The sequence below is a fragment of the Endobacterium cereale genome, from assembly GCF_009617585.1.
Taxonomy (GTDB): domain Bacteria; phylum Pseudomonadota; class Alphaproteobacteria; order Rhizobiales; family Rhizobiaceae; genus Neorhizobium; species Neorhizobium cereale.
On the sequence record NZ_WIXI01000047.1, the window covers coordinates 169172 to 223530 of the forward strand.

At 59.4% G+C, this 54359-nt stretch carries 62 protein-coding genes and 3 tRNA genes (2 of these 65 running past the window's edge); 42 read left to right on the forward strand and 23 right to left on the reverse strand.

The genetic code is table 11. From position 1 onward, the window contains the following. Positions 1–141, reverse strand: the 5' portion of a protein-coding gene (locus GAO09_RS19520; RefSeq protein ID WP_153356227.1) for a hypothetical protein. Its footprint begins 282 nt before the window's first position; the window shows 141 of its 423 coding nt (coding positions 1–141); it begins with the start codon at positions 139–141; its stop codon lies off the left edge, out of view. 196 nt (positions 142–337) lie between these two features. On the opposite strand from GAO09_RS19520, the gene GAO09_RS19525 reads away from it, so the two are divergent. The 19 genes from GAO09_RS19525 to GAO09_RS19615 all read left to right on the forward strand — a co-directional run bounded on the left by GAO09_RS19525 (position 338) and on the right by GAO09_RS19615 (position 9426). Continuing rightward, a complete protein-coding gene (locus GAO09_RS19525) occupies positions 338–655 on the forward strand; it encodes a hypothetical protein (RefSeq protein WP_153356230.1) in 318 nt (105 codons plus the stop codon). Positions 656–757: 102 nt separating this feature from the next. After that, positions 758–1102, forward strand: a complete 345-nt coding sequence (locus GAO09_RS19530) for a hypothetical protein (protein ID WP_153356233.1) — start codon at positions 758–760, stop codon at positions 1100–1102. Further along, on the forward strand, positions 1099–1524 hold the full coding sequence (locus GAO09_RS19535) for a hypothetical protein (RefSeq protein WP_153356236.1): 426 nt from the start codon (positions 1099–1101) through the stop codon (positions 1522–1524). The genes GAO09_RS19530 and GAO09_RS19535 overlap by 4 nt, the downstream gene beginning before the upstream one ends. Then, positions 1521–1787: a hypothetical protein gene (locus GAO09_RS19540; protein WP_153356240.1), complete on the forward strand. Its 267-nt coding sequence runs from the start codon at positions 1521–1523 to the stop codon at positions 1785–1787. Before GAO09_RS19535 ends, GAO09_RS19540 begins: the two co-directional genes overlap by 4 nt. After that, the gene (locus tag GAO09_RS19545) at positions 1784–2410 is read left to right on the forward strand and encodes a hypothetical protein (protein WP_153356243.1); all 627 of its coding nucleotides are present in this window, start codon (positions 1784–1786) and stop codon (positions 2408–2410) included. The genes GAO09_RS19540 and GAO09_RS19545 overlap by 4 nt, the downstream gene beginning before the upstream one ends. Further along, on the forward strand, positions 2407–2745 hold the full coding sequence (locus GAO09_RS19550; RefSeq protein WP_153356246.1) for a hypothetical protein: 339 nt from the start codon (positions 2407–2409) through the stop codon (positions 2743–2745). Before GAO09_RS19545 ends, GAO09_RS19550 begins: the two co-directional genes overlap by 4 nt. Continuing rightward, positions 2738–3028 carry a phosphoheptose isomerase family protein gene (locus GAO09_RS19555; protein ID WP_153356249.1) on the forward strand — a complete coding sequence of 97 codons (291 nt, stop codon included), beginning with the start codon at positions 2738–2740 and terminating at the stop codon, positions 3026–3028. The genes GAO09_RS19550 and GAO09_RS19555 overlap by 8 nt, the downstream gene beginning before the upstream one ends. Then, entirely contained in the window at positions 3016–3621 is a 606-nt protein-coding gene (locus GAO09_RS19560) for an HNH endonuclease (RefSeq protein ID WP_153356252.1), read from the forward strand. The genes GAO09_RS19555 and GAO09_RS19560 overlap by 13 nt, the downstream gene beginning before the upstream one ends. Further along, positions 3618–4364 carry an ERF family protein gene (locus tag GAO09_RS19565; protein ID WP_153356255.1) on the forward strand — a complete coding sequence of 249 codons (747 nt, stop codon included), beginning with the start codon at positions 3618–3620 and terminating at the stop codon, positions 4362–4364. The genes GAO09_RS19560 and GAO09_RS19565 overlap by 4 nt, the downstream gene beginning before the upstream one ends. Further along, positions 4361–4972: a lambda exonuclease family protein gene (locus GAO09_RS19570; RefSeq protein WP_153356258.1), complete on the forward strand. Its 612-nt coding sequence runs from the start codon at positions 4361–4363 to the stop codon at positions 4970–4972. Before GAO09_RS19565 ends, GAO09_RS19570 begins: the two co-directional genes overlap by 4 nt. After that, complete coding sequence (locus tag GAO09_RS19575; RefSeq protein ID WP_235938320.1) at positions 4969–5748, forward strand: recombination protein NinB; 780 nt, start codon at positions 4969–4971, stop codon at positions 5746–5748. The genes GAO09_RS19570 and GAO09_RS19575 overlap by 4 nt, the downstream gene beginning before the upstream one ends. Then, positions 5745–6329, forward strand: coding sequence for a J domain-containing protein (locus GAO09_RS19580; RefSeq protein ID WP_153356261.1), 585 nt, complete (start codon positions 5745–5747; stop codon positions 6327–6329). Before GAO09_RS19575 ends, GAO09_RS19580 begins: the two co-directional genes overlap by 4 nt. Continuing rightward, positions 6326–6709 carry an HNH endonuclease gene (locus tag GAO09_RS19585; protein WP_153356264.1) on the forward strand — a complete coding sequence of 128 codons (384 nt, stop codon included), beginning with the start codon at positions 6326–6328 and terminating at the stop codon, positions 6707–6709. Before GAO09_RS19580 ends, GAO09_RS19585 begins: the two co-directional genes overlap by 4 nt. Further along, positions 6706–7110 (forward strand): hypothetical protein, encoded by a 405-nt coding sequence (locus GAO09_RS19590; RefSeq protein ID WP_153356267.1) that lies wholly within the window; start codon positions 6706–6708, stop codon positions 7108–7110. Before GAO09_RS19585 ends, GAO09_RS19590 begins: the two co-directional genes overlap by 4 nt. Continuing rightward, positions 7107–7532 carry a hypothetical protein gene (locus GAO09_RS19595; protein ID WP_153356270.1) on the forward strand — a complete coding sequence of 142 codons (426 nt, stop codon included), beginning with the start codon at positions 7107–7109 and terminating at the stop codon, positions 7530–7532. Before GAO09_RS19590 ends, GAO09_RS19595 begins: the two co-directional genes overlap by 4 nt. Further along, positions 7529–7918 carry a hypothetical protein gene (locus GAO09_RS19600; RefSeq protein ID WP_153356273.1) on the forward strand — a complete coding sequence of 130 codons (390 nt, stop codon included), beginning with the start codon at positions 7529–7531 and terminating at the stop codon, positions 7916–7918. Before GAO09_RS19595 ends, GAO09_RS19600 begins: the two co-directional genes overlap by 4 nt. Next, complete coding sequence (locus GAO09_RS19605; protein ID WP_153356276.1) at positions 7915–8082, forward strand: hypothetical protein; 168 nt, start codon at positions 7915–7917, stop codon at positions 8080–8082. Before GAO09_RS19600 ends, GAO09_RS19605 begins: the two co-directional genes overlap by 4 nt. Then, a complete protein-coding gene (locus tag GAO09_RS19610) occupies positions 8079–8294 on the forward strand; it encodes a hypothetical protein (RefSeq protein ID WP_153356279.1) in 216 nt (71 codons plus the stop codon). Before GAO09_RS19605 ends, GAO09_RS19610 begins: the two co-directional genes overlap by 4 nt. Continuing rightward, a complete protein-coding gene (locus tag GAO09_RS19615) occupies positions 8269–9426 on the forward strand; it encodes a hypothetical protein (RefSeq protein WP_153356282.1) in 1158 nt (385 codons plus the stop codon). Before GAO09_RS19610 ends, GAO09_RS19615 begins: the two co-directional genes overlap by 26 nt. Positions 9427–9475: 49 nt before the next feature. Here GAO09_RS19615 and GAO09_RS19620 read toward each other — a convergent pair. Continuing rightward, positions 9476–9549: transfer RNA gene (locus tag GAO09_RS19620), tRNA-Gly, on the reverse strand. A gap of 28 nt (positions 9550–9577) precedes the next feature. After that, a tRNA-Tyr gene (locus tag GAO09_RS19625) sits at positions 9578–9662 on the reverse strand. 257 nt (positions 9663–9919) lie between these two features. Between GAO09_RS19625 and GAO09_RS19630 the strand changes: the two genes are divergently transcribed. Further along, complete coding sequence (locus GAO09_RS19630; protein WP_153356285.1) at positions 9920–10801, forward strand: TrmH family RNA methyltransferase; 882 nt, start codon at positions 9920–9922, stop codon at positions 10799–10801. A 7-nt stretch (positions 10802–10808) separates the two neighbouring features. Here the strand turns inward: GAO09_RS19630 and GAO09_RS19635 are convergent, their stop codons facing one another. After that, the gene (locus GAO09_RS19635) at positions 10809–11225 is read right to left on the reverse strand and encodes a response regulator (protein WP_153356288.1); all 417 of its coding nucleotides are present in this window, start codon (positions 11223–11225) and stop codon (positions 10809–10811) included. Positions 11226–11392: 167 nt separating this feature from the next. On the opposite strand from GAO09_RS19635, the gene GAO09_RS19640 reads away from it, so the two are divergent. Further along, positions 11393–13462, forward strand: coding sequence for an ATP-dependent helicase (locus GAO09_RS19640; protein ID WP_153356293.1), 2070 nt, complete (start codon positions 11393–11395; stop codon positions 13460–13462). A 23-nt stretch (positions 13463–13485) separates the two neighbouring features. On the opposite strand, the gene GAO09_RS19645 is transcribed toward GAO09_RS19640, so the two are convergent. Beyond that, on the reverse strand, positions 13486–13935 hold the full coding sequence (locus tag GAO09_RS19645; RefSeq protein ID WP_153356296.1) for a hypothetical protein: 450 nt from the start codon (positions 13933–13935) through the stop codon (positions 13486–13488). A 7-nt stretch (positions 13936–13942) separates the two neighbouring features. Beyond that, entirely contained in the window at positions 13943–15988 is a 2046-nt protein-coding gene (locus GAO09_RS19650) for an NAD(+) synthase (protein WP_153356298.1), read from the reverse strand. 250 nt (positions 15989–16238) lie between these two features. Here GAO09_RS19650 and GAO09_RS19655 point away from each other — a divergent pair. After that, a tRNA-Thr gene (locus GAO09_RS19655) sits at positions 16239–16314 on the forward strand. Positions 16315–16572: 258 nt separating this feature from the next. Further along, positions 16573–17343, forward strand: coding sequence for an NAD kinase (locus tag GAO09_RS19660; RefSeq protein WP_153356301.1), 771 nt, complete (start codon positions 16573–16575; stop codon positions 17341–17343). Positions 17344–17407: 64 nt separating this feature from the next. Here GAO09_RS19660 and prfB read toward each other — a convergent pair. The 3 genes from prfB to GAO09_RS19675 all read right to left on the reverse strand — a co-directional run bounded on the left by prfB (position 17408) and on the right by GAO09_RS19675 (position 22564). After that, positions 17408–18539, reverse strand: a protein-coding gene (gene prfB / locus GAO09_RS19665; protein WP_153356304.1) for a peptide chain release factor 2 whose coding sequence is annotated in 2 segments (ribosomal slippage) — positions 17408–18469 and positions 18471–18539 — 1131 coding nt in all. Because the reading frame shifts where the segments join, the coding sequence is not laid out codon by codon here. 104 nt (positions 18540–18643) lie between these two features. After that, positions 18644–21103: a penicillin-binding protein 1A gene (locus GAO09_RS19670; protein WP_153356307.1), complete on the reverse strand. Its 2460-nt coding sequence runs from the start codon at positions 21101–21103 to the stop codon at positions 18644–18646. Positions 21104–21403: 300 nt separating this feature from the next. Next, positions 21404–22564, reverse strand: a complete 1161-nt coding sequence (locus tag GAO09_RS19675) for an N-acetylmuramoyl-L-alanine amidase (protein ID WP_235938329.1) — start codon at positions 22562–22564, stop codon at positions 21404–21406. An 899-nt stretch (positions 22565–23463) separates the two neighbouring features. On the opposite strand from GAO09_RS19675, the gene GAO09_RS19680 reads away from it, so the two are divergent. The 6 genes from GAO09_RS19680 (at position 23464) to aat (ending at position 30452) form a co-directional block, all read left to right on the forward strand. Then, positions 23464–26436: an Rne/Rng family ribonuclease gene (locus GAO09_RS19680; protein ID WP_153356310.1), complete on the forward strand. Its 2973-nt coding sequence runs from the start codon at positions 23464–23466 to the stop codon at positions 26434–26436. 177 nt (positions 26437–26613) lie between these two features. Then, positions 26614–27393 (forward strand): DsbA family protein, encoded by a 780-nt coding sequence (locus tag GAO09_RS19685; protein WP_153356313.1) that lies wholly within the window; start codon positions 26614–26616, stop codon positions 27391–27393. A gap of 134 nt (positions 27394–27527) precedes the next feature. Next, positions 27528–27965 (forward strand): type II 3-dehydroquinate dehydratase, encoded by a 438-nt coding sequence (aroQ, locus tag GAO09_RS19690; RefSeq protein WP_153356316.1) that lies wholly within the window; start codon positions 27528–27530, stop codon positions 27963–27965. A gap of 29 nt (positions 27966–27994) precedes the next feature. Then, the gene (gene accB, locus GAO09_RS19695; protein WP_153356319.1) at positions 27995–28465 is read left to right on the forward strand and encodes an acetyl-CoA carboxylase biotin carboxyl carrier protein; all 471 of its coding nucleotides are present in this window, start codon (positions 27995–27997) and stop codon (positions 28463–28465) included. Positions 28466–28481: 16 nt separating this feature from the next. Continuing rightward, positions 28482–29825 carry an acetyl-CoA carboxylase biotin carboxylase subunit gene (accC, locus tag GAO09_RS19700; RefSeq protein ID WP_153356322.1) on the forward strand — a complete coding sequence of 448 codons (1344 nt, stop codon included), beginning with the start codon at positions 28482–28484 and terminating at the stop codon, positions 29823–29825. A 9-nt stretch (positions 29826–29834) separates the two neighbouring features. After that, positions 29835–30452, forward strand: coding sequence for a leucyl/phenylalanyl-tRNA--protein transferase (gene aat, locus GAO09_RS19705; RefSeq protein ID WP_153356325.1), 618 nt, complete (start codon positions 29835–29837; stop codon positions 30450–30452). Between the two features lie 541 nt (positions 30453–30993). On the opposite strand, the gene GAO09_RS19710 is transcribed toward aat, so the two are convergent. The 5 genes from GAO09_RS19710 to gatB form a co-directional block, all read right to left on the reverse strand. Beyond that, the gene (locus GAO09_RS19710) at positions 30994–31362 is read right to left on the reverse strand and encodes a DUF2155 domain-containing protein (RefSeq protein ID WP_235938331.1); all 369 of its coding nucleotides are present in this window, start codon (positions 31360–31362) and stop codon (positions 30994–30996) included. 198 nt (positions 31363–31560) lie between these two features. Next, the gene (locus GAO09_RS19715) at positions 31561–31959 is read right to left on the reverse strand and encodes an NADH:ubiquinone oxidoreductase subunit NDUFA12 (protein WP_153356330.1); all 399 of its coding nucleotides are present in this window, start codon (positions 31957–31959) and stop codon (positions 31561–31563) included. Positions 31960–32055: 96 nt separating this feature from the next. After that, on the reverse strand, positions 32056–32523 hold the full coding sequence (locus GAO09_RS19720) for a GNAT family N-acetyltransferase (RefSeq protein WP_153356333.1): 468 nt from the start codon (positions 32521–32523) through the stop codon (positions 32056–32058). A gap of 36 nt (positions 32524–32559) precedes the next feature. Then, on the reverse strand, positions 32560–33063 hold the full coding sequence (locus tag GAO09_RS19725; RefSeq protein ID WP_153356335.1) for a GNAT family N-acetyltransferase: 504 nt from the start codon (positions 33061–33063) through the stop codon (positions 32560–32562). A 5-nt stretch (positions 33064–33068) separates the two neighbouring features. Continuing rightward, a complete protein-coding gene (gatB, locus tag GAO09_RS19730; RefSeq protein WP_153356337.1) occupies positions 33069–34574 on the reverse strand; it encodes an Asp-tRNA(Asn)/Glu-tRNA(Gln) amidotransferase subunit GatB in 1506 nt (501 codons plus the stop codon). A 143-nt stretch (positions 34575–34717) separates the two neighbouring features. Here gatB and GAO09_RS19735 point away from each other — a divergent pair, with 143 nt between their 5' ends. Next, positions 34718–35041 (forward strand): DUF1294 domain-containing protein, encoded by a 324-nt coding sequence (locus tag GAO09_RS19735; protein WP_153356340.1) that lies wholly within the window; start codon positions 34718–34720, stop codon positions 35039–35041. Here GAO09_RS19735 and GAO09_RS19740 read toward each other — a convergent pair. Beyond that, complete coding sequence (locus tag GAO09_RS19740; protein ID WP_153356342.1) at positions 35038–35547, reverse strand: GNAT family N-acetyltransferase; 510 nt, start codon at positions 35545–35547, stop codon at positions 35038–35040. The two genes, GAO09_RS19735 and GAO09_RS19740, sit on opposite strands and share 4 nt — an antisense overlap. Positions 35548–35821: 274 nt before the next feature. On the opposite strand from GAO09_RS19740, the gene GAO09_RS19745 reads away from it, so the two are divergent. Beyond that, positions 35822–36079 (forward strand): YjhX family toxin, encoded by a 258-nt coding sequence (locus GAO09_RS19745; protein WP_153356345.1) that lies wholly within the window; start codon positions 35822–35824, stop codon positions 36077–36079. A gap of 31 nt (positions 36080–36110) precedes the next feature. On the opposite strand, the gene GAO09_RS19750 is transcribed toward GAO09_RS19745, so the two are convergent. The 4 genes from GAO09_RS19750 to gatC all read right to left on the reverse strand — a co-directional run bounded on the left by GAO09_RS19750 (position 36111) and on the right by gatC (position 38719). Next, positions 36111–36377: a hypothetical protein gene (locus GAO09_RS19750; RefSeq protein ID WP_153356347.1), complete on the reverse strand. Its 267-nt coding sequence runs from the start codon at positions 36375–36377 to the stop codon at positions 36111–36113. Positions 36378–36401: 24 nt separating this feature from the next. Further along, positions 36402–36866: a GNAT family N-acetyltransferase gene (locus tag GAO09_RS19755; protein WP_153356350.1), complete on the reverse strand. Its 465-nt coding sequence runs from the start codon at positions 36864–36866 to the stop codon at positions 36402–36404. Positions 36867–36886: 20 nt separating this feature from the next. Further along, positions 36887–38368: an Asp-tRNA(Asn)/Glu-tRNA(Gln) amidotransferase subunit GatA gene (gatA, locus tag GAO09_RS19760; protein WP_153356353.1), complete on the reverse strand. Its 1482-nt coding sequence runs from the start codon at positions 38366–38368 to the stop codon at positions 36887–36889. A 63-nt stretch (positions 38369–38431) separates the two neighbouring features. Beyond that, positions 38432–38719, reverse strand: a complete 288-nt coding sequence (gene gatC / locus GAO09_RS19765) for an Asp-tRNA(Asn)/Glu-tRNA(Gln) amidotransferase subunit GatC (RefSeq protein ID WP_153356356.1) — start codon at positions 38717–38719, stop codon at positions 38432–38434. A 244-nt stretch (positions 38720–38963) separates the two neighbouring features. On the opposite strand from gatC, the gene GAO09_RS19770 reads away from it, so the two are divergent. Next, positions 38964–39821 carry a M48 family metallopeptidase gene (locus tag GAO09_RS19770; protein ID WP_153356359.1) on the forward strand — a complete coding sequence of 286 codons (858 nt, stop codon included), beginning with the start codon at positions 38964–38966 and terminating at the stop codon, positions 39819–39821. A 63-nt stretch (positions 39822–39884) separates the two neighbouring features. On the opposite strand, the gene GAO09_RS19775 is transcribed toward GAO09_RS19770, so the two are convergent. Next, complete coding sequence (locus GAO09_RS19775; protein WP_153356362.1) at positions 39885–40592, reverse strand: metal-dependent hydrolase; 708 nt, start codon at positions 40590–40592, stop codon at positions 39885–39887. 227 nt (positions 40593–40819) lie between these two features. Between GAO09_RS19775 and GAO09_RS19780 the strand changes: the two genes are divergently transcribed. Together GAO09_RS19780 and ruvX are read left to right on the forward strand one after the other, a co-directional pair. Continuing rightward, a complete protein-coding gene (locus GAO09_RS19780; protein WP_153356367.1) occupies positions 40820–41125 on the forward strand; it encodes an alkylphosphonate utilization protein in 306 nt (101 codons plus the stop codon). Between the two features lie 28 nt (positions 41126–41153). Continuing rightward, positions 41154–41639 (forward strand): Holliday junction resolvase RuvX, encoded by a 486-nt coding sequence (gene ruvX, locus GAO09_RS19785; protein ID WP_153356370.1) that lies wholly within the window; start codon positions 41154–41156, stop codon positions 41637–41639. Here ruvX and GAO09_RS19790 read toward each other — a convergent pair. Together GAO09_RS19790 and GAO09_RS19795 are read right to left on the reverse strand one after the other, a co-directional pair. After that, complete coding sequence (locus tag GAO09_RS19790) at positions 41585–41908, reverse strand: DUF6105 family protein (RefSeq protein ID WP_153356372.1); 324 nt, start codon at positions 41906–41908, stop codon at positions 41585–41587. The two genes, ruvX and GAO09_RS19790, sit on opposite strands and share 55 nt — an antisense overlap. A gap of 303 nt (positions 41909–42211) precedes the next feature. Further along, positions 42212–43864: an acyl-CoA dehydrogenase family protein gene (locus GAO09_RS19795; protein WP_153356375.1), complete on the reverse strand. Its 1653-nt coding sequence runs from the start codon at positions 43862–43864 to the stop codon at positions 42212–42214. A 157-nt stretch (positions 43865–44021) separates the two neighbouring features. Between GAO09_RS19795 and GAO09_RS19800 the strand changes: the two genes are divergently transcribed. The 5 genes from GAO09_RS19800 (at position 44022) to dprA (ending at position 48703) form a co-directional block, all read left to right on the forward strand. Next, on the forward strand, positions 44022–44225 hold the full coding sequence (locus GAO09_RS19800) for a hypothetical protein (RefSeq protein WP_153356378.1): 204 nt from the start codon (positions 44022–44024) through the stop codon (positions 44223–44225). A gap of 451 nt (positions 44226–44676) precedes the next feature. Continuing rightward, positions 44677–45618, forward strand: coding sequence for an aspartate carbamoyltransferase catalytic subunit (locus GAO09_RS19805; RefSeq protein WP_324185214.1), 942 nt, complete (start codon positions 44677–44679; stop codon positions 45616–45618). After that, entirely contained in the window at positions 45615–46919 is a 1305-nt protein-coding gene (locus GAO09_RS19810) for a dihydroorotase (RefSeq protein WP_153356383.1), read from the forward strand. The genes GAO09_RS19805 and GAO09_RS19810 overlap by 4 nt, the downstream gene beginning before the upstream one ends. 12 nt (positions 46920–46931) lie before the next feature. Next, a complete protein-coding gene (plsY, locus tag GAO09_RS19815; protein WP_324185215.1) occupies positions 46932–47549 on the forward strand; it encodes a glycerol-3-phosphate 1-O-acyltransferase PlsY in 618 nt (205 codons plus the stop codon). A 17-nt stretch (positions 47550–47566) separates the two neighbouring features. Then, a complete protein-coding gene (gene dprA / locus GAO09_RS19820) occupies positions 47567–48703 on the forward strand; it encodes a DNA-processing protein DprA (RefSeq protein WP_153356386.1) in 1137 nt (378 codons plus the stop codon). Positions 48704–48761: 58 nt separating this feature from the next. Here the strand turns inward: dprA and GAO09_RS19825 are convergent, their stop codons facing one another. Then, positions 48762–48971, reverse strand: a complete 210-nt coding sequence (locus GAO09_RS19825; RefSeq protein ID WP_153356731.1) for a hypothetical protein — start codon at positions 48969–48971, stop codon at positions 48762–48764. Positions 48972–49228: 257 nt separating this feature from the next. Between GAO09_RS19825 and topA the strand changes: the two genes are divergently transcribed. The 3 genes in view from topA to GAO09_RS19840 are tightly spaced (at most 9 nt apart) and all read left to right on the forward strand, a layout consistent with a single transcriptional unit that may run on beyond the window. Beyond that, on the forward strand, positions 49229–51919 hold the full coding sequence (topA, locus tag GAO09_RS19830; RefSeq protein ID WP_153356388.1) for a type I DNA topoisomerase: 2691 nt from the start codon (positions 49229–49231) through the stop codon (positions 51917–51919). Next, complete coding sequence (gene rnr, locus GAO09_RS19835) at positions 51916–54285, forward strand: ribonuclease R (RefSeq protein ID WP_410768498.1); 2370 nt, start codon at positions 51916–51918, stop codon at positions 54283–54285. Before topA ends, rnr begins: the two co-directional genes overlap by 4 nt. 9 nt (positions 54286–54294) lie before the next feature. Next, positions 54295–54359, forward strand: partial view of a DUF983 domain-containing protein gene (locus tag GAO09_RS19840; protein WP_153356391.1) — the start only. The gene runs 409 nt beyond the window's last position; 65 of the gene's 474 nt are visible here — the first part of the coding sequence; the start codon lies at positions 54295–54297; the stop codon falls past the right edge of the window.

Here is a 54359-nt window from a genome sequence, read left to right on the forward strand (position 1 = left end):
GGCGACGTAGCGCCAATCCTTGAATTGCTGGTGCCGCTCTGATGCCGATGGCGCCCATCGGTTCGGGTATCGAATCGCCCGCGTCTCCACGGCCTTACGATGCTTTCCCGTCAATGCTGGCTGAAAATTTTCCGGCTTCATTTCCAATGCTATACGGGACATTTCCCGACTAGGCAATAATTATTCGGGATTATTCCCTTGCATTCGGGATTTGTCCCGAGTATAAAAGGATCAGACAGCGAGACGAAGAAGAGCATCTTGGCTCCGATCTCTTGCTCACACCAGCAGCGAACTAACGGCTCACCTGAGCTTCGCTGAGAGAGAGGATGGGATCAGTATGGCAAAGATTGAAGTCAGGCATTTGGATCTCGAGAAGGCAGCTTGCCGGAAGGCAATACAGCTACTCGACGCAAAGAAAATAGACACTGCTTGGGGCGCAAACGGTCTTGTCGGCGAAACGGCGATCCAGCTCCTGAAAACAGAAGAATTTCTGATCCCACGCGACATCATGGGTCTGCAGAAAACGCCAGCCACCCGTGAAGAAGCAGATCTCACGGCCCGCCTGATCATGGCCGGCATGTGCGGCGATTGGCCTGAAAAGTACGGCTATTACCCCGACGATCCGCGCGCCAAAGCAATCCTCCGCGCCGCCTGACCGCCTTCGGCATCGCCTCCCCGTCGAGGCGATATCGAAAGCTATCCGTCGCAAGGCCCGACGCCAAAGGCCCACCCAATTCGACCTCATGGAGGCATGACAATGACAGACACAGTGAAGCATACGCCGGGGCCTTGGAAGGTATTCAATAGCACGGATGTTTTCCCAGACGACAATGACCGCGAAGGCGAGCGTCAGATCGCAGACTGCGCGATGTCACACGCTATGCCGTTTAGTGAAGAGCAAGCCAACGCTCTCCTTATCGCCGCCGCCCCTGAGTTCCTGCTTGCCGCAAAAAAGCTAATTGGTGCTTTTGACGATCTGAAGTCCAAGACGACTTTGGAGAGGATTGTCACAGGACGTTCGGACGCCGAGTTGCGGAAGGCTAGCGACGAAGCAATCTCTGAACTGCGCGCCGCCATCGCGAAAGCGGAGGGCCGGTCATGACCCGCACCCACACCATTCAGGCGGACGAGACCCTTATTGCCGTCGTCTGCAGCCAGACCATCAAGCGCAGCTACGTCCGCGAAAGCTCGTTCTTCGGCAAGTCGATGACGCCGGCAGAAATTCTGGACGAACTGGCGGATGACGAGATTGTCGCCGTTCGCCGCCTGAATGTCGAGACATGGGTTTCCGAGGACATCACCGAGGAATGCGCCCGCCTTTGGCTTTATGCCCGCGAAGAAAAGATGGGCGTCGAGCTGAATGATGCACCCGATTTCCCGGCCTTCGTCACCGGCAGCCGCGCATGGAAGCTCTGGAAGGACGATCTGGAAGCAGAAGCCCGCCAGCCGGTCACCCGTCCCTATTCCACCCTTAACAACCGCACGCAAGGCACTGGCCGAGCTTATGGGGAGGCAGTTCGATGAACACGATCGAGATTTACCGGGCCGCAGCGGCTGCCCGCGCCATGAGCAAGGAATTGGATGTAGCTCTGGCTTTTGCAGATGCCGGTATGACCAAGCATGCAGAGACACGAGTTTGCATGGCATTGGCCGCGCTTCCGATGCTTGCTCACGAGATCGGCTACCGCGTCGAGAAAGTCTCGCCAGACACGGCATCTTCTCCCCGCACCGACGTTCCCATGTTCAAGCCCTGCGCTGGCCTCTCCGATGCAGGAGTGCCGGTATGAGCGAGATCGAAAAACTCACCGCAGAGCGGAATCTGTTTAAGGGCAAATATCGCTCGATCATCACTCTTCTCGATGAAGCCCGCGTGGCCATTCAGGAAGTCGTTGATCACGTAGCAGACGAAGGCGACCGCCGTTACTTCGGCAGCACGAACCACGCCGACCGACTGCATGACCTCGTCAACGACATGGATGGGTGGTCCTTCGATGCCATGTTGCCCAAGGGCGACATCAACAAGATGGAGCGCGATCCATACGAGGTATGTCGTGATCTGCGCGCCGCACTTGCCGCCAAGGATGCCGAGATCGAGGCAGCGAACGCCGAACTGGCTCGCCTTCGTCGCGAGTGCAGCGATGGTCTAGATGCCCTGTCGGATATCGATGACTTCTGGGAAGCGTGCCCGTACCCGGAAAACCGGAAGCACCTTTCGCCGGCAGAGCAGATTTCCAGCCTCGACAACGAACTGAACGCCGCCCGAGACGAGATCGAGAAGCTGAAGGCGGCGCTGAAACATATCGCAGGTGAAAGCGGCCAGTTCGGCTTTCCATGGCCTGAAACTCACGTCGATTATCCGGCCTTCGCGCTTCTCACCGCCCGCGCAGCTCTCAAGGGAGACGCGGCATGAGCAAGAAGTATCGCGCCGAACAGACCGTAGCCATCAGTGGATGGGAATGCGGCACCGAGATAGAAATCAACATGGTGATCACCTTCACGGTCCATCCGGGCAGCAAGGCCACCGAGATCGATCCGGCAGAAGAACCCGCCGTCGAGGTCGATAAGGTCCGCTTCTTCGACGGCACCGACGAGATCCAGCTTCCTTGGTCTATCGAGGACCGCATGACCAGCCGTTCCGAGTTCAAGAACTGGCTCATGGGTGAAGCTGCCGATCAGCACGAAATGGCCTTCGCCGACGCCGCTGACCACAAGCGCGAGATGATGCGGGAGGCTTACGATGGCTGAAGACCACCCCTGCATGATCCGCGAGTTCGACGGCTGCCTCTGCCAGTCTGCCGCTGATTGCCAGAGCTTCGCCGCTGAACAGAAGCGCAAAGGCCGCGACCTCGGAACTTTCAAGAAGGAACGGCCGGCTCCAGTCGTAGGGCCGACAGCGCGAGACACCATCGTCGTCGCCATCGCGATCTGCGGCGTTGTCGGATCGGCTTGGGGAGCCATTCATCTCGACCGGCACTACAAGGCCGATGATCTCCGCACGCAAGAAAGCCGGGTGACATGGCTGAGATAATTGACCCACTCGGCAATGAAAGATCAATCGGCGGCTTGGCGCTCGGCGTCGTCGCTCAGGCAAGACAGAAAATGGAGGCACGACAGGCATTCATATTTCGTGTCGCAAACTATTGGTTCGAATATGAGCCTGAGACTGGCCTGGTTAGGTGGAAGAGAAAGCCAAGTGGTATTGTTCGTGTAGGTCAGATCGCAGGCCGTAAAAGTAAAAATGGCAAAAATACCTACATCCGCATCAAGGTGGAGGGGAAGGACGTCCTTGCCCACCAGATAGCCTACGTCATCCATACCGGGACTCTGCCAAATGGTCCAATAGATCATGAGAATGGTGACGGTACCGACAATAGGTTCGTCAATATTCGCGTCACTTCTTTCGAAGGCAACGCCAAGAACAAGCGCTTAGACCAACGAAATGCTTCTGGCGTCATGGGCGTCTCTTTCCTACCCCGCATAGGTAAATGGCGGGCTCGGATAGGTTCCAAGAAAAAGCTTCATCACATCGGAAACTTCGACACTCGAGAGCAGGCTATCGCCGCTCGACTTGCCGCAGAACGTGATCACGGATTCCATTCAGGACATGGGAGAAAAAAATGACCACCGCAATCGATATCCAGCGCACAGAGAACATGCCTGCACAGGCAGCCGCACCGATGACACCCATGGAGATGGTGGGCCGCGCTCTGGAGATGGGCGTGTCAGCCGACATCCTCAAGCAGATGATGGACCTTCGCGACCGGGAAGATGCCAAGCAGGCCCGCAAGGCATTCGATGCTGCCATTTCCAAGGCCAAGTCCCGCATGTCGCCTGTGGTCAAGAATGCGACCGGCCACAACAGCAAGCGCTATGCTGACTTCTCCGCAATCGCCCGCATGGTCGATCCGATCCTTTCGGAATACGGCCTGTCCTATCGCTTCAAGACCACTCAGATCGATAAGATCACCGTGACCTGCGTTCTATCCCACGAGGATGGCCACTCAGAGGAAACGACGCTTTCGGCACCCTCGGACACCACCGGCAATAAGAACGCTATCCAGGCCATCGGCAGCACGATCACGTATCTGTCGCGCTATTCACTTATGGCTTCGCTCGGTCTTTCCGCATCGGAAGACGATGACGGCCGCGCTGCCGGCCGGTCGGACGACCAGAACCGCACGATCACGCCCGAACAGGTAAAGACGGTCCTGCAGCTCATCGAAGAGACTGAATCGGACATCGCTCAGTTCTGCCAAATGGGCAAGATCGACTCCGTTGCCGACATGCTGGCCAGCCAGTTCGATAGCGCCGTGCGCCTGCTCAATCAGAAGAAAGCAAAGCTGGGTCAGAGGGTCGCGTCATGATGCAGGTCTTTGATTTCGAGCAGGGAGAGGGAGAATGGTTCCGTGCCCGCATGGGCATCCCCACAGCAAGCAAGTTTGCCACGGTGATGGCCAAGGGCGAGGGAAAGACCCGCAGCGAGTACATGCGCAAGCTGGCCGGGGAAATCCTCACTGGTGAACCGCAGGAGAGCTTTTCCAACGGCCACACCGAACGTGGCAACCAGATGGAAGATGAAGCCCGTCAGACGTATGCGTTCGTGGAGAGCGCTGAAATACGGCGGGTCGGATTCATCCGCAATGGCGACAAGGGAGCAAGCCCTGATAGTCTGGTGGGGAACAACGGAGGCTTAGAGATCAAGACCGCTCTGCCTCATATCCAGATCGATCGCCTTGAGCGCGACCGCCTGCCGCCAGAGCATAAGGCTCAGGTTCATGGCAACATATGGCTGTCCGAGCGGGATTGGTGGGACTTCGTTTCCTACTGGCCAAAGCTGCCGATACTGACCGTCCGCGTGTACCGTGACGAGGATTACATCAAGACCATGGCTGACGAGATCGACCGGTTCAACGACGAACTGGCTGCGCTTGTCGAGCGGATCCAGCGCTATGGCGTGAAGGAGGCGGCATGATGAACCGCCAGACAGTCACCATCAACGGGCCGGAAGATCGCCAACGGATCGCTACATGGGCGCGAAACGTCGATGAAGGCACGATTGTCGAGTTCCGCAAGAAGACCCGCAGCCACGAACAGAGCGCCAAGATGCACGCCATGCTTGGCGAGGTGGCAAACCAAGTCGTCTGGTACGGCACAAAGCTGAAGGTCGAAGACTGGAAGAACATGTTCACCGCCTCGCTCCGCAAGGCTCAGGTGGTTCCAGGCATCGACCCCGGCACCGTTGTCCCGCTCGGCATCCACACATCGACCATGACCGTGGACGAGATGAGCAACATGATCGAGGCCATCTATGCCTTCGGCGCCGATCCAGAGCACCCGGTCACATTCAAGGAACCGCAGCCAGACACCAATTCCGGCAGCCCCTCGCCGGAAGCTGATGACGCCCCCATCACGTCGTCAGCAAAGCCGGAGGTTTCCCCCGCCTCCGGCTCACCCATATCTCCGCTGAATAAGGCGGAGCTGATCGAGTGCTGCCGCAAGCTCATGGAAATACCAGCTATCAAAGAACTTGAGCCCCAGGCCAAGAGATCTGTGCTGGAAGCGGCGAAGGACGGTTGGAAGGAAACACTACACCCCGACCTTCACGACCACCTGAAATCGTTCTTCGTGTCTGCTGACGCTCAGATCAAGGCGGACCCGAAGGTTTACCCATCATTGCGAGCCAGCGCGTTCCAGCACTTCGCTGAGGTGCTCGACTGCAAGGCCGCTGATATCGGAGGCGAGGCATGATTGAGGCGTTCCCACTTTCATGGCCGCACGGATGGCCGCGCACCAAGCAGCCGACGCGTTCTCGCTTCGATGTACCATTCACCTCGGCACGCGACGGGCTCATGGAGCAAATCCGTTTGCTTGGTGGCCGGCTGCCAATCCTCTCTAGCGATCTTGAGCTTCGCCGTGATGGCCTGCCCTACGCCAATCAACGCGAACCGGCAGACAAAGGCGTTGCCGTCTACTTCGAATGGAAGGGCCAGCAGCGGGTGTTCGCCTGTGACCGGTGGGACCGGATCAAGGACAATATTCGGGCGCTGGAGAAGACCATCGAGGCCATTCGCGGCATTGAGCGATGGGGCGCTTCCGACATGCTGGAGCGTGCCTTTACCGGATTCACGGCTTTGCCCTCTCCTGGCGCCAAGAAAACATGGCGCGAAGTGCTTGGCTTCCCGGCCGGTGCCAACCCTGACCGAGAAGGCATTGATATCGAGTTTCGCCGAAAGGCCAAGGCTGCTCACCCAGACGCCGGCGGCAGCACGGAAGCAATGGCCGAACTGAATGCCGCTCGCGCAGAAGCCCTTAAGGAGATCAAGGCATGACAGACGTTGGCACCACAAAGCGCCGATCAATGTCTCCGACCCGTCGCCTTCGCATATGGGAGGCTCATGGCGGCGTTTGTTGCCTCTGCCAGACCAAGATCGACGGTGTGCGCGAGGCGTGGACCGTTGAGCATCTGAGGGCCTTGGGGCTGGGCGGTGAAGACGAGGACGCGAACTGCGCACCGGCCCACGAAACCTGCCGCCGCAAGAAGGACAAGGTGGACGTTTCCGCCATCGCGAAGGCGAAGCGGGTCAAGGCCAAGCACATCGGCGTGGCAAAGGCCAAGTCATCACTCTCCCATCCACAATTCAAGCGCCTGATGGACGGCACCGTAGTGCGCCGGGACACAGGAGAAATCGTCGGAGGGAACCGGACATGACCACCGAAGCACTCACCGCAATCGACGTTGACGCACTTGCTCAAGAAATCCGTCGCGTGGACGGCAATCATTCTCTTGGGGCCGGCGCACTTGCTGAGGCACTGCTGCCGTTCCTCTCCCAATCTCAGACGGTAGGTACACCATCGCCCCAGGATCATTTGCGGGTGAAGCCGCTCGAATGGAGAGCGTTGGCTGTCACGGATCGCGAAGCCGCCGTAGCCGATAGCATCCTTGGTAAGTGGGAAGTCTGGCATTTCCCAGGTGGTGGAACCTACATCATGAAGCCCGGCGAGCATCAGGGCACGATCTACGAAGACAGCTATGACGAGGCGAAAGCCTATTTGGAGCGTGTCTATCAGCGCCGGATTGCTCCAGCACTCACCACGGAGGGCCAGCCATGAGCAAGCAGGTCAACCGTTCCCTCAAAGACAAGGCGATGGATCACATCGATCACGCCCTTGGCCGTCCGGTAGATCCCACCGGTGAGACATATCGCAACCACTTCGCAACGGATGCCGATAGCAAAGAAGGAAAAGCCTTCGACGCATCGCCCTATTGGGACAGGCATCCCAGCGCAGATCCGGGACGGCTGACATTCTTCTTTGTCAACCAGGCCGGTCGTGAAGCGCTCAAGCGCCACTTGATAGAGATTGGCGACAAGCATCGTATTTTCGACGTCTCATTCAATGGATTCACCCAGCCCGTCGTCGCTGAGAGCGCGTCGAAAGCTCGATACAGCCTTTGGCTCGATATCTCGGATTGCTTCGCCGACCTCAGCTTCAAAAAGTTCTGCCAATCCGCAACTGTGAGGGTCGCAGCGTGACAAATCCTGACATCCACAACTGCCCGATCTGCGCCGAGCCGTTCAAGCCGGACGATATCTGTGCCAGCGACATCACCGAAGGCACCTGCCACGCGGCATGCCTGGAAGGCTCGCCCGTCGTCGACCTCGAAACCGGCGAAGAGACCGGCGGCACGGTCGATACCTACCCTTACAGCGACGTCATGGAACCGCCGCCGCCCGAAACGAATACAACGGGCTGGGAAGACGAGTTCAACGCGCTGTCACCCGAAGAGCAAGGCAAGATCAGGCACTGTGCTGATACGTTCGGCGTTCCATTGATCGCCGCATACCACCGGGCGAAGGATTTGGATGTCATCGAAGCCTCGCCATCCCCGCAAACGAGGACGCTTGGGGGTGGCGAATGAGACCAGAAGCATTGATGAAGATGGGTGCTGCGACGGCGCTGGTTGGATTTGTCGGCGTCCTGTTCCCGCCCGAGGGGACGGGCGTAATGGCGGCAATACTCATGGCCATGGGCGCATGCCTGTTCGGCAAGGGCTATGGAGTGTGGGAGGAGAGGAACAGATGACCCGAGCCGCATTCCGGCAAGCTGACATGGAGCGCATATTCCGGGCAGCCAAAAGCCAGGGTATGGCGGTAACGATTGATATCAGATCACTGGTTGTTACCGCTATTCCAGATATCCACAGGCCAGAGGCGGTTGACGTCGACCATGGCCGGCCCCGCATTCTCCCGCTGGGCAATCTCGCCCCAGATGGAGAAGAGAACTTTGAGGACTGATAGGCCCGGATACCAGTACCGGGCGAACAAGGACGGCACGATCGTCCACTACTGGAACCCGCGCAGAGCGGTTAAGGGCTGCTCACCCAGCCTTTCCACGATAAGACTGCCCGACGACAGCACCGACGAGCAGATCGCAGCAGAGTGCCAGCGTCTCACGAATCAGTTGCGTGAGGAATTCCGCCTACTGGACGCACCTGTCGAGTTCGACGGAACAATCTCGTCTCTGATCAAGTGCTACCGCTACGACAAGACGAGCTCGCTGCACAGCGTCAAGCACTCCACCAAGATCCGTGACTACGAGCCGAGCCTGCGCGTTCTCGACAAGAGCGTTGGGAAAAGGCGTATCGACCGTTTGGTCGCATCTGACTTCAAGCGGTGGTACGCGGACTGGCGCAGGAAAGGCCACAGACGAGCGTCAGGCGCAATTAAGCTTCTGCGGGTGATAATCTCCTACGGAGCAGGAGAACGCCTCCACGGATGCGCTCAGGCCAGAATGATCCTATCCGACATGCGCTTTGAACAGCCCGCTCCTCGTACGGTCGCAATGACCTACGAGCAATGCCAGGCGATCGTGAGGCAAAGCATTGAGATGGGCTGCCCCTCGATAGGATTTGTCGAAGCTCTGAAGTTCGAGACAGCTTTGCGCCGTATCGACGTAATCGGGGAATGGGCACCTACGCCTGAAGGTGGGGAGTTCCGCTGGTCAGGCCTAATGGCCAAGGACATTTCAAAAGAAATGATCCTGACACTCAAGACGAGCAAGACAGGTGCCGCGGTAGCGAGAGATTTGAAAAGCTATGCCCTAGTCGGGGAAGCCATGGCGGCTTATCGTATACCGGACATTGGTCCGGTGGTGATCGATGAGGATCACGGAAAGCCGTACTGGGAGAATCGTTACACCGAGAAATTCAAGAAGGTGCGCGATGCGGCCGGCGTTCCATCGGACGTGTGGTCTATGGACTCTCGGGCTGGTGCCGTTTCGGAGACGGTCGAAGCGACAGGGTCTCTTGAGGCAGCCAGGGAATTAGCAACCCACACCACGACAAAGACCACCCGACGCTACAGCAGAGGCGACGGATTGGAGGCGAGCCGCAAGGTGGCCGAAGCACGTGCTGAAAAGCGCAAGTGACATGATCTGACACGAGTGACACGCGGTATAGCTAAGTGGTTGAGTTTACTGGAGCGGGTAGCGGGAATCGAACCCGCGTATTCAGCTTGGAAGGCTGCTGCTCTACCATTGAGCTATACCCGCGGGGTCTGGTTCGATCCATGCAACGAAATGGTGGAGGGAGTTGGATTTGAACCAACGTAGGCGTAGCCAACGGATTTACAGTCCGTCCCCTTTAACCACTCGGGCATCCCTCCAGTATTTCGTCTGGATCGAGAACCAAGCTCTTCAGAACGTTGGGCGAAACCGCCGTCTCGTTCTGTGCGGCGTATATGACGGCCACTTTCGCTGCTGTCAACACGGGGAGAAACGAAAAGTTCGGAAAAAACACAGATTGATGTGTCAGGCTGATGAATGCCCCCTAACCCTGTGGATAGCGCCGGCTACTGCCAAACCGGGTGAAACCCGTGCATGTGGGGCTTTGCCGGACCATCGGCTGGCGCTATAAGGCGTCATGACAAAAAACGATCCAAACGACAAAGCCGGCCGCGACAGCCATTACGCCACCCTGCGCCGCAATGTGCGCGATGCCAAGCGCGAGCGTGGCGAGATCCCGACACCGGATCCGCGCAAGCGCCCGAAACCCGCGCATGAGAACTGGAAGGCGCCGCAACTGCAGCCCGACCAGGTCTTTCTCTATGGCCTGCACACCGTGCGCGCCGTCATCGACAACCCCGAGCGCCAAATCGTCAAACTGACGGTCACGCAGAACGCCTTCGTGCGCCTCGACATCGGTGAGTCCCACGCACTGCCCTTCCCGGTCGAGTTCGTGTCGCCGCAGGATATCGACAAACATCTCGGCCCCGACGCCATCCACCAGGGCGCGATGATCGAAACGAAGCCGCTGCCGGTGCGTCGCCTGGAAGCCTTGAAGGAAAGCAATCTCATTCTCGTGCTCGATCAGGTCACCGATCCGCACAATGTCGGCGCCGTCATGCGTTCGGCGGTTGCCTTCGAGGCCGGCGCCCTGATCACCACGCAGCGACACAGCCCGACCGAGTCCGGCGTGATGGCGAAGTCTGCCTCCGGCGCGCTTGAAATGATCCCATACATCCAGATCGGCAATCTGGCCGATGCGCTGGGCGAACTGCGGAAGCTCGGCTTCCAGACAATCGGGCTTGATTCGGAAGGGCCGGCTCCGCTCGAAGGCACATTTGCCGGGGCTAAGGTTGCGCTGGTGCTCGGTTCAGAGGGTAAGGGCCTGCGCCAGAAGACGCGCGAAACCGTCGACGCGCTGGCACGTCTCGACATGCCAGGCGCCATCAAGTCGCTGAACGTTTCGAATGCGGCGGCTATCGCGCTTTATGCGGCGCGTCAGCATCTCGCCAAGGCTTGATCCGGCCTTAGTGCAAAGCCGTCGCCCGTCTGTCGAAACAGCGCATGCGCTCGGGCGGCGTCGCATTGCCGCCATCGCGCACGTCAGCGGCAAACTGGATCGAGCCGATCAGTTCGAGATCGAATAGCGGCTTGGAAATAACGCCAAGGGTGCCGGGAATACCGCTAGCGATCGCTTCCGGATTGGCGGTCATGAAAATGACCGTCAGCCCGCGCGCCGCCAGTTCCCGGCCGATATCCGGCCCGGTCGCTCCATCCTGAAGATGAACATCGACAAGTATGATGTCGGCGTCATCGCCGGCATCGAGTGCATCGGCCTGATTGGCCGCTATGCCTGCCACTTCATGACCAAGGGCCAGCACGGCGTCCTCGATATGTAGCGCGATCAACAGCTGGTCTTCTACGACGAGAATCCGATGCGGCATGTGCCCCTCTTCGTTTTATGACTAGGTACAATGACGCGCACGCGGTTTTGTTCCACAACCTCTAATAATTGATGCGCGCGTGAGTGGAGGTCACCAAGGCCTTTCTCAAAAGGCTGCGCGTCATAAAGCGAATCGGATAGACAGGATCGCATGATTCGGAACCGCCCATGAGCCTCGCCTATCTCGATAAACTCAACGATGCCCAGCGCCGCGCCGTCGAGCATGGCGCGGCCGATGCAAAAACCGGCGACAGCGGCCCGCTTCTGGTGATTGCCGGCGCTGGCTCTGGCAAGACCAACACACTGGCGCACCGCGTCGCTCACCTGATCGTCAACGGCGCCGATCCGCGCCGTATCCTGCTGATGACCTTTTCCCGCCGCGCCGCCTCCGAAATGGGCAAACGCGTCGAGCGCATCTGCGGACAGGTGCTCGGCGCCAATGCCGGCGTGATGACCGATGCACTGGCATGGGCCGGCACGTTCCACGGTATCGGCGCGCGACTGATGCGCATCTATGCGGAACAGATCGGCCTCGATCCGGATTTCACCATCCACGACCGCGAAGACAGTGCCGACCTGATGAACCTCATCCGGCATGAGCTCGGTTTTTCCAAGACCGAAAGCCGGTTTCCCACCAAGGGCACCTGCCTCGCCATCTATTCACGCGTGGTGAATTCGGAAGCCGCGCTCGGTGAAGTGCTGAAGACGTATTTTCCATGGTGCGCCGCATGGGAAGCGCAGCTGCGCGAACTGTTTGGCTGTTATGTCGAAGCCAAGCAGACCCAGAACGTCCTCGATTACGACGATCTTCTGCTCTATTGGGCGCAGACCATGTCGGAACCGCTGCTGGCTGCCGATATCGGTGCGCGCTTCGATCACGTTCTCGTCGACGAATATCAGGACACCAACCGTCTGCAATCGAGCATCCTGATGGGCTTAAAACCCGGTGGCCGCGGCCTGACCGTCGTCGGCGACGATGCGCAGTCGATCTATTCGTTTCGCGCCGCCACCATCCGCAACATTCTGGATTTTCCAAAATCCTTCGAGCCGCCCGCCGATATCATCACACTCGACCGCAATTACCGCTCCACCACGACGATCCTTGCCGCCGCCAATGGCGTCATCGATCTCGCCCGCGAGCGGTTCACCAAGAACCTGTGGACCGAACGGCAATCGGCCGAGCGCCCTCGCCTCGTTTCCGTGCGCGATGAAACCGAGCAGGCCAACTACGTCTGCGAAACGATTCTCGAAAACCGCGAAACTGGCATGACCTTGAAAAATCAGGCCGTGCTGTTCCGCTCCTCCAACCATTCCGGCCCGCTGGAAGTGGAGCTTACCCGCCGCAACATTCCTTTCGTGAAATTCGGCGGCCTGAAATTTTTGGACAGCGCCCACGTGAAGGATCTGCTGGCAGCATTGCGTTTTGCCCAGAACCCGCGCGACCGCGTCGCCGGTTTCCGGCTGATGCAGTTGATCCCCGGCGTCGGCCCACAAACCGCTGGAAAAATCCTCGACGCCATCGCGACCGATCCCGAACCGCTGGCGGCATTACAGGAAATCCCTGCCCCGCCCCGCAGCGGCGAGGACTGGACGACATTTGTCGCGATGCTGGCCTCGGTACGTCGCGGCGAAGGCTGGCCATCGGAAATCGGCACGGCGCGCAACTGGTACGAACCGCACCTGGAGCGCATCCACGAGGATGCCGACACCCGCAAGGCCGACCTGCTGCAACTGGAACAGATCGCCTCCGGTTATGCATCCCGCGAGCGGTTCCTCACCGAACTGACGCTCGATCCGCCCAGCGCCACCAGCGATCAGGCCGGCGTACCGCTGCTCGACGACGATTACCTGATCCTCTCGACCATCCATTCGGCCAAGGGGCAGGAATGGCGCTCGGTCTTCGTGCTGAACTGCGTCGACGGCTGCATTCCCTCCGATCTCGGTGTCGGCACCAGCGCCGAAATCGAGGAGGAACGCCGTCTGCTCTATGTGGCTATGACGCGGGCCAAGGACAGCCTGCATTTGGTGACGCCGCAGCGCTTCTTCACCCACGGCCAGCATTCACAGGGCGACCGGCATGTCTACGCCGCCCGCACCCGCTTCATCCCGGCAACGCTTCTGCAGTTTTTCGAAACCACCGCTTGGCCGGTGGTGGAGCCGATGTCGGAAGCGGAAAAGGCGGCGCGCAAACAGGTGCGCATAGATGTGACGGCGCGGATGCGCGGCATGTGGCGGTGATTTGAGCCTGGACTAAAGGCTTTTCATTCACGGCAACGCCATGACCACCATTGAGGATGGCCATTTTGTGTAATTACCCAAGTTAGGATGCCTTTGTGAGAAAGCGCAAAGGAATGTGCGACGTCACCAATGACACCACCCCCAACAATCCCGGCTGACGTATTTTTGACGGAAAACGTATCGGTCCCAAGCGCACTTTTCCGACTTGTGAAAATCCAATTTACCGGCTCGGTCGTTCCTATTGTACGAGCAACTCGAAGCTCTACCAGACTCCCCACCACATCAACTTTTACTTGATCTACCTCCTCAAAGCGGTTGAGCTGGCTAGAGCTTTCTTGAAAATGGCAAGCCAGCATCTGTCCGTCTGCCGCTTCTGCCGTTCCAGCTGCGATAAAGAGCAACGCGATCATCGATAAGATTGTGAAGCGCATATTGGGTCCCACATCAAAAGTTGGGCTGACAGTCGCTTTCATTAGGCATTTACGCGTCCGGCACATTTTCCTCCAGCTCCTTCAGCCAAACCCGCGCATTGCCATCGGACGGCGCGCGCCAGTCGCCACGCGGCGACAACGAGCCCCCGGATGTGACTTTGGGCCCATTCGGCGAGGCCGAGCGCTTGAACTGGCTGATGGTGAAGAATCGAAACAAAAACGTCTGCAGCCATTTGCGGATGGTCGCCAAATCGTATGCGCGGCGTTTTTCATCCGGGAAATGGGACGGCCATGCGCCGGCCGCCACGTCGCTCCAGGCGTGATGGGCCAGATAGGCGATCTTCGATGGTTTCAAACCATAGCGCGTCAGATAATAGAGCGTGAAATCGTGCAGGTCATAAGGGCCGATCTTGTCCTCGGTGCTCTGGATCACGCCGTCTTCACCGGCCGGCACAAGTTCCGGCGAGATAATCGTGGCGAGCACGCGCTCCAGCGTCGCATTCGCCTCGGCATCGAAACTGCCGCTGTTGATCACCCAGCGGATCAGATGCTGGATCAGCGTCTTGGAGACCGAACCGTTGACATTGTAATGGCTCATCTGGTCGCCGACGCCATAGGTGCACCAGCCCAGCCCGATTTCCGAAAGATCACCGGTACCGAGCACGATGCCGTTGCGCTGGTTGGCGGCGCGGAACAGAAAGTCGGTGCGCAGGCCCGCCTGCACGTTTTCAAACGTCACGTCATAGACCGGCTCGCCACCGGAAAACGGATGGCCGAGATCCTTCAGCAGTTGCAACGCCAGCGGCTTGATATCCACCTCTTCCGCCGTGATGCCAATGCTGCGCATCAGCGACCATGCATTGCCGAGCGTTTCGTCACCGGTGGCAAAACCCGGCATGGTGAAGCCCAGAATATCAGTGCGCGGCCAGCCGAGACGGTCAAACGCCCGCGCCGCCACCAACAAGGCATGGGTGCTGTCGAGACCACCGGAAATGCCGATGCACAGTCGTTTGATGCCGGTGGCCTTCAGGCGCTTCATCAGCCCCTGAACCTGAATGTTGAATGTCTCGTAGCAATCCTGATCGAGACGGGCCGGATCGGAGGGCACGAAGGGATAACGCGCCACAGACCGCTTCAGGCCGATATCACCCTGCGGAGCATCGAACTCGAAGCTGACACGACGGAACGGCTGATCTGTGCGCAGAACACGCTCCGCCGCATCCTCGAATGTCACGGTCCGCAGACGCTCCAGCGCCAGCCGCTCGACATCGATATCGGCCACGCACATCTGCGAGCCTTCCGGGAAACGTTCTGTTTCCGCCAGCAGATCGCCAAGCTCATAGATACAGGCCTGACCGTCCCAGGCGAGATCGGTGGTCGATTCGCCCGGTCCTGCCGCGGAATAGAGATAGGCGGCGATATTGCGCGACGACTGGTTGGCGCAAAGCTGCTTTCTGACATCCGCCTTGCCGACGGTGACATTGCTGGCCGACAGGTTGGTGAGAATGGTTGCACCCGCCAAAGCGCCAAAATCGCTCGGCGGTGCCGGCACCCAGACGTCCTCACAGACTTCCACATGGAAAACGAAATCGGCAATGCGGCTGTCGGCAAACAGAAGATCGATGCCGAAAGGCACGATCTGTCCCGCAACCGAAATTTCCTGCCCGCGAACAGTGCGACCCGAGGCGAACCAGCGCTTTTCATAGAACTCGCGATAATTCGGCAGATGCGCCTTCGGCACCACTCCGAGGATCTTTCCCGTATGGATGACAATGGCGCAGTTATAAAGCCGGCCGCAATGACGCAGAGGCGCGCCGACCAGCAGAACGGGGACAAGGTCGCGGCTCGCCTCGACCAATGTCTTCAGCGCTGTCTCAACGGATTCAAGCAGCGCCGCCTGCCCGAGAAGGTCATCGATCGAGTAACCGGAGATACCGAGTTCCGGGAACACCATCAGCGCCACGCCCTGATCATGGCCCTCACGCGCCAGTTCCAGCACCGCCTTTGCATTAAAGACCGGGTCACCGATCTCGCAGGCCGGCGTGGCCGTGGCGACGCGGACAAAACCGTGGGCATAGGCAGAATGAAAATTCATCAGGCACTCCGTCTTCTCAAGCTGCGCCATAAGTAATTGGCTAGCGCGGCGTGGTCGAGAGCGTTTTGCCGATTCTTGGTTCGGGAAAGGTTTCAGAGCCGAAAGCCCATACTGCGGATCGCGTCAACGCGTGCCGGCCGCCGATATCCACACCGATAACCCGAATTATCAACCGTCAAATCCTCTTCTTCCCCATTCGCGACAATTTCCTCTTTACAGACAATGAGAATATGGTACTTCGCACCACATTGCCCTTGTAGCTCAGTTGGTAGAGCACCTGATTTGTAATCAGGGGGTCACGAGTTCGAACCTTGTCGGGGGCACCACTTTTCGATTTTCCGACTTTCGGCATAAACATGTCGTCAGTCGGAAATTTCGCAAAGCATCGAACGACCATCCCGACATCGCAGTCGATACCAGGCGTTCACCTACCCTAGGGCGCAACCATTCTTTTCCACAGTCTTTGACATTTCTGCGTAAGCCGCACCGCCATCGGTGTTTGGCTTCTCTCAAGCCGCCTTGCGGCCTTGTCGCCCTCCTCGCTTTTCATGTACCAAGGACGGCCATTAAAGAAGGTGCCGTTGATGTCGCAGAAGAAAAGCCTCGCATTCCTGGCGTCCATTGCGCCCGAAGCGCAGGCCGCCCTTGAAGAACTTACCCGCATGTACGGCCAGACGCCGGTGGATGAGGCTGATGTGATCGTGGCGCTCGGCGGCGACGGTTTTATGCTGCAGACGCTGCATGACAGCATAAATTCGGGAAAACGCGTTTACGGCATGAATTGCGGTTCCGTCGGCTTTCTGATGAACGACTATCACGCAGACAACCTGAATCAGCGTGTGTCGGCCTCCGTCGAAAACGCCATCCATCCGTTGCGGATGACGACGACGAATACCGACGGTACGACATCGGTGGCGCTTGCCATCAACGAGGTCTATCTCTTCCGCCAGAGCTATCAGGCCGCAAAACTGCGCGTCGAGATCGACGGCAAGGTTCGCCTGGAAGAACTGATCTGCGACGGTCTGATGGTGGCGACGCCGGCGGGCTCCACCGCCTACAATCTTTCCGCCCACGGCCCGATCCTGCCGCTGGAAGCACCGCTTCTCGCCATGACGCCTGTCAGCGCCTTTCGCCCACGTCGCTGGCGTGGTGCGCTGCTGCCGAACCGGGTCTGTGTCGATATCCATATCCTCGAGCCGGAAAAACGCCCGGTCAACGCGGTGGCCGATAATACCGAGGTCAAGACGGTGCTGCATATCCGCGTCGCGCAGTCGCAGGACATGAAGGCGCGCATCCTGTCCGATCCCGATCATTCCTGGTCCGACCGCATTCTCGCCGAGCAGTTTTCGGACTGATCCCCAACCAAAAAAGGCGGCCTCCGAAGAACCCGCCTTTTGTCTTTTCAGCACATCCGCCCGATCAGTCGAGGTCGGCGCCGGCGACATCCGCCTTGCCGCTGATGCGGTGGGCGAGTGCGGCTTCCATGAACGCGTTGAGATCACCGTCAAGCACATCGCCCGGCGCCGTGCTTTCGACGCCGGTGCGCGTATCCTTGACCAGCTGATACGGCTGCAGCACGTAGGAGCGAATCTGGTGACCCCAGCCGATGTCGCTCTTGGAGGCGGCTTCCGCGTTGGCGGCCGCTTCGCGCTTCATCAGTTCCGCTTCGTACATACGGGCGCGCAGCATGTCCCACGCCTTGGCGCGGTTCTTATGCTGCGAACGTTCCTGCTGGCAGGACACCACGATGCCGGTCGGGATATGCGTGATACGCACGGCCGAGTCGGTCGTATTGACGTGCTGACCACCGGCGCCCGAGGCGCGGTACGTATCGATACGGCAATCGCTTTCGTTCACCTCGATGTTGATCGAGTCGTCGACGACCGGGTAAACCCAGATCGACGAGAACGACGTGTGGCGACGCGCGTTCGAATCGTAAGGCGAAATGCGCACGAGACGATGCACACCCGATTCGGTCTTCAACCAGCCAAAGGCATTGTGGCCCTTGACCAGAATGGTCGCCGATTTGATGCCGGCTTCTTCGCCGTCATGCATTTCGAGGATTTCGACCTTGAAACCCTGGCGTTCGGCCCAGCGGGTATACATACGCAACAGAATGTTGGCCCAGTCCTGGCTTTCCGTGCCGCCGGCGCCGGAATGCACTTCGACATAGGTGTCGTTGCTATCGGCTTCACCGGACAGCATGGCTTCGACCTGACGACGGTTGGCTTCGGCGCGCAGTGCCCGCAGCGCATCCTCGGCGTCCTTGATGATCGCCTCGTCGCCCTCGTCCTCACCCATTTCGATGAGTTCGATATTGTCGTTGAGCTGCTGCTCCAGCGCTTTCACGCCGTTGATGCTGTCATCCAGCTGCTGGCGCTCGCGCATCAGCTTCTGGGCTTCGGTGGCATCGTTCCAGAGGTTCGGATCCTCTGCCTTGTTGTTCAACCAGTCCAGTCGTCTTACCGCCTGATCCCAGTCAAAGATGCCTCCTCAGCAGGCTTATGGCCTGCTTGATTTCGTCGGTGACGTTGAGCATTTCGTTGCGCATATGCGTAGCTGCTTCCCGTATTCTACTTGGAAATAAGGCCTGACATAGTGGCGGCGGGCAAGGATGTAAACCCGCCCGCCGCGTGAGAACCCGTCAGGATTGGATCAGAACAGACCGCCGGCACCGGAGGTCACAGCCTGCTGCGCCTGCGGCGAGGTGCGCAGGATTTCCTCGGCCGGCATCGTGTCGTCCATGCCGATCACGCTGAATGTGTCGGAGGGGCCGGTGCCGGGTTTGAAGGCTTCCACGATCGTATCCGGCTCGCCTTCATTGGCGAACATGCCGGTCTTGCGGTTGACGGCGATGAACTGCATGCCCTGCGGAATCTGGAACTTGCCGGCTTCACGGGTCTTTTCGGCAGATTCCATGAAGCTGGCGAAGATCGGCGCGGCAAGGCTGCCGCCGGTCGCACCACGGCCAAGCGTCGCCGGATTGTCGAAGCCGATATAAAGCCCGGCCACCAGATCCGGTGAGAAGCCGACGAACCAAGTGTCCTTTGAATCGTTGGTGGTGCCCGTTTTGCCGGCAACCGGACGATCGGTGATGTGGATCTTGCCGGCAGCGGAGCCGCGCTTCACCACGCCCTCGAGCATGGACGTCACCTGATAGGCCGTCATCGGGTCGAGAACCTGCTCGCGGTTATCGGCCAGAACCGGCTCTTCCTGGTTTGCCCAGCTGTTGGCGTTGCAGCCCTCGCAGGTGCGCTCCTCATGGCGGAAGATCGTCTTGCCGTAACGGTCCTGAATACGGTCGACCAGGGTCGGCTTGATCTGCTTGCCGCCATTGGCGATGACCGAATAGGCCGAAACCATGCGCAGAACCGTGGTTTCACCGGAACCGAGCGCCATCGGCAGGTAAGGCGCCATCTTGTCGTAGATGCCGAAACGCTCGGCATATTCGGCCACGAGGTCCATGCCCATGTCCTGCGCCAGACGAACGGTCATCTGGTTGCGCGACTTTTCGATACCGGTGCGCAGGGTGGACGGACCACCGCCATCCTCACCGCCATAGTTGGTCGGCCGCCAGACTTCATTGCCCGACACGACCTCGATCGGGGCGTCCATGATGACGGATGCCGGCGTATAGCCATTGTCCATGGCAGCCGCGTAAACGAACGGCTTGAAGGACGAACCCGGCTGGCGCATGGCCTGCGTGGCGCGGTTGAATTCCGACTGCGCGTAGGAGAAGCCGCCGACCATAGCGAGAACTCGGCCGGTATGCGGGTCCATAGCCACAAGCGCGCCCTGTACCTTCGGCGGCTGGCGCAGGCGATAGGCGCCCTGCTTGCCGGAAAGCGGCTCGACATACACGACGTCGCCCGCCTTCAGAACACCTTCGGGAGAGCGCGCGGTCTTGCGTTCGCCGGCGGCGTCGCGATAGGCCCATTTCATGTTTTCAGCGTCGATGTGGCCGCGCTCGCGTTCATCGACCACCTTGCCGCCGGCTGCCGTTTCCGGCTGCAGGCCGATATCGACACCGGTGGCCGAAACGGCGGTCACGACTGCGAGCTTCCACTCCGGCACGTCACGCAGCGAAGGGATCTTTGCAAGTTCCGGACCCCAGTCGCCACTGGCGGCAATTTCCTTGACAGGACCGTGGAAACCACGACGCTCGTCATAATCAACCAGACCGCGCTGCAACGCGGCACGTGCCTGCAGCTGCATGTCCGGATCGATCGAGGTGCGCACCGACAGGCCGCTTTCGTAAAGCGCCTTGTCGCCATACTTGCCAATGATCTGGCGGCGAACTTCTTCGGCAAAGAAATCGGTACCGAGCAGCGAAGGACCACTCCGGCGCAGGGTCACACCCAGCGGATGTGTCTTTGCTTCCGTGGCATCCTCGACATTGATGTAGCCGTTTTCGGCCATCCGATCGATCACCCAGTTGCGGCGCTCAACCGCTGCCTTCTCATGGCGGAACGGGTGATAGTTGGCCGGACCTTTCGGCAGCGACGCGAGATAGGCCGATTCGGCGATCGTCAGTTCGGTCACCGACTTGTCGAAATAGGTGAGCGCGGCACCGGCAATGCCGTAGGAATTCATGCCGAAGAAGATCTCGTTCAGGTAAAGTTCGAGAATCTTGTCCTTGGAATAGGTCTGCTCGATACGGAAGGACAGAATCGCTTCCTTGACCTTGCGGTCCATCGTCTGGTCAGCCGAGAGCAGGAAGTTTTTCGCCACCTGCTGGGTGATGGTCGACGCGCCTTCAGGGCGGCGACCCGAACCGATGTTCTGGATATTGTTGACGATGGCGCGGCCGAGACCGGTGATATCGACGCCTGGGTGATTGTAGAAATTCTTGTCTTCCGCCGACAGGAAAGCCGCCTTGACGCGGTCCGGCACCGCCTGGATCGGCAGGAACAGGCGACGCTCGCGGGCATATTCCGCCATCAGCGCGCCGTTGCCGGCATGAACGCGGGTCGCGACCGGCGGCTCGTAGGAATTGAGGACTTCATAGTCCGGCAGATCGCGGGTCACGCCGACCAGATAAACGGCCGCTGCCCCCGCCACTACGAGAAAGAGCACGCAGCCCAGTCCGAACATGTATCCAATCAATCTGATCATCAGGCGCTACCGTCTATCGTCGTAGGGTGCAAAAAAGCACAATCGCATATTTTCAGGCGTTTTGCACGGCGAGGCCGAGAGTACAAGCCTTTGGGCGCATTCGCGACATCTGCGCCCACAGCACGCGCCGCAGGCACCATTCAAAATCGGCACTCACCGTACGGGGCCGAATAACCGTCCGAATGTGAGTAAAATAGGGCTTGGCGACGTTATTCCCAAGGCATGTCAGCCAGATAATCCGCGTGGTGTGGTAGATACGGTACTCCCATCACGATCGCGGCACCGTGTATCCTTCGGCTTTCAGCCGCCATCGGCCATCGCACGCCCGCGATATTGCAAAACGGCGTCGGCAATCAGGCCCGTTACCTTTTCCCGCCACTTTTCATCCAGCAGCAGCTTTTCATCCTCGATATTCGACAGAAAACCCAGTTCGAGCAGCACGGACGGAATGTCTGGCGCGCGCAGAACCTGGAAACCGGCCGAACGGCGCGGATTGTTGATCAGCCCCACCTGCCCTTCGAAGGACGAGACGACCCGGTCAGCAAGCGAGATGGAAAAGGCCTGCGTTTCGCGGCGGGTCAGATCCATCAGGATATCGGCCACTTCCGGCGGCCCGTCCTGCAGGCTGTAGCCCGCAAGCTGGTCGGAGAGGTTTTCACGGGCGGCGAGATTTTCGGCCATGCGGTCGGACGCCTTGTCGGACAGCGTATAGACCGTCGCCCCGCGAATATCCTTTTCACGCAGCGTATCGGCATGCAGCGAGATGAACAGATCGGCCTTGCCTTGACGCGCCAGCGTCACACGTTCGGAGAGCGACAGAAAATGATCATCCTCGCGGGTCAGGAATGCCTTCATGCCGGCCTTGCCATCAAGCTTGGCCTGCAGCGCCTGCGCAAACGCAAGCGTGATGTTCTTTTCCTGCACCTTGCCGTCGGCACCGGTCGCACCCGCATCGATGCCGCCATGACCGGCATCGATCGCGATCGTGAAGACATCGTCCTTGGCTTCCGAAATCGCGTTGACGTCGCCGGGCGTGTCCCAGACCTGCTTGCGCACCATTTCGACAAACGCCTTGTCAGTCGTCATCTCGGCATCAAGCACAAGACGATAACCGTGATCGTCGTTTTTCTGCACCTCCGCCATGACGAGCTTGACCGGGCGAATGGCGGTCAGCACGAGGCGCGCACTCGCCTCCCCCATCGCGCCATAACGGATATCCTTGAAAAGACCCCGCGCCGTCAGCTCCTGCGGCGAAAAACCGAACGCAGTCGCCGGCAGGTCGATGACCACACGGTCGGGATTGGAGACATAGTGCACGGAAAAGGTCGGCTTGCCGTCAAAGTCCAGGACGACGCGCGTCCGCGCATCATCACCGGCAATGCGGGCGCCAAAGGCGAGCAACGGCTTTTCAGACCGTTCGCTTGCAGCTGCCTGCGCAACGCGCGGACCACAGGCAAGCATATCGCCGAATATCATTGGTGACATCGCCAGCAAGGACATGATGACGCCACGACGCATACGACGAATCAATCTGTCACCGCCGCCGAAGCCGCAGGCATCCGCTATTTCAGTCTTCATTCCCGCCGCCAAATGCTGCCCCAAGTTTGCGAATGAACGCGCTTCCTGCGTCTTTCCACAGCCCTCCACCCCACACGATAGAGGGACCGCCTCGTCCGTTCGATACCTTCGCGGCCGCTCTACCGCGAGTAGCAAAACTGCATTTACGCAAAATATCTGGAGTTTTTCGTTCGAGTTCGATGTTTTTTCGTCGATCGCACTCGCCGCAAGAGCAGTCGGGCACCATATCAGGCCGCGCCTTCCGCATACCGCGAATCATGTCTGACGGCTGTCATATATCAAGGCGCAGGAATTGATCTACAATAAGGCGCAGCCGGCTTTTCCCTTGCCATAGCAACAATTAAAACATAAAAGACAAAGAAGGGTCAAAGTGTTGACGGGATAGGACTGCCACGGCAGCCAGCCGATTAAGGACCTGGCGCCACACACGGTCATCCATCCGTCGTCGCTGCACTTTGCCTCTGAAACACTATCCGCACCGGCGGTGGCCGGAACAGTACCCAGTCGCGGGCAACGTATCGCTCGCACGGAGCATATTCATCGGACCCACCCGGGTCTTCACGTATCGTCATTCTCGTCTGGTCATAGATGTCGCGGCACGTTTTTCAAAACCTGGAGATGCTGAGGGAGCCACAAGCCCCGACGGCTATCGGGTTGCGGTCGCCACGGATTGACCCTGCGGGAATAATCTTATCCGGCGCAACAACCGCGACGCATGATCGGCCTGCCCTTGCGGCAGGCATCCGTGCCCCTGCGCGTTTGCGCCGAGGAGCACATATTCAATGGCAGACAAAATGCTCATCGACGCGTCTCACGAAGAGGAGACGCGGGTCGTAGTCGTTCGGGGTAACCGGATTGAAGAATTCGACTTCGAATCGCAGCACAAAAAGCAGATCCGCGGCAATATCTATCTTGCCAAGGTGACGCGCGTAGAACCTTCGCTGCAGGCCGCCTTCGTGGATTACGGCGGCAACCGTCACGGCTTCCTCGCCTTCGCGGAAATCCATCCCGATTATTACCAGATTCCACTGGCTGACCGTCAGGCCTTGAAACAGGCCGAAGCGGAAGAGCAGCAGCGCATCGCCGATGCCGATGCCGCCGATCCGATTGTCGACCCAGCGCTGCAGGACCAGCCGGATGTCGGCCTGCCTGCCGCCATCGTCGAACAGGTTGAAGCAGCACTCGGTGAAGAGCCCGCTGAGGCAGCGCCGGTGGCTGAAGAAGCCCAGCCGGAAGCCGAAGCCGAGGTCGTCGCCGAAGAAAAGCCGAAAAAGCCGCGCCGCAGCCGCGCTCGCAAGAAGGTTGCTGAAGAGGCGCCTGCTGACGCTGAAGCCAGCGCTGACGGCAATGACGACGACAGCACGCCGGGCGAAATGGCTGCCATGGTCGAAACCGATTCGATTTCGGAAGACGTCGAGCCGCGCGGCCGCCGTCGCGATGACGACGACGATGATGATGACGACAATCACGAGAAGGAAGAAATCGAATCCGTCGGCGCCGAAGACGCGATGGAAGAGGTTCCGGATCGTATCCAGCGCAAGCCGCGCAAGCAGTACCGCATCCAGGAAGTCATCAAGCGTCGCCAGATCCTGCTCGTGCAGGTCGCCAAGGAAGAACGTGGCAACAAGGGCGCAGCTCTGACCACCTACCTGTCGCTGGCCGGCCGTTATTCCGTCCTGATGCCGAACACCGCACGTGGCGGCGGCATTTCGCGGAAAATCACCCAGCCGACCGACCGCAAGCGTTTGAAGGAAATCGCACGCGATCTCGAAGTGCCGCAGGGCATGGGCGTGATCCTGCGCACAGCCGGTGCAAACCGTACCCGCGTCGAGATCAAGCGCGACTTTGAATACCTGATGCGCCTGTGGGAAAATGTCCGCACGCTGACGCTGCAGTCGACGGCTCCCTGCCTGGTGTACGAAGAAGGTTCGCTGATCAAGCGTTCGATCCGTGACCTTTACAACAAGGACATCAACGAGGTCATCGTTTCGGGCGAAGAAGGCTATCGTGAAGCGAAAGACTTCATGAAGATGCTGATGCCGAGCCATGCCCGCGTCGTTCAGCCTTACCGCGACATGCACCCGATCTTCTCGCGCTCCGGCATCGAAGCGCAGCTTGACCGCATGCTGCAGCCGCAGGTGACGCTGAAGTCCGGCGGTTACCTGATCATCAACCAGACGGAAGCGCTGGTTGCGGTCGACGTGAACTCCGGTCGTTCGACCCGCGAGCATTCGATCGAAGACACGGCGCTGCAGACCAACCTGGAAGCGGCTGAAGAAGTCGCCCGCCAGCTGCGCCTGCGCGACCTTGCAGGCCTGATCGTCATCGACTTCATCGACATGGAAGAAAAGCGCAACAACCGCGCTGTCGAGAAGAAGCTGAAGGATTGCCTGAAGAACGACCGCGCCCGCATCCAGGTCGGCCGCATCTCGCATTTCGGCCTTCTGGAAATGTCGCGCCAGCGCATCCGCGCCTCGGTTCTGGAATCGACGACGCAGGTCTGCTCGCATTGCGGCGGCACCGGCCACGTCCGTTCGCAGTCTTCCATCGCCCTGCACGTGCTGCGCGGCATCGAGGAATACCTGCTCAAGAATACAACGCACGACATCACCGTGCGTACCACGCCTGAAATCGCGCTCTACCTTCTGAACCACAAGCGTCAGACGGTCATGGATTACGAGAAGCGTTTCGGCGTCTCGATCTTCATCGAATCCGATCACAACGTGGGTGCTACCCATTTCGCCGTCGATCGTGGCGAACCGGTTGAAAACCCGGTCAAGATCGAAAGCCTGATGCAGTTCGCAGCCTTGCCCATCGAGGACGAGGATGACGATGTCGTCATCGAGGACGAGATCGACGAAGAAGAAGAGGAAATCATCGAAGCCTCCGCTTCCGCTCCGGCCCAGCAGGCCCGTGGCGAAGACGGTGAGAACGGCCGCAAGCGCAAGCGCCGTCGCCGTCGTCGCGGCAAGAACGGTGATCGCAATGGCGACGCACAGGCGCAGTCCGCCGATGGCGACAGCATTTCCGGCGATGCCGACGAAGACGGCGACGAAGGTGATGACGAGGCTACCGAGGGTCAGGCTTCTGCAGAAGCGTCCGAGGGCGATGAAGGCGCACGCCGCAAGCGTCGCCGTCGTGGCAAGCGCGGTGGCCGTCGCAATCGCACGGATGAAGAAGGCAACGTCGTTGAAGGCTCCGGCGAAGACGATGGCGAAGCTGGCGTAAGCGACGCGGAAGGCGAACAGCAGGCCGAACCGGTCGCTGCCGTTGACGACGCCGTACCTGCTGCCGTGGCAGAGGTTGCCGCTGAGGCACCGGCCGACGCCAAGAAGCCGCGCCGCACGCGTCGTGGCAAGGCTGCGACAGCGCCGGCCGAAGAAGAAGCCGTTGTTGCACAGGAAGAGCCGGCTCCGGCAGCAGAGGCTGCGGCTCCTGCTCCCAAGGCTCGCGCTTCCCGCAAGAAGGCTGCTCCCAAGGCAGAGGTCGCGGTAGAAGCCCCGGCTGAAGCTGCCCCGGTCGTTGCCGCTGAGGAAGCCAAGCCTGTGGAAGCCGCGCCTGCCGCAGTCGTCGAAGACGCACCTGTCGCGGTCACGGAAGATGCGGAAGCGGCAAAGCCCGCCCGCGCCAACCGTGGCGACAATGTCGCCTCCTCCGATCCGGTTGTGAAGTCGACCGCTTCGGAACAGAAGCCGGCTGAAGGCGAAGAAAAGCCGAAGAAAGCCGGTTGGTGGCAGCGCCGCGGTTTCTTCTAAGCCGCAAAATATGAACATCGAAAACGGCCGCCATAGTGCGGCCGTTTTTGCATCTTCATTGCGCTTTACTGATAGAGGTGGCGATGAACTTGCTTTTGCGGTTTCCACATGGGCGACGCTGGCTTACTCTCGCCGACCACGAACATTGATTTTGAGAACAGGACGAATATGACCATCATGGCCCCTCGCCTCCGCACAACCTTCCTTGCGCTCATGGGTGCCACGGTGCTCGCGACCTCCTCCCTGCTCAGCATAAAGCCGGCTGCTGCCGAGATGACCGAGGACCAGAAAAAGGAAATGGGCGCCTTCGTTCGCGAATACCTGATCGCCAACCCGGAAGTTCTGATCGAGGTGCAGCAGGCCTATGAGAAGAAGCAGTATGAAAGCCGCATGAGCCAGGCCGGCCCTGCCATCATCGAAAACAAGGATGCGATCTTCTCCGACAAGAACGACATCGTGCTCGGCAATCCCAACGGTGACGTGACCGTCGTCGAGTTCTTCGATTACAATTGCGGTTACTGCAAACACGCGCTCGAAGACATGGATGCCATCCTCCAGAAGGACAAGGATGTCCGTTTCGTCCTGAAGGAATTTCCGATCCTCGGCCCGGAATCGGTTGCCGCCCATCAGGTCGCCAATGCGGTGCGCCTGACCGCGCCGGGCAAATATCCGGACTTCCACCGCAAACTGCTCGGCGGCGAAACCCGTGCCACGGAAGACACTGCGATGGAAGTCGCCACCTCGCTCGGCCTTGACGAAGCGAAACTGCGCCAGTCGATGAAGGACCAGCCGAACGAGGCCAACGTGAAGACCACCTACCGTCTTGCCAATGCGCTCGGCATTACCGGCACGCCCTATTACGTCGTCGGCAACGAGGCGCTGATCGGCGCGCAGGGCGCCGATGCCATCGAAGAGAAGATCGCCAATATCCGCAAGTGCGGCAAGGCCAGCTGCTGACCTTAACCAAAACCGCCGTTTAACGCCGCCCCGGAGGCCGCGAAGCCCGGTTATGCACGGGTTTCATGGCCGGGGGCTTTCCCTTGACGGTTCACCGGTCTATAGGTGGCCCAGATTTTTCGACGGAAGACTTGATGAGCAAGACGATTTTCGTCCTCAATGGGCCCAATCTCAACATGCTTGGAAAGCGTGAACCCGGCATCTATGGCGCCGGCACGCTCAAGGATGTCGAGAACCGTTGTATTGCAGTCGGCAAGGATCTCGGTTTCGAGGTCGATTTCCGCCAGAGCAATCATGAGGGCATTCTGATCGACTGGATCCATGAAGCTGGCGAAAAGGCTGCGGGCATCGCATTTAATGCGGGCGCCTACACGCACACATCGCTGGCGCTGCATGACGCCATCAAATCCATCACCGTTCCGGTGATCGAAGTGCATATCTCGAACGTGCATGCGCGTGAGGAAATCCGGCATCATTCGATGATCGCGCCGGCTGCCAAGGGCGTCATCTGCGGTTTTGGCCCGACGAGCTACATCCTCGCGCTGCATGCCTTCAAAGACATAATCAGCTGAAAAAAGACAACAAAGATATAGGGTTTGCCATGTCTGAAAAGAAAAGCGGTATCGACAAGGTACTGATCCGCGATCTCGCCAACATCCTCAACGACACAGATCTTTCCGAGATCGAAATCGAACAGGACGATATGCGTATCCGCGTTTCGCGCTCGGCTCCGCAATACATCCAGGCTCCGGTCATGGCCGCCGCTCCGGCAATCGCTGCTGCTCCTGCTGCCGCCGCAGCACCTGCTGCTGCTCCGGCCGCATCGGCGCGTGACAACAAGAACGCCGTTCCGGCCCCGATGGTCGGTACTGTCTACCTGTCGCCGGCACCGGGTGCTGCCGCCTTCATCCAGGTCGGCGCCACCGTCAAGGAAGGCCAGACGCTGCTCATCATCGAAGCGATGAAGACGATGAACCAGATCCCGTCGCCGCGTTCGGGCGTCGTCAAGGAAATCATCGTCAACGACGCACAGCCCGTTGAATACGGTGAGCCGCTCGTCATCGTCGAATAAAGCATAGGTCAGCCTGATGGTTTCCAAGGTCCTCATAGCCAATCGCGGCGAAATCGCGCTTCGCGTTCTTCGCGCCTGCAAGGAACTCGGCATCGCAACCGTCGCCGTGCACTCGACGGCCGACAGCGATGCCATGCATGTCCGTCTTGCCGACGAGAGTGTGTGCATTGGCCCGCCGCCGTCGCGTGACAGCTATCTCAACATCCACCAGATCGTCGCGGCTTGCGAGATCACCGGTGCGGATGCGGTTCATCCCGGTTATGGCTTCCTGTCGGAAAACGCCAAGTTCGCCGATATTCTCGACGCCCATGGTATCACCTTCATCGGGCCGACCGCGGACCATATCCGCATCATGGGCGACAAGATCACCGCCAAGAAGACGGCGCAGGAACTTGGCATCCCGGTCGTTCCGGGTTCCGATGGTGAAGTGCTGCCTGAAAACGCGCTGGAAGTGGCCCGCAAGATCGGTTTCCCGGTCCTGATCAAGGCCACGGCCGGCGGCGGTGGTCGCGGCATGAAGCTTGCCCATAGCGAAGCCGATCTCTCGGAAGCCGTGTCTTCGGCCCGTTCCGAGGCGCTGGCCGCCTTCGGCAACGATGCCGTCTACATGGAAAAATATCTCGGCAAGCCGCGCCACATCGAAATCCAGGTTCTGGGTGACGGTGAAGGCAATGCGGTGCATCTGGGCGAACGCGACTGCTCTTTGCAGCGCCGTCACCAGAAGGTCTGGGAAGAAGCAAACTCCCCTGCCCTCAATGTCGAGCAGCGCATGAAGATCGGCGAAGTCTGCGCCGATGCCATGCGCAAGCTAAAGTATCGCGGCGCCGGCACGATCGAGTTCCTGTACGAAAACGGCGAGTTCTATTTCATCGAAATGAACACCCGCCTGCAGGTGGAGCACACGATCACCGAGGCCATCACCGGCATCGACCTGGTGCATGAACAGATCCACATTGCTTCCGGCAAGGGTCTGTCCGTAACACAGGAAGACGTGGTGTTTTCCGGCCACGCCATCGAGTGCCGCATCAATGCCGAGGACCCGCGCACATTCGTGCCGTCGCCCGGCACGATCACCTATTACCATGCTCCGGGCGGTCTCGGCGTGCGCGTCGATTCGGGCGCTTATGCCGGCTACAAGATCCCGCCTTACTACGACAGCATGATCGGCAAGCTCATTGTTCATGGTCGCACCCGCGACGAATGCATGATGCGTCTGCGTCGCGTTCTCGACGAGTTCGTCGTGGACGGCATCAAGACGACGATCCCGCTGTTCCAGGATCTGGTCGACAACGCCGATATCGCCAAGGGCGATTACGACATCCACTGGCTGGAAAACTATCTGGCCAGCACGAGCGCCTAAAGGACAGCGATGGCAGGGACACGCAGGGGGCAGGATCCGACGATCACAGCGGATATTCTCCTGCGTGCCTATTCCATCGGCCTTTTTCCAATGGCCGATTCGGCGGACGACCCGGAAATCTTCTGGGTCGAGCCGGATCTTCGGGGCATCATCCCCCTCGACACGTTTCACGTCTCCAAAAGCCTCTCCAAAACCATCCGCAAGGCACCGTTCGACATCTGTTTCGACACCGCCTTTGCCTCCGTCATGGACGGCTGCGCGGAAGCGGTCGACAACCGTCCAAGCACCTGGATCAATTCCACGATACGCTCGCTCTACACGGAGCTCCACAGCCTTGGACACGCCCATAGCGTCGAAGCGTGGGAAGATGGCGAACTGGTGGGTGGCCTTTACGGCGTTTCGCTGGGTGCGGCCTTCTTCGGAGAAAGCATGTTTTCCCGCCGCACCGACGCATCGAAGATTTGTCTCGTGCATCTGGTCGAGCGCTTGCGCGCTCAAGGGTTTCGACTGCTCGACACGCAGTTCACCACCGACCACCTAAAAACATTTGGCGCGATCGATGTGCCGAAGGCGGAATATCTGGTGATGCTGCAGGCGGCGGTGGAACCGCCGCATCTGGCGTTTTAGGGCGGCATTCACTGCACCACCTGCCCATACAGCTCAGTTAAAAACTGCGGGCACGCCCCCAACAATCTCAACCGAGGCAAAGGCAGGTTTCCAGCATGCCATGCAATGAATTTCTGTTTGGGGAAAATGGCACCGCTCTGCGGGTCAACTCTGATGGCAGCTGGGAGATTACACACGGCGATCGCCGGTGGCCTCTCAATGAAATAAAGGATTTCTACCGAGCATGGCTGCTATTTGAGTATCCGTTCGAAACCGTTTCGTCGAAACTCGATGAGATGGCCCAATGCGTGCAGTCCCCTCGCCGCTTTGCTTTTGAAAAACTTGTCGCATCGGCTTTGCAGACACGAAACACGAACCTCATCAATCAAGGAATGGATTGGGTGCCTTACCTGTCCGCACACCAAATAGAAACTTTACTGGATCCGCTTAGGGACGTGACAAACACGAAGATAGGAAGCCAAAGGGCAAGGCAGCTCGCTCGCAAACATGTAAATCGTGCATAAGCGCGACTCTGCCCTCTTCCGGGCCAGAGCGAATACGATCAGTTACTCTGCGCCGGCGCTGGCGCCGGCACGTCCGACTTGTCCTTGCAGCCGGTCAGCCAGATATCGTAGATCGGGTGCTCCACGGCATTGAGGCCGGGGCTGTCGGCAAACATCCAGCCGGTAAAGATGCGGCGAATCTTGCGGTCGAGCGTGATCTCGTCAATTTCGACAAAACCGTCGATCTTCTGGGCTTCGGTATCGTCGCGGGAATAACAGACCTTTGGGGTCACCTGCAGCGCGCCATATTGCACCGTTTCGTTGACATAGACGTCAAACGCGGTGATGCGGCCCGTAATCTTGTCGATGCCGGCAAACACGGCGACGGGGTTTTCGAGGCGCGCGGCAGAAGCCGTTTGCGGCGTCATCAGCGGCAAGGCGCCGAGGAAAACACCGGCCAACAGCTTTTTCGAAAACGTCATCAACAATCTCATCAATCTACCCGCGCAACGCCCTCACCTTAGGGCATTCGCTACGCGTAGTCAGGGATTATGGCCAAAAGCCGAAGGCTTTGGCCGTTTGCAGACCCGGCGCTTCGCCGGGTCGCGGAGATTAGTACGTCAGGCTCAGTTGCCCGGTGTCCAGGCGTCGTAGTCGCCGGTGACGCGCGGACGCTCGCCAGCACCCGAAAGCGAACCCTGCGGACGGTAGGCGGCTGCCGAACCGGTGAGGTTGGCCTGATGCGGCTTCTGCCATTCGCGCGGCGAATACTCTTCCTGGCTCGGCGGCGTGTCGGTGCGGTAATGCATCCAGCCGTGCCAGCCCGGAGGAATGGCGGAGGCTTCGGCATAACCGTTATAGATCACCCAGCGGCGCGGCATGCCCCAGGAGGTCATCGTGCCTTCGTAATAAACGTTGCCGAGCTCGTCCTGACCGACGCGCTTGCCATGTTTCCATGTGAAGAAACGCGTCCCGATCGTCTGACCGTTCCACCAGGTAAAAATCTGCAGAAGAAGAGTTTTCATTGTTTCCGTCGGCCTCAAACGAGAGAGGGAAGTTTGGTGATGAGCTTATGCAATCTCGGACCGCTTATGTCCAGAGATTCCAAACTGCCATCACTTCTATTTCAGCTTCATCTTGAAGCCGGCATGGCTCTTTTCGAAACCGTGACGTTCATAAAAGCGATGGGCATCGGTGCGGGTGACATTGCTGGTCAACTGCGCCATGCGGCAATCGCGACGGCGCGCCTCTTCCACGGCATATTCGACCATGGCCTTGCCGATGCCGCGACCGCGCATGTCGGGCCGCGTCTGAACAGCTTCCAGAATCATGGTCAGCGAGCCGCGACCGGTCAGCGTGCGGGTGAACAGCAGTTCGAACGTGCCGACCACCTCGCCGCCGAGTTCGGCAACAAACAGGTTTTCGTTCTGGGAAGCGTCGATAACGTAAAAGGCCTTCAGGTAATCCTCGAAGGCATCCGGATCGGTCGTATCGCCATGACCGCCCTTCTCGTCGGCCGCAAACATCGCAATGATGTCCGTCAGATCGGTTTCGCGCGCCCTGCGGATGATCAGGTCCGTTTCGCCCATGGCAGTTTCCTCCCTCATCAGCGGTCTGCGCAAACCCTATTGCGGCAACCGCTTTTCCATCACCACTGCCGGCAGACCGGAATTCGGCCCACCGAACTCCTCCATACGATCGACTTCGACAAAACCGAGCCGGCTGTAGAAGGATATGGCGCGTTCGTTCTGGAGGGCCACCTCGACACGCATGATTTCCGCATCGGGAAAGCAGGTTTCGAGTTCGGCAAAGATATCGCGGCCGACGCCATCGCCCTGCGCCGACGGCTTGACGTAGAGCTGGTGCAGCATCACCGTCTTGTCCATCTTGGCATAGGGGGCGGCAAAACCCATGCCGCCAATGTCGCGGCCGCTGTCGGCCACGACATATTCACCGCCCTTGCGGCCGATGCGTTCCGTGATGGCGGCGGGCGAGTTCCACGACTGCAGAAGCTTTTCCACCGTCTCGGCGCCGTAGATGCCGTCGTAGGTGGAATGAAACGTTTCGATCAGGAGCTTGTGCACCTGATCGACGTCTTTGGGGCCGGCAGTTCGGACAAAATAGACCATCAGGCCTACTCGTCCTCGATGCCGAGCTTTGCCTTGACCAGCGCCTGCACGGCCTGCGGGTTGGCCTTGCCGCCGGTGGACTTCATCACCTGACCGACGAACCAGCCGGCCAGCGTCGGCTTCGCCTTCACCTTCTCAACCTGATCCGGGTTGGCGGCGATGATTTCGTCCACGGCCTTTTCGATGGCACCGGTGTCGGTGACCTGCTTCATGCCGCGGGTCTCGACGATTTCCGCCGGATCACCACCTTCGGTCAGTACGATTTCAAAAAGATCCTTCGCGATCTTGCCGGAGATTGTTTCGGCCTTGATCAGGTCGATGATGCCACCGAGCTGGGCCGGAGAAACCGGAGTCTCTTCAATGTCTTTGCCCAGTTTGTTCAAGGCACCCAGCAGGTCGTTGATAACCCAGTTGGCGGCAATCTTGCCATCACGACCTTCGGCCACGGCTTCGAAATAATCAGCAATCGCCTTTTCCGAGACCAGAACCGAGGCGTCGTAGATCGACAGGCCGAGTTCAGCAACGAAACGGGCCTTCTTGTCGTCCGGCAGTTCGGTCAGATCGGCACGCATCGCCTCGATGAAGGCATCGTCGAATTCCAGCGGCAGCAGATCCGGATCGGGGAAATAACGGTAGTCATGCGCATCTTCCTTGGAGCGCATCGACCGCGTTTCGCCCTTGCCCGGATCGAACAAGCGGGTTTCCTGATCGATCGAGCCACCATCTTCAAGAATGCCGATCTGGCGGCGTGCTTCATATTCGATCGCCTGACCAATGAAGCGGATGGAGTTGACGTTCTTGATTTCGCAGCGCGTGCCAAAGCCTTCGCCCGGGCGGCGAACCGACACGTTGACGTCGGCGCGCATCGAACCTTCGTCCATGTTGCCGTCGCATGTGCCGAGGTAACGCACGATCGAGCGCAGCTTGGTCATATAGGCCTTGGCTTCGTCGGAAGACCGCATGTCGGGCTTGGAGACGATTTCCATCAGTGCCACGCCGGAACGGTTGAGGTCGACGAAGGACATGGTCGGATGCTGGTCATGCATCGACTTGCCGGCGTCCTGTTCCAGATGCAGGCGTTCGATGCCGATCTCGATATCCTCGAACTGACCCTGACGGTCAGGGCCGAGTGAGATGACGATCTGGCCTTCGCCGACGATCGGATCCTTGAACTGCGAGATCTGATAGCCCTGCGGCAGGTCGGGGTAGAAATAGTTCTTGCGGTCAAAGATCGAGCGCTTGTTGATCTGCGCCTTCAAACCGAGACCGGTACGCACGGCCTGGCGCACGCATTCCTCGTTGATGACCGGCAGCATGCCCGGCATGGCGGCATCGACGAGCGAGACGTTGGCATTGGCCGGCTTGCCGAATTCGGTCGAGGCGCCGGAGAACAATTTCGAATTCGACAGGACCTGCGCATGCACCTCCATGCCGATGATCACTTCCCAATCGCCGGTGGCGCCGGGAATGAAGCGTTTCGGATCGGGGGTACGGACGTCGACTAGGGTCATCTGATGCTCGTCAATTGGTCTCTGAGATAGTCTCTGGAGGTAGAGCAATTGACGCGGCGGTGCAAGCACATGGCCCACTATGGAACCAAAACAGCCGGTAAGAATGGGATAGAAACTTAACCGGCGGCGGCCATTGTGAAAAAATGCAACTCGGACAGCCCCTCACCCTCTTCCTGATCTACCTTCTCTTCAACGTGGTGGTCTTCTGCGTCTACTGGTGGGACAAGCAGGCCGCGAGAGACGGCGAATGGCGCGTGAGCGAAAACACTCTGCTGACAGTGGCCCTGTTCGGCGGCAGTCTCGGTGCGGTCACGGCCCAGCAGACGCTACGGCACAAGACCCGCAAAGAGCCGTTTCGCTCGATCCTGATGACGATCGTCGCGTTTCATATAGTCATCGGCATATTCTGGCTTGCCGCTCCGGCCGGAACGACCATGGCAGCACTTGAGGCGCTAGGCCTCCGCTAAAAATTTGGCCCATAGGTCGCCGGCTCTTCCACTGCCAACTGTTTCGACAGGCCGACCGATTGCACGTCCTGATCCAGTTTTGGCGCATAAGCGACGGACAACCAGTTGATGGCATAACCGTTCTTTTCAAAAAATCCGACGGCATCTGTATTACGGGCGTGGGTCTCAAGCCGTGCCACGACAAATCCCTGCCGCACAATTTCATCCTCGATCTCGGCTAGCAACGCGGTCCCGACACCCTGACGCTGAAAGGCAGGATGAACCCAGAAATCGGTGATGGTGTCGTCCAGCCCTTCACGAGAAGCCCAGCCGGCCACCGCGCCATCAAGCTCGGCAACGGTGATTGTCAGCCAGGATGATCGGGTAAAATTTTCGAAGGCGATTTCGGCATTGGCGCGCATCTCTGCGGTGGCGCCAATCGGCGCGACAGCCTGCTCCCAGGCTCGCACACCGATTTCCCTCAAGATTGCTGTCTCGTCGTCACGCGCATTGCGAATGCTGATCATGGCGGCCCCTGCTACACAGCCGAGTAGACCACCGCGATACCCGTTTGACCAGCACAACCTGGCTTGACGATTGGCAACCGCCCTTGACGGCAGTGGAAAACCTCATAAAAATATCGTCATAACCAATGGAGTTTTGATGTTCTCGAAAGAGACCCGGTAAGGGGCCGGCCCGCCAAGCGCCGCCGGCCCAGACAAAAACGAAACCCCCCGACGTCTCCAGACGCCGGTCACGTTTTTGCATGCCTTTCCAGAGGCATTTTCCGGACATCAGATCATGGACATTTCCCGCGCCGAACAGCGCATCCTCCACCTGCTCGCCCAGGGCGGCCGGATCGAGATCACCCGCGACGACGATCGCAAGATCGAGAAACTGCAGCTCATCACCCGCGAAGGCTGGACATTTTCACGGCTCGACCTGCCGACCTTTCGAAAGCTGAAACAGAAAAAGGCGATCCGCTCAGAGGGCGGCAAGCCCTATCGCATCACGGAAAGAGGATTGGCGCTGGTGAGAGCCGAGCAGGATAACCGGTAGGCAGCGCGGCCGGCCCTGTTGGGCCGGCTTTTCACGCGGATAAAATTGCTCTCATCCCCGCCCATTCCTCTGCAAACGAACCACCCGCAACCGCCTTGCCCGCCCGTCGATACCAGTAACCGGCATTCCACTCATCGCCTTCGATACGATGGCAGAGCGCATGCCCCCAATCGAAATCCGGCTCGCCCTCATGCGCCTGGCAGAGATCGTGGACGGTTTCCCATTCGGCTCCCATTACAAAACCGACCGTCGCAAGACGATCGAAAGCTTCAACCAATGTCGCCGTTTCCGATGCCATAAACCCTCCTCCGATTTGCAGGCGTTACACCAATCGCTTCTCCATACGAACCTTTTCAAGGTCCACATTCATGCTCTTGGAAAACTCGATGCCCCGCCAGACGATTTCAAAACCGCAGCGCTCGTAAAGCCTTATCGCGGTGGAATTGCTGGCATGCGTGGAGATCCGCGCCAGCGGATGTCCTTCGGCGGCAATGACATCAAGGATATGGAGGACGAGCGTCCGGCCGATACCTCTGCCCTGACAATCCGGATGAACCCAGACATCGGAAACGTAATCGCGATCATTGTCCCGCGCCGTCCAGCCGACGATCGCACCTTCGAGCACGGCAAGATGCACATCGCCCGTCGTCATTTGCGGAAATATCGCAAAGTCATGCCGCACGCGCTCGATCACCTCGGCATTGGCATAAGCTGGATCAAACGCGTCGCTGGATTTCCAAGCCGCAAAACCGACTTCGCCGACCACAGGGTGATCGGCGATTGTCATGTCTCGAATTTTGAGCGCGCTTACCACCACTTGGCCGGCGTGAACTTGCCGGCTGCCTGTTCGATGACGTGGGCGGTACGGAACAGCGTTTCTTCCTCGAACGGCTTGCCGATCAGCTGCAGACCGAGCGGCAGCCCCTTGGCGTCGAGACCGGCCGGAACAGCGACGCCCGGCAGACCGGCCATGTTCACCGTCACGGTGAAAATGTCGTTGAGGTACATGGCGACCGGATCGGCAGCCAGCGCCTCGTCGGCGATGCCGAAAGCCGAAGACGGCGTGGCCGGCGTCAGGATCGCGTCGACACCGGCATGGAAGGCCAGTTCGAAATCGCGCTTGATCAGCGTGCGCACCTTCTGTGCCTGCAGGTAATAGGCGTCGTAATAACCGGCCGACAGAACATAGGTGCCGATCATGATGCGGCGCTTGACCTCGGTGCCAAAACCGGCAGCGCGGGTCTTTTCATACATGTCGGCAATATCCTTGCCATCCACGCGCAGGCCGTAACGAACGCCGTCATAACGGGCAAGGTTGGACGAGGCTTCGGCGGGAGCGACGATGTAATAGGCCGGCAGCGCGTATTTGGTGTGCGGCAGGGTGATGTCGACGATTTCCGCGCCGGCATCCTTCAGGTAGGCAATGCCCTTCTGCCACAGCTTTTCAATGTCTTCCGGCATGCCGTCGACACGGTATTCCTTCGGAATGCCGATCTTCATGCCCTTGACCGACTGGCCGAGCGCGGCTTCGTAATCCGGGATCGGAAGATCGACCGAGGTCGTGTCCTTGGCATCGACCGAGGCCATCGACTTCAGGAGGATGGCGGCATCGCGCACGTCACGGGCGATCGGGCCGGCCTGATCGAGCGAGGATGCGAAGGCAACCGTACCCCAACGCGAGCAGCGGCCATAGGTCGGCTTGATGCCGACGGTGCCGGTGAAGGCGGCAGGCTGGCGGATCGAACCGCCGGTATCGGTGGCGGTGGCACCGGCGCACAGATGCGCGGCAACGGCTGCGGCCGAACCGCCGGAGGAACCACCCGGAACAAGCTGCTGGTTCGAACCTTCAGCCTTCCACGGGTTGATGACCGGGCCGTAATACGATGTTTCGTTGGAGGAACCCATCGCGAACTCGTCCATGTTCAGCTTGCCGAGCATGACGGCGCCATCGTCCCAGAGGTTCTGGGTGACGGTTGATTCGTACTTGGGCTGAAAACCGTCGAGAATGTGGGAGCAGGCCTGGGTGTGCACACCTTCGGTGGCGAACAGGTCCTTGATGCCAAGCGGAATACCTTCCAGCGCACCAGCCTTGCCGCTTGCGATACGCTCGTCGGAGGCCTTCGCCATGGCGCGCGCCTTGTCCGGCGTCACAGTGATGTAAGCGTTGATCGTGGCGTTGGCAGCGTCGATTGCGCCGAGATAGGCTTCGGTCAGTTCAACGGCAGTGATCGCCTTCGACGTCAGCTTGTCGCGGGCTTCGGCAATGGTCAGGCTGGTGAGTTCGGTCATGATTGCGACTTTCGGATGCTTTTAGCTAACAGGGCAAAGGGACGGAATGCGCGGCTTTCGCGCTTATTCGACGACCTTCGGCACCAGGAAGAAATTGCGATCGGTTTCCGGCGCATTGGCCACGATGTCGTCAGCCTTGTCGCCATCGGTCACAGCGTCCTGACGCTTGCGCATCTCCATCGGTGTGACCGACGTCATCGGCTCGATGCCGGTCACATCGACTTCCGAAAGCTGCTCGACGAAATCGATGATACCGTTCAACTCACCAACCATACGATTGGCCTCCTCTTCGCTGACAGCGAGACGAGCAAGGCGGGCAACCCGCTTGACGGTGGCAAGATCGACGGACATGGCATTCTCCGAGGGAATAAGAAGTTCCCCCGCTATAATGGCCATGTCCGCCCTTCGCAACTGCCTAAGCTTGGAGTGGCACCGCAAATCCCCTGATCAGGCGTTCTCCTCACTTTTGCCGGGGCCGAACTTTGACATTTGCAAATTTTCTTCGCGATTGCGGAATCTACCGTTCACTTTCCCGTTAACGAATGATTAACCCCGGAATACTGGGAAAAATTCTTTAATTCAGGATGGGTATTACATGGATTTCAAGATTTCTACGGTTCGCCACCCCAAGGAAAAGTTCTACGGAACGTTGATGCTGGTGATTGGGACGTTGGTATGGGCAGGTCTGGCGGCGGGCGTCGCTTACGTTGCGATGAATGACGATCCCATGATCCTCTTTGGGTTCGCATCCTATATCGCAATGTTCTGGTTTTCGAGCTTCGTTGCCCGTGCCCTGCTCCGCGCCTACATGATCGGCCATTACGTGATGGTCAGCGAACAGCAGTTCCCGCATCTACACAAGATGGTGCAGGAAGGCGCGCAGGCTATCGGCCTCAAGGACGCACCGCAGGCTTTCGTCTACAATTCCAGCGGCGTGATGAATGCCATGGCGCTGACCCTGGTCGGGCGTACCCGTTATATCTGGCTGACCTCGCAGTTGATCGACGCAGACGATGAAGAACAGGTCAAGTTCGTGATCGGTCATGAGCTTGGTCACCATGTTGCCGGTCATCTCGACACGCTCCCTGGCCTCATGCGCCTGCCCGCCTATATGATGCCGTTGCTTGCACAGGCCTATTCGCGTGGACGTGAGCTGACCTGCGACCGCATCGGCTATATCGTCTCGAACAACCTGCAGGCCTCGCGCACAGCACTACAGATGCTCGCCTGCGGCAGCGCCAAGCTGAACTCGCAGATGAACCCTGCAGCTTTCGAGGCGCAGGAAAAGATGGTGCCGTCGACTGCCGGCTTTTTCCTGCACATCTTCTCGCTTTATCCGCGTCTGACGCGCCGCGTGGAAGCGGTCGGCCAGTTCGCAGAAAAGGCTCCAGCAGGCACGTCCGCGCCGCAGGTCAGCGCACCCGTCGTTCGTGTCGAACCGCAGATGGCCTGATCATCAGGGCTTTGTGAACATGCCATGCCGGACCGACCGGCATGGCAGCTTTATCTGGAAAACTCAGTCGAAGCTGAGCGTCGTACCGGGTTTTGGCACTTCGACATTGGTCTTCATGCCTTCCATGCCCTTCACGAACTTTTCCGGCGTCTGATCGAGCAGACCGAACGTGCCGTAATGGCAGGGAATGGCATGCTTGAAATCGAAGAAGCGCTGGCAGGCGAGTGCAGCCACCGCGCCGCCCATGGTGAAACGATCACCGACCGGCACGATACCGATATCCGGCGCGTGCAGTTCGTTGATCAGGCCCATGTCGGAAAAGATGTCGGTATCGCCCATGTGCAGGATCGAAGGCTCATCCTCGAGGTGGAGCATCAGGCCATTGGCACTACCAAGCGAATGAGCAATGCCGTCCTCAGTCACTTCCGCCGAGGAGTGAAGCGCATTCGTCAGCGTCACGGTGAAACCGTCGAACGAAACCGTGCCGCCCGTACCGGCCAGTTCAAGCTTTTCAACGCCACGCTTGCTCAGCCAGTCCCCGAGATCGGCGTTGCAGAACACCGTCGCACCCGTTTCCTTGGCAAGTGCAATCGTGTCACCGACATGATCCGCGTGACCATGTGTGAGCAGGATCTGCGTCACGCCTTCGGTCGCATCCTTCAGGTCCAAACCCTGAAAGTTGGGATTGTGAGTGAGGAACGGATCGATGAGAATTTTCGCCTTGGCCGTTTCTAGGCGGAAAGCGGCGTGGCCGAGCCAGGTGAGCTTCATGGGTAACTCCTTGGAATGTGAGGGCGGGAATATAAGGCGGATCGACGCGGTGACAACATCGCAGAGACGCTTGTATGCCATTACGCCGGCAATGCGACAGACCTGCGGTGGCAAGAAAAAGGCCGCTTGGTTGCAAGCTGGCGCGACGTAGGGTAAGCGACCCAAACTGCTGCAATCTCAATAGACTGCGGGAAATTCTTCATTTTTCATCACGTAAGGAGGCCATCATGGCCGGTAATGACGACGAGTATGTTTATGACGAAGCGACCGGCGAATGGCTGCCCGCCTCTGAAGTGGCAGCCAAGGCTGCCGCGCAGAATGCCGTGCACGATGCGGCCGGCAATGTTCTGGCCGACGGCGATTCCGTCACACTGATCAAAGATCTCAAGGTCAAGGGTGCCGGCCAAACGTTGAAACAGGGCACGGTCATCCGCTCGATCCGCCTCACCGATAACCCGGAGGAAATCGATTGCCGGCATGATACGATCAAGGGACTGGTGCTGCGCACCGAATTCGTCCGCAAGAAAAGCTGAATAATTAAAGCTGAACGGGAAAATAGATATGGCAACGCTGACAATCGAGGAACTGGCAGATCAGCTTTCGCCCAATCAGGCGATCGCCGGGCTGGATCTCGGCACCAAGACGATCGGCCTTGCCATGTCGGATCTCGGGCGCCGTTTCGCCTCGCCGCGCCCCGTCATAAAGCGGGTGAAGTTCACGCAGGATGCCGAGGTACTGCTGGCGTTCGCGGAAAAGGAAAAGGTCGCGGCCTTCGTCATCGGCTTGCCGGTGAACATGGACGGTTCGGCCGGGCCGCGCGTGCAGGCGACCCGCGCCTTTGTACGCTCCATGGCTGACAAGACCACCCTGCCCTTCGTATACTGGGATGAGCGACTATCGACGGTTGCCGCAGAACGTGCACTTCTCGAAATGGATGTCTCACGCGCCAAGCGGGCCGAACGCATTGATTCGGCCGCGGCAAGTTTCATTCTTCAGGGCGCGCTCGACAGGCTCTTGTCACTCGCCAGGGCAGCTTCGGGAGACTGACGGCCGTTCCACCAGGCCGCAATAGCCTTGCGCTTGCGGTAAGCGATGATGGCCAAAACGATCAGGCTGTCGACGGCGATCGCACGCGCAACCAGCGGCGGAAGATCTTCCGCGGGAATACCCAGTATCTGGCTGTAAACCTGAAAGACCAGATCATGCGTCTGGCGCGTCAGCATGAAGAAGCCAAAGCTGATGTCGTAGTAGGACAGGCCGTACCACGCCCCCAGGAGCAGGACGGGGCCTGCCCATAGAATCAGAAACCACTTCATGCGGCCCCCCTTGCCATTGTCGTCGGACCAATTTCCAACGACACCACCCACCGTAGCAATGCCATGCCACTCAAAACCGCGGCCGGAACCGCGATATCCAGAGCAAGGACCGCGAAAAACGCGACCGCTGAGATTAGCAAAGTCTTATGGAAATAAGTTGTTCCCATAACGAGGCCAGTCCCTGACACGATGGTTAATTTTTCGTTAACCCCAACTTAGTGCGCGGACGCCCAACCGCAACGAAAACCCCGCAATATGGTTAACGGCGGCCTACAGGCTGTGGAAACATCGGATATTCAGGCGTCAGCTGGCTGCCGGATAAAGCAGGTCGACGATGTAGGAGGCGTCGAATCGGGCATCGAGCATGCCGTAAGTGGAGCGCCAGCCGCCGGCGAGACGCGTTTCCACAAATGCATCGACGATCTTGCCGGCACCAAGCCGCGCCAGTTCGGCAGCACCGGCTGCCAGCGCCAGTTGCTCGATCAGCAGACGCGCGGCTCCTTCGTCGCGCTCGGCCAACGCCATGGCGGCACGCAGCACCTCCACGGTCTTTTTGCCGGAAGGGCCGAGATCACGTTCAAAACCGCTGATGACCGTATCGAACAGATCACGGCCACGCGACAGGACGCGCAGAACGTCGAGCGCCATCACGTTGCCGGAGCCTTCCCATATCGCGTTGACGGGAGCCTCCCGGTAATGACGGGCGATCGGTCTTTCCTCGATATAGCCATTGCCCCCAAGGCATTCCATTGCCTCATAAATGACCGAGGGAGCGATTTTGCAGTTCCAGTATTTGATAACCGGCGTCATGACGCGGGCATAGGCGGCATCGGCAGGCGAGGTCCCTGCCTTATCAAAAGCTTCCGCCAGACGATATGCAAGCGAGGTCGCAGCGGCGACATCAAGCGCCATGTCTGCAAGCACACGCGTCATCAACGGTTGATCGATGAGGTTCTTGCCGAAGGCACTTCGGCCGCGACAATTGTGCACGGCCTCGGCCAGCGACGCACGCATGATACCGGCAGAAGCGAGCGCGCAGTCGAGACGGGTCAAGGTGACCATATCCAGGATGGTGCGGATACCCGCGCCCGGATCCCCCAGCAGATAACCGAAGGCATCGGTAAATTCGACTTCGGAAGAGGCGTTGGAGCGGTTGCCGATCTTGTCCTTCAGTCGTTGGAAACGCAGGCCATTGGCCGATCCGTCCTCCAGAAGTCTCGGAACGAGAAAACATCCCATGCCGTCGCGGGTCTGCGCCAGCATGACGAAGGCATCACTCATCGGGGCTGACATGAACCATTTGTGACCGGACAGGCGAAACACGCCTTCTCCCACGCGCTCCGCCGACGAGCGGATTGCGCGCACGTCAGTGCCGGCATGTTTCTCGGTCATGCCCATGCCGATGGTAACGGCGCTTTTCTGCAATGCCGGCTTGCTCGATGAATCGTACTTGCGTGACAGGATTCTCGGCGCCCATTCCTTCTGAACGCGCGGCGACGCCATTATCGCAGCGATCGATGCACTGGTCATGGTAAGCGGGCAAAGATGACCGCATTCGAGCTGCGAGGTCAGATAAAAGCGCGCGGCGCGGGCACGATGTGATGAGCCCCGCGTCTCAGGTACGCTCTCCCACAAGGAAGAATGCAAACCGCTCGCCATCGAACGCCGCATGAGCGCGTGCCACGCCGGGTGAAACTCTACCTGATCGAGACGTTCACCACGCGGCCCATGAGTTCGCAGCTTCGGCGGGCTTTCATTGGCCATGCGCGCCAGATCCTGCGCTTCCGGCGACGTGACGTAACGGCCGAGCGCGTCATACTCTTCCCGCAGGCTGCGGTTGAGACCGGCCGTCAGGTCAACAATCAGCGGATCGGAGCGATAGGCATTGATCCCGCTCCAGAGGCCAGGCTGATTCAGTTCTGAGTTTTTTTCTTCGTCGCGCGACATGTCAATCATGAGGCGGTTCTAGCGGAAGTTACATTGCGTGGGAACGGCCTCGCCAAGCGATTTTCGGCTTTCAGACAAAAAGCCGGGAACGGCCGGCACTCAACCGCTAGTATTTGCGGAATCGCTGCCCTAATCTTAAATTGCGCGACATTGCCGGAGATATTTCATGAGCCTCGGGAAACTCAGCATCGAACGACCGCAAGCAACGATCGAAGCCATCGAACACCGGATTGACCCGGGTCAATACCGATCGGCAGGCGATGTCGTGCGCGCCGCGATTGATGCGCTTTTGCGCGATGAAGCAGCACATGATGCCGCCTCGATGCAGTTCGGGAGCAAGTGGGTGCTTCGCTGGATGATCCACCTCTGAGCTTGAGTAGTACCGAGATGCGCAACCACATCGAGAACCTCTATACCCGCCACCGGGGTTAAGCGCCACGAAGCGTCTACCAGTTGGACCACAGGCCGACGGCAAGAGACGACATCGAAGCAATCTTTACGTGCTCGAAGCCTGCCGGAGCTTTTCCATCGCTCAGCGATTGATCGATCAGTTGATGGCGCGCTGCAAAAGTATCGGCAACGCTCCTTCCGGCGGCGTCGCTCGCGCAGACTTGGTGACGGCATTCGCATGGTTCCTTCGAAAGCCGCGCTGTCATTCTTTATCGCGTCGTTGAAGCTGCGGTTGAGATCACGAACGTCTTTTAAAAAGGCCGCGACCGCCACGCGATCCTAGCAAACAAGCCGTAGATAACCGCTGCTGCCGCTTGCAGCCCCCGCCCCCACTCTTTATAGACCGCGTGACTGACACGGAGGACGTTTACGTGGTCTTCTTTCCCCACCGCCATCTGCTTGGCATCAAGGGCCTTACCGAACAGGACATCACCATTCTTCTCGACAAGGCCGATGAGGCCGTGAAGATTTCCCGCCAGCGGGAAAAGAAGACGTCCACACTGCGCGGCCTGACCCAGATCAATCTCTTTTTCGAAGCCTCGACGCGGACGCAATCCTCGTTCGAACTGGCCGGCAAACGCCTCGGCGCCGACGTCATGAACATGTCGGTCGGCAATTCGTCGGTGAAGAAAGGCGAAACGCTGATCGATACGGCGATGACGCTGAATGCCATGCGCCCCGATGTGCTGGTGTTGCGCCACTCGTCCGCCGGTGCGGCAGCACTGCTTGCCCAGAAGGTTGCCTGCTCGGTGGTCAACGCTGGCGATGGCCAGCACGAGCACCCGACACAAGCCTTGCTCGATGCGCTGACGATCCGCCGCGCCAAGGGCAAACTTTCGCGCATCATCGTTGCCATCTGCGGTGACGTTTTGCATTCGCGCGTCGCCCGTTCCAACATTCTTCTGCTCAACGCCATGGGCGCCCGCGTCCGGGTCGTGGCACCCTCTACGCTGCTGCCTTCCGGTATTGCTGAAATGGGTGCGGAAGTCTTCCACTCGATGGAAGAAGGCCTGAAGGACGCCGACGTCGTCATGATGCTGCGCCTGCAGCGGGAGCGCATGGCCGGTGCCTTTGTGCCTTCGGTGCGCGAATATTTCCGCTTCTACGGCCTCGATGCCGAAAAGCTGAAGGCGGCCAAGGAAGATGCACTCGTCATGCACCCCGGCCCGATGAACCGCGGTGTCGAAATTTCTTCGGATGTCGCCGATGGTCCGCAGAGCGTCATCGAACAACAGGTGGAAATGGGCGTTGCCGTGCGCATGGCCGTAATGGAAACCCTGCTTCTTTCCCAGAACAACGGAGAACGCGCATGACCGCCCCCGTTCTCGACAAACCGCTCGTCATCGAAAACGTCCGGATCATCGATCCGTCGCGCAAACTGGATGAAACCGGCACGATCATCGTTGATATTGACGGCCGCATTCTGGCTGCCGGCGCAGATGCGCGCAACCAGGGGCGCCCGGATGGCGCCACGGTGCGCGACGGCAAGGGCCTTGTCGCCACGCCCGGCCTCGTTGATGCCCGCGTGCATGTCGGCGAACCCGGTGCGGAACATCGCGAGACGATCGAGTCCGCCTCCCGTGCGGCGGCTGCCGGCGGCGTCACCTCTTTCATCATGATGCCAGACACCGATCCCGTCATTGACGATATCGCTCTGGTCGAATTCGTGCTGAAAACGGCACGCGACAATGCGATCGTCAACGTGCATCCGGCCGCAGCCCTCACCAAAGGCATGGCCGGCAAGGAGATGACCGAACTCGGTCTTCTCACCCAGGCTGGCGCGGTCGCCTTCACCGATGGCCATCACGGTCTGTCGGACTCACTGCTCCTGCGCCGCGCGCTCACCTATGCGCGCGAATTCGATGCGGTCATTTCGCTGGAAGCGCGCGAAAAATATCTCGGCAACGGCGTCATGAACGAAGGTCTGCTGGCAAGCTGGCTCGGCCTCTCCGGTGTGCCGAAGGAAGCCGAACTGATCCCGCTCGAGCGTGACCTTCGCATCGCCGGACTGACGAGCGGCAAATATCATGCCGCCCAGATCTCCGTGCCGGAATCGGCGGCCGCCATGCGTGTTGCGCGCGACCGCGGCGCCAATGTCACCTGCGGCATGTCCATCAACAACCTGACGCTCAACGAAAACGACATCGGCGAGTATCGCACCTTCTTCAAGCTGTGGCCGCCGCTGCGCACCGAAGACGACCGCGTCTCCATGGTCGACGCACTGGCAGACGGCACGATCGACATCATCGTTTCCTCGCATGATCCGCAGGATGTCGACACCAAACGCCTGCCGTTTGCCGATGCCGAAGACGGCGCGGTCGGCCTTGAAACCATGCTGGCCGCGGCTCTTCGCTTGCATCATGCAGGCCAGGTTCCGCTGATGCGGCTTATCGATGCCATGTCGACCCGCCCCGCCCATATTTTTGGTCTCGATGCCGGCACGCTGAAACCCGGTGCCAAGGCCGATATCGCGCTGATCGATCTGGAAGAGCCGTGGCTGCTGTCGAAGGACATGCTGCTGTCGCGTTCGAAGAATACACCGTTTGATGATGCCCGTTTCAGCGGCCGGGTGGTTGCCACCTATGTTGCTGGCCGCTGCGTGCATGCGCTTTAAGGGAGACAAGGCGTGAGCGAACTCTTCAACTGGCAGATCATCTGGGGCGTCGCACTCGGCGCGCTTGCCTTCGGCTACCTGCTCGGCTCCATCCCTTTCGGCCTGCTGCTGACCCGTGCAGCCGGTCTCGGTGATATCCGCTCGATCGGCTCCGGCAATATCGGTGCAACCAATGTTCTGCGCACCGGCAACAAGAAGCTGGCTGCTGCAACTCTGCTTCTTGATGCCCTGAAGGCGACCGCAGCGGCTGTGATCGCGTACGCCTTTTTCGGCAAGGATGCCGGCACGCTTGCCGGTTTTGCAGCCTTCCTGGGCCACCTCTATCCGGTCTGGCTCGGTTTCAAGGGCGGCAAGGGTGTCGCGACCTATATCGGTACCTTGCTGGGCGTCGCACCATGGATGGTTCTGGTCTTCGCAGCCGTCTGGCTGTCGACTGCAAAAATCAGCAAATATTCCTCGCTATCCGCGCTGGTTGCAACGCTTGTCATTCCGGTTGTGTTGTGGTTCATAAATGAACCGAGGGTCGCGCTCGTCATGGCCATCATGACGGCGATATCGTGGTGGAAACACGAGGCCAATATCAAGCGCCTGATCGCAGGCACGGAAAGCAGGATCGGCCAGAAGGGTTAGGCCGGCGAAAGGGAGACATGCCGGGGGGCAGCGCAGGACGAACGGGAATCGCGCTGACCGACCGCCAGAGACTGGCATGGCTGCGGCTGATCCGCAGCGACAATGTCGGCCCTACGACGTTCCGTGGTCTTATCAATCATTTCGGCTCAGCCGAGGCGGCGCTGGACGCCTTGCCGGAACTATCACGCCGCGGCGGAGCCACCCGCTCCGTCCGCATCGCCTCGCGCGCTGATGCAGAACGGGAACTGGAATCCGCTGCCCGACACGGCGCCGTGTTCATCGGCATAGGCGAGCCGGATTATCCGCCGGCGCTGCGCCAGATCGATGGCGCACCGCCGCTGATCGCCGTCAAAGGCAATCTTTCGACCCTCACCAAACCATCTGTCGGCATTGTCGGTTCACGCAATGCCTCCATCAGCGGCGCAAAATTCGCGGCGATGATCGCCCGCGATGCCGGCCGCGCCGGTTATGTCATCACCTCCGGGCTCGCACGCGGCATCGATACTGCAGCCCATCGCGCCAGCGTGGATACCGGCACGATCGCGGTTCTGGCCGGTGGCCTTGACCGACCCTACCCTCCTGAAAATCTTGGCCTGCTCGATGATATTACCGACGGCAGCGGACTTTCCGTGAGCGAAATGCCATTTGGCTGGGAACCGCGTGCACGTGACTTTCCGCGCCGCAACCGTCTGATCGCCGGCATCTCGCTCGGGGTTGTTGTCGTTGAAGCGGCAGAACGTTCAGGATCGCTGATCACCGCACGCATGGCTGCGGATTTCGGACGGCTGGTGTTTGCCGTACCCGGCTCGCCGCTCGATCCGCGCTGTCACGGCACGAACAATCTGCTGAAGGAAGGCGCCATCATCACCACAGGGTCGGACGATGTCCTGTCGGCGCTTGCACCTCTCTCGCAACTCGACCTCTTCTCGCCACCGATCATCGAGGAACCGGTCAAGGACAGCGACATGATGCCGCCGGATGACGACGCACGCGGCAACATTATCAATGCGCTCGGCCCGACACCGGTCGAGGTGGACGACATCATCCGCCACACCGAACTTCCGGCCTCTAACGTTTATCTGATCCTGCTGGAGCTGGATCTTGCCGGACGGCTGCACCGTCATTCGGGCGGAATGGTTTCGCTTGACTACTGAAACGGCGCATCAGGCTTCGCTCAAACCCAAAAATGGTTCTGAACACCAGCAGCAAGGATCATGGCCCCTTTCGTTTGATCGATGACAGCGGGCGCCGTCCTGCCTCCAGGTCTCCCGCCTCCACATAGGCCATCTCAATCAGGTAACAGAGCATGTCAGCCCCTTCCACTTGCGCCACGTGTCGCAACTGTCCCAACATTTCATGGATATAGGCGATGTTCTGTCGTGTCTCATCTCCCCCACCGACATGTCCAAATCCCAAGATCATTCTGCCCCCACCAACAAGCGGAAAAACGCCGTCAATCGGCTGGTTCAACACTACGTTTCATCAGGAATAGCGTATTTATTTAAAATTGCACTCAACGCGAGATATCGCATAGGTTGAATTGCGTTGAGTAAGCTAATTTGGCCGTGCCCCCTTGACCCCAGAGCAAACGCCCTCCATGTCGGGAGGTCAGATTTCCGGCCCTGCCGTAGCAATACCGCGGTTTTTATGTGGCCTGCCTCGTTCCAGAGAAAAGCAGAATGAAAGTTGTCGTCGTAGAATCCCCCGGGAAAATTAAGAGCATCAACAAGTATCTCGGCGCGGGCTACAAGGTTTTGGCGTCCTTCGGGCATGTTCGCGACCTGCCTGCCAAGGACGGATCCGTTCTTCCCGATCAGGATTTCGAAATGATCTGGGAAGTCGATGCTCAGTCCCAGAAGCGTATCAAGGACATCGCCGATGCCGTGAAAAGCTCGGATGGCCTCATTCTCGCGACCGACCCGGATCGCGAAGGTGAAGCCATTTCCTGGCACGTTCTCGACGTGTTGAAGAAAAAACGCGTGCTGGGCGACAAGCCGGTGGAACGTGTCGTGTTCAACGCCATCACCAAAAAGGCCGTACTCGACGCGATCGCCAATCCGCGCGATATCGATGTGCCGCTGGTGGATGCCTATCTGGCCCGCCGCGCACTGGATTATCTCGTCGGCTTCAACCTGTCGCCTGTCCTGTGGCGCAAGCTGCCGGGCGCGCGTTCGGCCGGTCGCGTTCAGTCGGTGGCGCTGCGCCTCGTCTGCGACCGCGAAAACGAGATCGAGCGTTTCGTTTCGGAAGAATACTGGAACCTTTCGGCACTGCTGAAAACACCACGCGGTGACGAGTTCGAAGCAAAGCTCACGGCTGCCGATGGCAAGCGACTTCCGCCGCGTGGCATCAAGAACGGCGAAGAAGCCGGCCGCCTGAAATCATTGCTGGATGGCGCCGCCTATACTGTCGACACGGTCGAGGCAAAGCCGGTCAAGCGCAATCCCGGCCCTCCCTTCACCACCTCGACACTGCAGCAGGCCGCTTCCTCCAATCTCGGTTTCAATGCCTCGCGCACCATGCAGGTGGCCCAAAAACTGTATGAAGGCGTCGATATCGGCGGCGAGACTGTCGGTCTGATCACCTATATGCGTACCGACGGCGTGCAGATGGCCCCGGAAGCGATCGACGCTGCCCGCGATGCCATCGTCGATCAGTTCGGTCAGCGTTACCTGCCGGAGAAGGCGCGTCATTATTCCACCAAGGCGAAAAACGCCCAGGAAGCGCACGAAGCCATCCGCCCCACCGACTTCAACCGTTCGCCCGACAAGGTGCGCCAGTATCTCGAGGGCGACCAGCTGCGCCTTTATGACCTGATCTGGAAGCGCGGCATCGCCAGCCAGATGGCGTCGGCCGAAATCGAGCGCACCACGGTCGAGATCATCGCCGACAATAATGGCCAGAAGGCCGGCCTGCGTGCCGTCGGCTCCGTCGTGCGTTTCGACGGTTTCCTTGGCGCCTACATGGACCAGAAGGAAGAAGGCGAAAAAAGCGATGATGACGACGATGATGGTCGTCTGCCGCAGATCAATGCCAGCGAGAAGCTCGACAAGAACAAGGTCAACTCGACCCAGCATTTCACCGAGCCGCCGCCGCGTTATTCGGAAGCATCGCTGATCAAGAAGATGGAAGAGCTCGGCATCGGCCGTCCTTCCACCTATGCCGCGACGCTGAAGACCCTGTCCGACCGCGAATATATCGTCATCGACAAGCGCAAGCTGATCCCGCATTCCAAGGGGCGACTGGTCACGGCTTTCCTCGAAAGCTTCTTCACCAAGTATGTGGAATACGATTTCACAGCGGATCTGGAAGAAAAACTCGACAAGATCTCGGCTGGTGAACTCGACTGGAAACAGGTTCTGCGAGAATTCTGGACGGATTTCTTTGCCCAGATCGAAGACACCAAGGAACTGCGCGTCACCAACGTTCTCGACGCTCTGAACGAGACGCTGGCGCCGCTGGTCTTCCCGACCCGCGAAGACGGTTCCGATCCGCGCATCTGCCAGGTTTGCGGCACCGGCAACCTGTCGCTCAAGCTCGGCAAATACGGCGCTTTTGTCGGCTGCTCGAACTATCCTGAATGCAATTTTACCCGTCAGCTGTCCTCGGACGGCAATGAGGCGGAAGCATCCGGCCTCAACGAGCCGAAGGCGCTTGGCGCAGACCCGATGACCGGCGAGGAACTGACGCTGCGTTCGGGCCGTTTCGGACCCTACATTCAGCGTGGCGAAGGCAAGGAAGCCAAGCGTTCTTCCCTGCCCAAGGGTTGGAAGCCGGAAGATATCGATCACGAAAAGGCGCTCGCGCTCATCAACCTGCCGCGCGATGTCGGCCAGCACCCCGAGAGCGGCAAGATGATTTCCGCCGGTCTCGGCCGCTATGGGCCTTTCCTGCTGCATGATGGTGGTTACGCCAACCTCGAAAGCATCGAGGACGTATTTTCGATCGGCCTCAACCGCGCCGTGACCGTGATTGCCGAAAAGGTGGCCAAGGGTCCGGGCGGCCGTGGCCGCGGCACACCGGCAGCGCTGAAGGAACTCGGCGAACATCCTGATGGTGGGCCGATTACCGTTCGTGACGGCAAATATGGCCCTTACGTCAATTGGGCCAAGGTCAACGCCACCCTGCCGAAGGGCAAGGATCCGCAGTCGGTGACTGTGGAAGAAGCGCTTGCCCTGATCGTCGAAAAGGGTGGCAAGACGCCTGCCAAGGGCAAGAAGGCACCTGCAAAAGCCAAGGCCCCGGCAAAAGCCAAAACCGCGGCCAAGTCGGCTGACGGCGAGACCAAAAAGGCCGCACCGAAAAAGGCTGCTGCCAAGAAGGCACCGGCCAAGACTGCCGCACCCAAGGCGAAGAAGACAACCACGTGAAGACACCGCGCGACAGGACGAAACCGGGCCATACCGGAGACAAGCCGAACAGCCGGCGCACCGACAGGCGCGCCAATGGCGAGCCCAAAACGGCAAGCGGTGGCTCTGCCATCGTGCACGGTGCCGTCCCGCCACGCGAAGTTTTGCTGGAATTCATCGCCGACAATCCGGATCGCGCCTCCAAGCGCGATATCGCCAAGGCGTTTGGCCTCAAAGGTGAGACCCGCGTCGAACTGAAGGATCTTTTGCGCGACCTCGAAAGCGAAGGCCTACTCAAGAAGGATCGCAAGGCCCTGTCGCGGCCCGGCGCCCTGCCCCCGGTCACGGTTCTCGACATCACCACTCGCGACAAGGATGGTGAATTGATCGGCCGTCCGGCAGAATGGCCGGAGGATGCGGGTGCTGCACCCGCCGTGCTGATCCGTCAGGGTTCCGAAAAGCGCGGCAAGGGCAAGGTCGCGATCGCTGGCCTCAATGACCGCATTCTTGCTAAGATTTTCCCGAACAAGGATCGCTCCGGTCCGGCCTACACGGCCCGCGTTATCAAGGTCATCGACAAGCGCCAGAACGCATCGCTCGGCGTTATCCGCATGATGGCGGAAGGCGGCGCGCGGCTGATGCCGATCGACCGTCGCGGCGAGGAAATGCAGATTTCCGCCGATGACCTTGGCAATGCCAAAGATGGCGACCTAATCGAAGCCGACATCCTGCGCGGCAACCGTTTTGGCCTGACACGTGCGAAGGTGCTGAATATCGTCGGCTCGGTCGCCAGCGAAAAGGCGATCTCCATGATCGCCATCTATGCGCACGGCATCCCGCACATTTTCCCGCAGTCGGTAATGAACGAGGCAGAAGCCGCAACATCGGCCGACATGTCGAAGCGTGAAGACTGGCGCGCCCTGCCGCTCGTGACCATCGACCCGGCCGACGCCAAGGACCATGACGACGCCGTTTACGCCGAGCCCGACACATCGCCGGACAACCCGGACGGTGTCATCGTCACCGTCGCGATTGCCGATGTCTCCTGGTATGTCCGCACAGGTTCCGAACTCGACCGCGAAGCCTTGAAGCGTGGCAACTCCGTCTATTTCCCCGACCGCGTCGTGCCGATGCTGCCGGAGCGGATTTCCAACGATCTATGCTCGTTGCGCGAAGGTGAAGATCGGCCGGCATTGGCCGTGCGCATGACGTTTTCCAAGGAAGGCCGCAAGGCCGGCCACACGTTTCATCGCATCATGATGAAGAGCACCGCAAAGCTCTCTTACCAGCAGGCGCAGGCGGCGATCGACGGCAAGACGGACGACAAGACCGGCCCGCTGCTCGAACCGATCCTCAAGCCTCTGTGGCATGCCTATGAAGTGATGAAGCGCGGGCGTGACCGTCGCCAGCCGCTCGAACTCGACATGCCGGAACGCAAGATCATTTTGAAATCCGATGGCACGGTCGACAAGGTGATCATTCCGGAACGTCTCGATGCGCACAAGCTCATCGAGGAAATGATGATCCAGGCGAACGTTGCCGCCGCCGAGACGCTGGAAAAGAAAAAGCAGCCGCTCGTCTACCGCATCCATGACGGCCCGTCGCTCGCCAAGCAGGAAGTGCTGCGCGAATTTCTGGCAACGCTCTCAATTCCGATGGCCAAGGGCGGACAGGTGCGCGCCAACTCGTTCAACGGCATCCTCGCCAATGCCGCCGATACGCCACATCAGGTGATGGTCAACGAGATGGTGCTGCGCTCCCAGAGCCAGGCGATCTACAGCCCGGACAATATCGGCCACTTTGGCCTCAATCTGATGAAATATGCGCATTTCACCTCGCCGATCCGCCGATATGCCGACCTGATCGTGCATCGCGGTCTCGTCGGTTCGCTGGGTCTGGGCGAAGGCGCCATTACAGCTGCCGAAGAAGCGCAGCTGGAAGATATCGCGGCGGAAATCTCGACCTTCGAACGCCGCGCCATGGCCGCCGAACGCGACACGATCAACCGCCTGATTGCGCACCACCTTTCGGAGCGTGTCGGCCAGGAATTCGAAGGCCGCGTTTCGGGCGTTACCAAATCCGGACTGTTCGTGTCGCTGCCGACCTATGGCGCTGACGGTTTTGTGCCGATCTCCACGCTAGGCCGTGACTATTTTATCTATGACGAGGCTCATCAGGCGTTGATTGGCGACAAATCGCGGCTTGGCTACCAGCTGGGTGATAGCGTCGACGTGAAACTCGTCGAAGCCATCCCGCTGGCCGGTTCGTTGCGTTTCGAAATGATCAGCGAAGGCCGCAAGATCGCCGCCGGAACGCGATCCTTCCACAAGGCCGGCCGGCAGCGGCGCACCGCGCGCGGCAAGGCGGGCATGCACCCGAGACGATAGGAACGAGTGATGACGGTCAGGGAGGCGACCACCAACACGACAGAGAACCCGAAACCGGTTCGCTACGGCGATAC

Excerpts from the sequence above, each read along its gene's own strand:
- GAO09_RS19550 (WP_153356246.1), top strand. The coding sequence starts at position 2,407 with ATGAGCAAGAAGTATCGCGCCGAACAGACCGTAGCCATCAGTGGATGG.
- accB (WP_153356319.1), top strand. The coding sequence starts at position 27,995 with ATGTCTGAAAAGAAAAGCGGTATCGACAAGGTACTGATCCGCGATCTC.
- GAO09_RS19590 (WP_153356267.1), top strand. The coding sequence starts at position 6,706 with ATGACCACCGAAGCACTCACCGCAATCGACGTTGACGCACTTGCTCAA.
- GAO09_RS19595 (WP_153356270.1), top strand. The coding sequence starts at position 7,107 with ATGAGCAAGCAGGTCAACCGTTCCCTCAAAGACAAGGCGATGGATCAC.
- GAO09_RS19575 (WP_235938320.1), top strand. The coding sequence starts at position 4,969 with ATGATGAACCGCCAGACAGTCACCATCAACGGGCCGGAAGATCGCCAA.
- GAO09_RS19580 (WP_153356261.1), top strand. The coding sequence starts at position 5,745 with ATGATTGAGGCGTTCCCACTTTCATGGCCGCACGGATGGCCGCGCACC.
- GAO09_RS19650 (WP_153356298.1), bottom strand. The coding sequence starts at position 15,988 with ATGAATTTTCATTCTGCCTATGCCCACGGTTTTGTCCGCGTCGCCACG.
- ruvX (WP_153356370.1), top strand. The coding sequence starts at position 41,154 with ATGGCAACGCTGACAATCGAGGAACTGGCAGATCAGCTTTCGCCCAAT.
- gatA (WP_153356353.1), bottom strand. The coding sequence starts at position 38,368 with ATGACCGAACTCACCAGCCTGACCATTGCCGAAGCCCGCGACAAGCTG.
- topA (WP_153356388.1), top strand. The coding sequence starts at position 49,229 with ATGAAAGTTGTCGTCGTAGAATCCCCCGGGAAAATTAAGAGCATCAAC.
- GAO09_RS19540 (WP_153356240.1), top strand. The coding sequence starts at position 1,521 with ATGAACACGATCGAGATTTACCGGGCCGCAGCGGCTGCCCGCGCCATG.
- GAO09_RS19630 (WP_153356285.1), top strand. The coding sequence starts at position 9,920 with ATGACAAAAAACGATCCAAACGACAAAGCCGGCCGCGACAGCCATTAC.
- GAO09_RS19610 (WP_153356279.1), top strand. The coding sequence starts at position 8,079 with ATGACCCGAGCCGCATTCCGGCAAGCTGACATGGAGCGCATATTCCGG.
- GAO09_RS19680 (WP_153356310.1), top strand. The coding sequence starts at position 23,464 with ATGGCAGACAAAATGCTCATCGACGCGTCTCACGAAGAGGAGACGCGG.
- accC (WP_153356322.1), top strand. The coding sequence starts at position 28,482 with ATGGTTTCCAAGGTCCTCATAGCCAATCGCGGCGAAATCGCGCTTCGC.
- GAO09_RS19685 (WP_153356313.1), top strand. The coding sequence starts at position 26,614 with ATGGCCCCTCGCCTCCGCACAACCTTCCTTGCGCTCATGGGTGCCACG.
- GAO09_RS19660 (WP_153356301.1), top strand. The coding sequence starts at position 16,573 with ATGTCGCAGAAGAAAAGCCTCGCATTCCTGGCGTCCATTGCGCCCGAA.
- GAO09_RS19555 (WP_153356249.1), top strand. The coding sequence starts at position 2,738 with ATGGCTGAAGACCACCCCTGCATGATCCGCGAGTTCGACGGCTGCCTC.
- GAO09_RS19605 (WP_153356276.1), top strand. The coding sequence starts at position 7,915 with ATGAGACCAGAAGCATTGATGAAGATGGGTGCTGCGACGGCGCTGGTT.
- aat (WP_153356325.1), top strand. The coding sequence starts at position 29,835 with ATGGCAGGGACACGCAGGGGGCAGGATCCGACGATCACAGCGGATATT.
- GAO09_RS19825 (WP_153356731.1), bottom strand. The coding sequence starts at position 48,971 with ATGATCTTGGGATTTGGACATGTCGGTGGGGGAGATGAGACACGACAG.
- aroQ (WP_153356316.1), top strand. The coding sequence starts at position 27,528 with ATGAGCAAGACGATTTTCGTCCTCAATGGGCCCAATCTCAACATGCTT.
- GAO09_RS19525 (WP_153356230.1), top strand. The coding sequence starts at position 338 with ATGGCAAAGATTGAAGTCAGGCATTTGGATCTCGAGAAGGCAGCTTGC.
- GAO09_RS19565 (WP_153356255.1), top strand. The coding sequence starts at position 3,618 with ATGACCACCGCAATCGATATCCAGCGCACAGAGAACATGCCTGCACAG.
- GAO09_RS19810 (WP_153356383.1), top strand. The coding sequence starts at position 45,615 with ATGACCGCCCCCGTTCTCGACAAACCGCTCGTCATCGAAAACGTCCGG.
- GAO09_RS19740 (WP_153356342.1), bottom strand. The coding sequence starts at position 35,547 with ATGATCAGCATTCGCAATGCGCGTGACGACGAGACAGCAATCTTGAGG.
- GAO09_RS19670 (WP_153356307.1), bottom strand. The coding sequence starts at position 21,103 with ATGATCAGATTGATTGGATACATGTTCGGACTGGGCTGCGTGCTCTTT.
- GAO09_RS19775 (WP_153356362.1), bottom strand. The coding sequence starts at position 40,592 with ATGAAGCTCACCTGGCTCGGCCACGCCGCTTTCCGCCTAGAAACGGCC.
- GAO09_RS19735 (WP_153356340.1), top strand. The coding sequence starts at position 34,718 with ATGCAACTCGGACAGCCCCTCACCCTCTTCCTGATCTACCTTCTCTTC.
- dprA (WP_153356386.1), top strand. The coding sequence starts at position 47,567 with ATGCCGGGGGGCAGCGCAGGACGAACGGGAATCGCGCTGACCGACCGC.
- GAO09_RS19675 (WP_235938329.1), bottom strand. The coding sequence starts at position 22,564 with ATGCTTGCCTGTGGTCCGCGCGTTGCGCAGGCAGCTGCAAGCGAACGG.
- GAO09_RS19790 (WP_153356372.1), bottom strand. The coding sequence starts at position 41,908 with ATGAAGTGGTTTCTGATTCTATGGGCAGGCCCCGTCCTGCTCCTGGGG.
- GAO09_RS19570 (WP_153356258.1), top strand. The coding sequence starts at position 4,361 with ATGATGCAGGTCTTTGATTTCGAGCAGGGAGAGGGAGAATGGTTCCGT.
- GAO09_RS19545 (WP_153356243.1), top strand. The coding sequence starts at position 1,784 with ATGAGCGAGATCGAAAAACTCACCGCAGAGCGGAATCTGTTTAAGGGC.
- GAO09_RS19640 (WP_153356293.1), top strand. The coding sequence starts at position 11,393 with ATGAGCCTCGCCTATCTCGATAAACTCAACGATGCCCAGCGCCGCGCC.
- GAO09_RS19635 (WP_153356288.1), bottom strand. The coding sequence starts at position 11,225 with ATGCCGCATCGGATTCTCGTCGTAGAAGACCAGCTGTTGATCGCGCTA.
- GAO09_RS19710 (WP_235938331.1), bottom strand. The coding sequence starts at position 31,362 with ATGACGCCGCAAACGGCTTCTGCCGCGCGCCTCGAAAACCCCGTCGCC.
- GAO09_RS19750 (WP_153356347.1), bottom strand. The coding sequence starts at position 36,377 with ATGGCATCGGAAACGGCGACATTGGTTGAAGCTTTCGATCGTCTTGCG.
- GAO09_RS19585 (WP_153356264.1), top strand. The coding sequence starts at position 6,326 with ATGACAGACGTTGGCACCACAAAGCGCCGATCAATGTCTCCGACCCGT.
- GAO09_RS19560 (WP_153356252.1), top strand. The coding sequence starts at position 3,016 with ATGGCTGAGATAATTGACCCACTCGGCAATGAAAGATCAATCGGCGGC.
- GAO09_RS19770 (WP_153356359.1), top strand. The coding sequence starts at position 38,964 with ATGGATTTCAAGATTTCTACGGTTCGCCACCCCAAGGAAAAGTTCTAC.
- GAO09_RS19615 (WP_153356282.1), top strand. The coding sequence starts at position 8,269 with ATGGAGAAGAGAACTTTGAGGACTGATAGGCCCGGATACCAGTACCGG.
- GAO09_RS19745 (WP_153356345.1), top strand. The coding sequence starts at position 35,822 with ATGGACATTTCCCGCGCCGAACAGCGCATCCTCCACCTGCTCGCCCAG.
- GAO09_RS19755 (WP_153356350.1), bottom strand. The coding sequence starts at position 36,866 with ATGACAATCGCCGATCACCCTGTGGTCGGCGAAGTCGGTTTTGCGGCT.
- GAO09_RS19800 (WP_153356378.1), top strand. The coding sequence starts at position 44,022 with ATGAGCCTCGGGAAACTCAGCATCGAACGACCGCAAGCAACGATCGAA.
- GAO09_RS19720 (WP_153356333.1), bottom strand. The coding sequence starts at position 32,523 with ATGGGCGAAACGGACCTGATCATCCGCAGGGCGCGCGAAACCGATCTG.
- GAO09_RS19535 (WP_153356236.1), top strand. The coding sequence starts at position 1,099 with ATGACCCGCACCCACACCATTCAGGCGGACGAGACCCTTATTGCCGTC.
- GAO09_RS19795 (WP_153356375.1), bottom strand. The coding sequence starts at position 43,864 with ATGATTGACATGTCGCGCGACGAAGAAAAAAACTCAGAACTGAATCAG.
- GAO09_RS19780 (WP_153356367.1), top strand. The coding sequence starts at position 40,820 with ATGGCCGGTAATGACGACGAGTATGTTTATGACGAAGCGACCGGCGAA.
- GAO09_RS19725 (WP_153356335.1), bottom strand. The coding sequence starts at position 33,063 with ATGGTCTATTTTGTCCGAACTGCCGGCCCCAAAGACGTCGATCAGGTG.
- gatC (WP_153356356.1), bottom strand. The coding sequence starts at position 38,719 with ATGTCCGTCGATCTTGCCACCGTCAAGCGGGTTGCCCGCCTTGCTCGT.
- GAO09_RS19645 (WP_153356296.1), bottom strand. The coding sequence starts at position 13,935 with ATGAAAGCGACTGTCAGCCCAACTTTTGATGTGGGACCCAATATGCGC.
- GAO09_RS19715 (WP_153356330.1), bottom strand. The coding sequence starts at position 31,959 with ATGAAAACTCTTCTTCTGCAGATTTTTACCTGGTGGAACGGTCAGACG.
- gatB (WP_153356337.1), bottom strand. The coding sequence starts at position 34,574 with ATGACCCTAGTCGACGTCCGTACCCCCGATCCGAAACGCTTCATTCCC.
- GAO09_RS19530 (WP_153356233.1), top strand. The coding sequence starts at position 758 with ATGACAGACACAGTGAAGCATACGCCGGGGCCTTGGAAGGTATTCAAT.